We start from the raw sequence: 48,666 nt of genomic DNA on the forward strand, positions 1-48,666 counted from the left end.
CGTGTTCTCGGTGTTTTCGGCGGGGCCGCGCCAGACCGCGCTCGATCGCCTCTCGAAAGACGACGCCAACCCCAATTCCGTGTTCACCCGGACCTTCTCCAGGGAGCTGCTGCAGCCGGGCGAGAACCTCGTGCAGGTCGCGCAGCGCACGCGGCGGCTGGTGAGCGAGATGGCCGAGACCGTGAAGCACAAGCAGATCCCGGTCTATTTCGACCAGATGGTCGACGACGTCTTCCTCAATGGAATGTCGAAGGCACCGGCCGATGCGGCCAAGCCGCAGCAGCAGGAGGTGGCCGCGCTGCCGCCGGTATCGGTGCCGAGGGTGCCGAAGGAGGAGACGGTCAATGCGCCGATCGCGAGCTTCTCGCGGCACAATGGCGGCTGGACCGTGGTGTTCTCGATCGCTGACCCCGCACTCGGTATTTCATGGCGCATCGGTGATAGCGGCGATTTCCGCGAAACCGGCTTCATGGATACGCTCGATCCGCGCACCCGCAAGCGGATGCCAAATCCGTCGATCGAGCTGCCGAGCGACGCGCCGGCCGCGACGATCCAGCTTCGCTACGTCGATGCACAGGGCGAGATGCAGGGGCCGTTCCCGATCAAGTTCGACCCTGAAGCGGCGTTGATCCGGGACCAGCGCAAGATCCTCGACATGACCGCGACGAGCTGGCTGTCGTTTCGCGAGTTCAATGGCCTGCTGGTCTACTACACGCACTTGATGTCGTATCGCTGCGCGATCCGCGAGGTCCGCATCGGCATCGATACAGGGGTTCCGGACAAGGTGCTGAAGATGCCGGCCTGCGATCAGCGCGATCCGGTGGCCATTCCATCCAACGCCCAGACCTATCTGAAGCTCGCGCCGCAGACCAAGTCTGTTTCGGTGGAGCTGACCTATCGCGACGGCAGCGTGTCCGAGATCAAGACGTTCCGACGATAGTTTGCATCCTTCCTAACCGGTCGGCGTTACAATACAGGCAAAGGGGCCGGGGAGTGAGGGATGGCGTCATGGATGCTGGCAATCCGGGGCAGGCGAAGGCGCACACGATGAAAGTCCGCTGCTGCGTGGTCGGTGGCGGGCCGGCGGGCATGATGCTCGGGTATCTGCTCGGGCGTGCCGGGATCGACGTCGTGGTGCTGGAGAAGCACGCCGATTTCTTCCGCGACTTTCGCGGCGACACCGTGCATCCCTCGACCTTGCAGGTGATGGATGAGCTCGGGCTGATCGATGGCTTCCTGAAGCTGCCGCACCAGCAATTGCAAAAGCTCGAGGGCATGTTCGGCGGTACATCGGTGCGCATCGCGGACCTCAGCCGCCTCCACATCAAATACCCCTTCATCGCCCTCATGCCGCAATGGGACTTCCTGAATTTCCTGCGCGACAGCGGCAAGCGCTTTCCGTCGCTGCAGGTGCTGATGAGCACGGAGGCGACCGACCTGATCCGGCGCGGCGACACCATCACAGGCGTCCGCGCCAAGACACCCGATGGGACCATCGACATCGAGGCGGATCTGACGATCGCCTGCGACGGCCGCCATTCCACGGTGCGCGCGTGTGCCGGGTTCGAGGTCGAGGAAATCGGCGCGCCGATGGACGTGCTGTGGTTTCGCGTCGGGCGGCGGCCGGACGAGACCGAGAATCTGTTCGCGCGTGTCGAGCCCGGCAAGATGCTGGTGACGTTCGACCGTGGTGACTATTGGCAGTGCGCCTATGTGATCGCCAAGGGACAGTATGACGCCGTGAAGGCGAGGGGCTTGCCGGCACTGCTCGACGATGTCGTCCGGATCGCGCCGATCCTCAAATCGGGGATCGCCAAGGTGAAGAGCTTTGACGACGTCAAGCTGCTGACGGTGGCGATCAATCGCCTGACCCGCTGGACCCGCCCCGGCCTGCTGTGCATCGGCGATGCCGCGCATGCGATGTCGCCGGTCGGTGGCGTCGGCGTCAACCTCGCGGTACAGGACGCGGTCGCGACCGCCAATATCCTGGCGGCGAAGCTCGTGCAGGGCTGTCCATCGGAGGACGAACTCGATGCGGTCAGGCGGCGGCGCGAACTTCCCGTCCGCGTGACGCAGCGCATGCAGGTGGTCGCGCAGAACAACATCATCACCGTGGCGCTCAAGTCGGGCGATCAGCCGCTGAAAGTGCCGCTGGCGATGCGGCTGGTCACGGCGCTGCCCTGGCTGCAAGGGCTTCTGGCACGGCTCGTCGGTGTGGGCGTGCGGCCCGAGCACGTGCATTCACCGGCAAGGAGCTGAAAAATTCGAAAGCCCCGGCATGGTCCGGGGCTTTCGCTGTCGAACGCTCAGGTCATGATCGAATAGCCGCCGTCGACGGGAATGGCGGTACCGGTGACGAAGTCGGACGCCGGCGAGGCCAGGAACACGGCGATCCCGGCGAAATCGTCGATCGCGCCCCAGCGGGCCGCCGGCGTGCGTGCCAGCACGCGCTCGTGCAGACCGGCGACTTGCTGACGCGCGCCGCGCGTCAGGTCGGTATCGATCCAGCCGGGCAGGATGGCGTTGACCTGGATGTTGTCCGGCGCCCAGGCATTGGCGCAGGCGCGGGTGAACTGCACGATGCCGCCCTTGCTCGCGGCATAGGCCGGCGCGAAGCTCGCGCCGAAGATCGACATCATCGAGCCGATATTGATGACCTTGCCGCGGCCCGATGCCTTCAGCGCCGGGTAAGCGGCCTTCGAGCACACGAACGCACTGGTGAGGTTGGTGTCGATGACCTTGCTCCACTCCTCGAGCTCGAGCTCGTGAGGCGGCTTGCGGATGCTCATCCCGGCATTGTTGACGAGGATGTCGATCCGGCCGAGCTCCTTCACGACGCGCTCGACCATGCTGGCAACGGCGGATTTGTCGGTGACGTCGGTCGCTACCGCGATCGCCTTGGCGCCGCGCCGACTGAGCTCCTCGACAGCCGAACGTGATTTCGCCTCGTTGCGGCCGACGACGGCAATGGCTGCACCAGCGTCCGCGAGACCACGCGCCATGCCGAGGCCAATGCCGCCATTGCCCCCGGTGACGACAGCGACCTTGCCGGAGAGATCGAATAGTTCGTTCTTCATTGTTGTTGTCCGTCTTGCTTGAGAACTGGCGCGCAGAGTGCCCGATCATTGCCGGTTCGACCAGATCGGGCATCGGGCCATCGGTCCTGCGTCTGCGCCATATCCTGCCGGCTTGCTCTGGTTTCGAAACCAGGCGAGCGGATAACCAAGGGCATGCGGGCAACGAAAAAGGCCCCGGCAATGCCGGGGCCTTTGGTCTGCAATTTTGCAGAGATCAGTACTTGGCGACCACCGGGCCGCTCCAGTTGAAGCGGTAGACCAGCGACGTGCTGATGGTCTGCACGAGCGGCTTGAAGGTGATGTCGCGGCCGTTCGACAGGTTGGTACCGTCGGCCAGCTCGGAGATGTTCTTGCTGTCGTAGTAGGCAGCGCGATATTCGGTCTTCATGAACCAGCCCGGCGCGGTGATGCCGAAGATGTTCAGGTTGTTCTCGACGCCGCCGCCGACGAACCAGCCGCTGCGATCAAAGCCATCGGTGTGCAGGCCGGACGGAAGACCGCTGATCGTGCTGAGCAGCGTGGTGCCCTTCCAGTGCGAATTGGAATAGCCGGCGTTCACGTAGGAGAGGACGTTCGGAGCAACCAGGTAGCCGAGGCGGACGCCGGCGGCCCAGTTGTAGTCGTTCTTGATGTTGCCAGCGATGAACGGACCCTGATCCTGGATGGTGCCCTTCAGGCTGCCGAACTGGCCGTCAGCGAACACGCCGAAAACCCAGGACGGGTTGACCTGCCAGTCATAGCCGGCGCCCACCGTGCCGTACCAGCCGTCGCCACCCTGGCGCTGGTTGATGCCGAGGATGCTTGCGCCCGTGCCGGTCTGCGCGATACCGGTATCAGCGTCCCAGAGGCCGCCACCGCCGCCGCCGAAGATGTAGAAGCCGGTCCAGCTCGGCGCGACCGGGAGCGGGGCGGGAGCCTTGGTGTAGGGGCGGGCGGCAAGGTCAGCCGCCGACGCCGATGCCGTCATCGCAGCAACCGCGGTCAGAGCGAGCAGAATTTTCTTCATATCCAAATCCTCGGCTTTGCGTTCGGCAGGGAAGCGCTTTCGCGCCGATTCCCGAAACTCATGGAGGGACTATACGTGGTTGCGACAAAAATGCTGTTGCGGGTGGGACACAACCGGCCGAAAACGGAACGACGAGGCCTGTCCCGGACAGGCGAACGACAACGGCCGCCCCCGATCGGGGGCGGCCGGAAAGAGCCCTGAAATCAATAATTTGGGTTAGACGTCGAGCAAATCGTCGCTGGCGAATTCGGCCTTGTCGGAAATGAAGGCAAAGCGCGCTTCCGCCTTGGTGCCCATCAGCCGCTCGACCGAGTCGGCGGTGCCCTCGCGGTCGTCCGCCAGCAGCACCACCCGCAGCAGCGTCCGCTTGGACGGATCCATGGTGGTTTCCTTGAGCTGGGTCGGGTTCATTTCGCCGAGGCCTTTGAAGCGATTCACCTCGACCTTGGCGTTGGCATTGAACTCGCTCTTCAGGAGCTGGTCCTTGTGAACGTCGTCGCGAGCGTAGACCGACCTGGTGCCGTGCGTGAGCTTATAGAGCGGCGGCACAGCCAGATAGAGATGCCCCTCGTCGATCAGGCGTGGCATCTGCCGGTAGAAGAAGGTGATCAAGAGCGAGGCGATGTGGGCGCCGTCGACGTCGGCGTCGGTCATGATGACGATGCGCTGATAACGCAGGTCCTCTTCGCGGTAATGCGCGAGCGTGCCGCAGCCGATCGCCTGCACGAGATCGGAGAGCTGGGCATTGGCCATCAGCTTGTCCTTGCCGGCGGATGCGACGTTGAGAATCTTGCCGCGCAGCGGCAGCACGGCCTGGGTCTTGCGGTCGCGCGCCTGCTTGGCGCTGCCGCCGGCCGAGTCGCCTTCCACGATGAAGAGCTCCGAGCCTTCAGTGCCGGCGTCGGTGCAGTCGGCGAGCTTGCCGGGGAGGCGAAGCTTCTTGCCGGCGGTCTTGCGCGCGGTCTCCTTCTCCTGACGGCGGCGCAGCCGCTCCTCGGCGCGATCGATCACGAAATCCAGCAGCCTGTTGGCCTGGTTCGGATTGCCCGACAGCCAGTGGTCGAACGGATCCTTCATCGCCTGTTCGACGATGCGTTGGGCTTCGGCGGTTGCGAGGCGATCCTTGGTCTGGCCCTGGAATTCAGGCTCGCGCACGAACACCGAGAGCATCACCGCCGCGCCCACCATCACGTCTTCCGAGGTGACGGACGCCGCGCGCTTGCCCTGGCCGGCGCGCTCGGCGTGATCCTTCAGACCGCGCAGCAGCGCGCTGCGCAGGCCCGATTCATGCGTGCCGCCATCGGGCGTCGGCACCGTGTTGGTGTAGGACGACAGGAAGCCGTCGGCATCCGCGGTCCAGGCCACCGCCCATTCGCAGGCGCCGTGTGCGCCGCTGCGGCCGGACTTGCCGGAGAAGATATCCTGATGCACCAGCGTGTCGGCATGGATCGCCGCGGCCAGATAATCCTTCAAGCCGCCGGGAAAGTGGAACTTGGCTTCGGCCGGGACGTCCTCGACGCCCTTCAGCAACTCCTGGTCGCAGTGCCATCGAATCTCGACGCCGCCGAACAGATAGGCCTTCGAGCGTGTCATCTTGAACAGGCGTTGCGGTTTGAAGGCCGCCTTGGCGCCGAAGATGTCGGTATCAGGCTTGAAACGGATACGCGTGCCGCGGCGGTTGCTGATCTTGCCGAGGTCTTCAAGCTTGCCCTTGGGATGGCCGCGCTCGAAGGTCATGCGATGCAACTGCCCACTGCGCGCGACCTCCACCTCCAGCCGTGAGGAGAGGGCGTTGACCACGGAGACGCCGACGCCGTGCAGGCCGCCCGAGGTCTCGTAGACCTTGGAGTCGAACTTGCCGCCCGAGTGCAGCGTGCACATGATGACTTCGAGCGCCGACTTCTTCGGAAATTTCGGATGCGGATCGATCGGAATGCCGCGGCCGTTGTCGGTCACGGTTAGGAAGCCGTCGGCGGTCAGCTCCACCTCGATGAAGGTGGCGTGGCCGGCGAGCGCTTCGTCCATCGAGTTGTCGATCACCTCGGCGAACAGATGGTGTAGCGCCTTCTCGTCGGTGCCGCCGATATACATGCCGGGCCGCCGGCGGACCGGCTCCAGCCCCTCCAGGACCTCGATATCAGCCGCGGTATAGCCGGCCTCGGCGCCCCCTGCGGACTTGGCGGCGGCCTTCGACGGTGCTCGACCCTTCGGTTCCGGGGCGCCGAACAGGTCGTCGGCAGATTTCGCTTTTGCGTTCGATTTCAATGGCTTGGACATGTTTCTTCAGATAGCGCGCAAGGATCGGCGCGGCGAATCGGTTGTTCTAACTATGCCACGGATGGGCGGCTAAATGGGGACGGCCGCGCCCGGTCGCTCGGGGGCCGTCTCTATGAGAGATGGGAATTCGCGATTACGCCTGCGAGGTGCGGATTACAATGATCGCGAACAGGGCCATGGCCAGCGCGACCAGCAGCGACCCCACAATGGGGGCCGCCAGGAACGCATGTCCTTTCAGGACCACCAGCGCAATGCCGATCGGGAAGACGATAGCCCCGACGATATGCAGCCAGCCCTGGAGCTTTGCCAACAGCGTCGTCCCTGCCGCCGGAAACACCCGATAATAGAGGCCGAACAGGAACAGCAACACGCCGCCGACGAGATTGAGATGCGCATGCGCCGGCGCCAATGTGAAGTCCTGCTGGATGCCCATGGCGATGCCCGCGAGCATTCCGAACAGCAGCACGACCACGCTCACGCACATCATCAACGATCCGATCATCCAGTCAGTCCTTCGCTTCGTGAGAGGATGCGAGCCGGCCCGGTCGGCAGCAGCCAGTGAGAAATCACATTCGATCCGCGCCATTGTGACTTGATGTCACGTAACGGGGTGGCTTACCTCTTCTTAGGCTCGGAGCCGGTAGAAAGGTTCATTGAAGGCCGTCAACGAAGCGGGAAGGCATTCGACGAGATGGAAGATTTTGCGCGCGCCTTGGCCGAGTTCGTGCGCCATCACCAGGCCTGGGCCGCTCCGATCGTCCTGCTGTTGGCGTTCGGTGAATCGCTTGCCTTCATCTCGCTGCTGGTCCCCGCCTGGGGCGCGCTGGTTGCGATCGGCGCGCTGATCGGCGTCAGCGGAATCAGCTTCTGGCCGGTCTGGATCGCCGGCGGCATCGGAGCCGCGCTCGGTGACTGGGTCTCCTATTGGTTCGGCTATCGCTACAAGGAACACGTCGCGCAGATGTGGCCGCTCTCCCGCTATCCGGAGATCCTGCCGCGCGGCGAGGCGTTCGTGAAAACCTGGGGCGTGCCCAGCATCTTCATCGGTCGCTTCTTCGGTCCGCTGCGGGCTTCGGTGCCGCTCGCTGCCGGCATTTTCGAGATGGCGTACTGGCCGTTCCAGATCGCCAATTTCGTGTCCGCGCTGGTCTGGTCCGCGGCGCTGCTGCTGTTCGGCGACGTCATCGCAAAGGCCGTCGAATGGATGTGGCGGGCGGTGTGAGACCTTCGGAATAAGGTCGGTTGCGAGGGGTTAGCGCGGGAGACACGGGCAAGGTTTGTCTCGTCGTGCGGCCGGCCTCCGAGGAACGATTGCCGACCGCGGTCACTATCTCACTGGGAGGGAACATCACATGGAACTGACACGACGTCACGCTCTCGCCGGCGCTGTTGGGATTGCGGCCGCGCCGTTGTTGCCGGCTGTCCCGGCCGGCGCTGCGGCGCCGGTGGCCGACAAGCAGGCGCCGAGCTTCTACCGCTACAAGGTCGGCGACATCCTGGTCACAGTCGTTTCCGACGGCAAGAATGTCTTCAAGCTGGAGGATTCCTTCATCCCCAATGCGAAGCGCGAGGACGTGAGCGCGGCGCTGGAGAAGGCGTACATGCCGCCCGGCATGATGACGATCTACTTCGCGCCGCTGGTGCTCAACACCGGCGGCAAGGTTGTGGTGATCGACACCGGCAACGGCCCGGTGGCGAAGTCCAGCAGCAAGGGAACCAGCGGCCTGTTGGCTGACAACATGGCGGCCGCCGGTTTCGATCCGAAGACTGTCGATACGGTCGTGATCTCGCATTTTCACACCGACCATGTGAACGGCCTTTTGACGGCCGACGGTACCCCGGCGTTTCCAAATGCCGAGGTGCTGGTGCCCGCCACCGAATGGAAGTTCTGGATGGACGACGGCGAGATGAGCCGTGCCCCAGCCGGCCGCATGCAAGGCCTGTTCAAGAACAACCGCAATGTCTTCGAGGCCGGCCTGAAGAAGAAGGTCACGCCGTATGAGTGGGGCAAGGAGATCGTGCCGGGCCTGACGGCGGTGGAGACGATCGGCCACACGCCGGGCCACACCTCCTATGTGCTGGCCTCCGGCTCGGGCAAGGTCTTCATCCAGTCCGACGTCACCAACAACCCGAATCCGTTCGCAACCCATCCCGGCTGGCACGCCTTCTTCGACCAGGACGGCGACGTGGCCGAAAAGACCCGGCGCCGCATCTACGACATGGTGGTTGCGGAACGGCTGCGGGTGCAGGGCTTCCACTATCCGTTCCCGGGACTTGGCCATGTCGAGAAGGACGGCGATGGCTACCGGGTCATCCCGGCGCCGTGGAATCCGGTGATCTAACCTGTCATTCCCCGGTGCGCAATTGCGCATCTGAGGGCGATGCGCCAGCATCGAACCCGGAATCTCGCGCCACAACCTCTGGGTTCGCGCGCAAGACGCGCCCCGGAATGACGAAACCAACCTTGACGCGACATGGGCGCGGCTCTATAGCGACGCCCATGATCAACGCCGCGACCATCATCATCGCTCGCCGCCGCCGTACCTCTGCGGTACAGGCGATCGTTCGCGTTTAGATCATCGCCTCTGCCGCCGGATCTCCTCCCGCGGCGCTCTCCTTACAAAAGACACGCGGTACGATCTGGCGGCTCCTACGTCATGCAGGAGTTACGACCATGTATACGCCACCGGTATTCAAGCCCGACCGCGCCGCAAGCCTCGCCTTTGCGGACGCGCGCGGTTTCGGCATCGCCTGCGCGTGGGACGGCGCAAAGCCGATCGCCTCCGCGCTGCCGTTCTATCTGACCTACGCCGATGACGGCACGCCGCGGGCGATGTTTCATGTCGCCCGTCACAATCCCTTGGTAAGGCTGGCAGGCGGCACGTCCTGGCTGCTGGCCATCACCGGCGCTGACGCCTATGTATCGGCCGGCTGGTACGTGTCACCGGATCAGGTGCCGACCTGGCTCTATCAGGCCGTACATCTGACCGGACCCGTGCGGGTATTGTCGGATCAGGAACTGGCGGTTCAGATCGAAACGCTGAGCGCCAAGTTCGAGGATCGGCTGTTGCCGAAGAAGCCGTGGACGGTCGGCAAGATGACGGCCGCGCGGCTGGATGCGATGAAAAAGGCGATCGTGGGCTTCGAGATGACGGTGGAAGAGGTGGAGGGCAGCTTCAAGCTGAACCAGCACAAATCCGAGACCGATTATGCGGCGGTCGCGGGTGCGCTGTCCGCCCAACCCGAAGCCGGCACGCAGGAAATCGCGCAACTGATGCGGCAGGCTCGGCCTGATGTCTTTGCAAGTGAAACGAACGAACTCGAAGGGAGCGTGCCATGAGCCTCACCGACACCGATAAGCCGACGACCGCTAACGCTGCTGCCAAGCCCACCGTGTTCGTCGATGGTGCGTCGGGCACGACCGGCCTCGGCATCCAGGAGCGGCTCAACGCGCTGGGTGAAGTGGCCGTGAAGCACATCGCCGAGGACAAGCGGAAGGATGCGGGCGTCAAACGCGCGCTGATGGAGGAGGTCGACCTCGTCATCCTGTGCCTGCCTGACGATGCCGCGAAGGAGACCGTTGCGCTGATCGACACGATGGGCAACGCGGCTCCCAAGGTCCTCGATGCGTCGACGGCCTACCGGGTCGCGCCGGACTGGGCCTACGGCTTCCCGGAACTCGCACCCGACCAGGCCGACAAGATCCGGATCGCGCCGAAGGTGTCCAATCCCGGCTGCTATCCGACCGGTGCGATCGCGCTGCTGCGGCCGGTCGTCGATGCCGGCCTGTTGCCGCCGGATTATCCGGTCACGATCAACGCGGTGAGCGGCTATTCGGGCGGTGGCAAGTCGATGATCGCAAGCTTCGACGACGGCACCGCGCCGGCCTTCGAACTCTATGGCCTCGGCTTCGAGCACAAGCACGTGCCGGAGATGCAGCTCTATTCGCACCTGACGCGGCGGCCGATCTTCATCCCGTCGGTCGGCAACTACCGGCAGGGCATGCTGGTCTCGGTGCCGCTGCAACTCGACGCGTTGCCGGGCAAGCCGACCGGGGCGGATCTTCAAGCAGCGTTGGCGAAGCGCTATGCCGGCAGCAGGTATGTCACGGCGATGCCGCTGCAGAACGAAGCCACCAAGGGGGGCCGGCTTGAGCCGGAGGCGCTGAACGAGACCAACCAGCTCGAGCTCTATGTCTTTGCCAGCGACAAGCACCGCCAGGCGGTGATGGTCGCGCGGCTCGATAATCTGGGCAAGGGCGCCTCGGGCGCGGCCGTCCAGAACATGCGGCTGATGCTTGGATTGACCGATCTCTGACGACCGGCTGCATCGTGGACGACGACACGCTGCAATTCTACCGGCGCAATGCCGAAGCCTATGCCGGGTGGGCGAAAGCGCCGTCCACCCGGCTCAAGGGCTTTCTCGCCCTCGTGCCGCCGGGCGGAGCGATCCTCGAACTCGGTTGTGGCGCCGGCAATCATGCGGCCGTCATGCTCGCCGAGGGCTTCTCGTTGCGTGCGACCGACGGCTCGCCCGAGATGGCCGACATCGCGGCGCGCCGTCTCGGCCATCCCGTGGAAGCGATGCTGTTCGAGGAGCTCGACGAACGTGAAACCTATGACGGCGTTTGGGCGAGCGCCTGTCTACTGCATGTTCCGCGCGACGAACTGGCCGGCATTCTCGCCCGGATCCACCGCGCCCTGAAACCCGCAGGGATCTTCTACGCAAGCTACAAGATCGGGCACGACGACGGCCGCGACAGCATCGGTCGCTACTACAATTATCCCTCGCCCGAATGGCTGCAGGCGACCTACGCATCGGCTGGGCCGTGGGCGCAATTCTCGTCCGACACCAGCGAGATCAAGAGCTTCGATGAAGCGCCGGCGACGATGCTGCATGTCGTCGTTCGGAAGGGCGCTACCTAGCTCCCGCGGGCGCGGGTACGCCGCGCCCGGCGGAGAATTTGCTGATCAGACGATCTTGAAGATCGCGAGTGCCAGCACGACCTGGGCCAGGAAACCCACTGTGAATGCCAGCGTGCGGAACACCGGCAGGCCGAGCGTGTACACGATCAGATGCGCAACGCGAGCCCAGAAATAGACGGCGCAGGCGAACACGGTCCATTTGGTCGAATAGTCGGCCGCGTTGAGGATCAGCACCAGCGGCGCGAAGATCACGAGGTTCTCGACCGCGTTGTCGTGGGCGAACATCAGCCGGTTCGCCCATTCGGCATGTGGCTTGTCGCCGCGCGAGGGATTGGCCATGGCGCCGGAGAGACCGCGGACCTGGCAGCGGTTGATGACGTACGGGATCCAGAGCAGTCCGGTCAGGATCACCGTCAGCGCCAGCCAGAACAGTTCACGAGTCATCGTCTCCCCCTCAACTGAGTTCGATTCCCGACCGCCGGGATGATCTGTTTATAGCTGAGAGGGAGGCCCTGCGCTACGCGCGGACGCGGACATAGCTGCCCGGAGCATCCTCGAGCGGCGTCATCTCCGGTGAGCCCACCGTGCGTGCCGCCACTTTCTCGGCGTCGAGGTTCTCCAGCCATTCGCGCCAGTCGGGCCACCACGAGCCCTTGTGCTCCTCGGCGTTCTTCAGCCAGTCGGCGAGCTTGACGTCCTTGATGTTGTCGTTGGTCCAATACTGGTACTTCTTCGCGCCCGGTGGATTGACCACGCCGGCAATATGGCCCGAGCCGGAGAGGACATATTTCACCGGGCCGCCGAAGAACTGCGAGCCGTACAGCACCGATTCCGCCGGCGCGATGTGGTCCTCGCGCGCAGCGAGGTTGTAGACCGGGACCTTCACCTTCGACAGGTCCAGGAGCGTGTTGTCGAGCACCATGGTGCCGGCCGACAAGCGGTTCTCCAGGTAACAGTTGCGCAGGTAATAGGAGTGGTTCGACGCCGGCATCCGGGTCGCGTCGGAATTCCAGTGCAGCAGGTCGAACGAGGAGGGCGGCTGGCCCTTCAGATAGTTGTTCACGACATAAGACCAGATCAAATCGTTCGAGCGCAGCATGTTGAAGGCCATCGCCATCTTGCTGCCCTCGAGCACGCCGGATTCCTGCATGTCGCGTTCCAGCGCCGAAATCTGGTCCTCGTCGACGAACACGAGCAGATCGCCGGCCTGGGTGAAGTCGACCTGCGCCGCAAAAAACGTCGCCGAGGTCACGCGCTGGCGCCGCTTCTCGGCGAGGTAGGCGAGCGTCGAGGCGAGCAGGGTGCCGCCGACGCAATAGCCCGCCGTGTGCACCTTCATCTCGCCGGTGACCTTCTCGATCACGTCCATCGCCGTGAGCGGGCCCTCGGTCATGTAGTCGGCCCAGGTCTTCTTGCCGAGCTCCTTGTCAGGATTGACCCAGGAGATCACGAACACGGTGATGCCCTGGTCGACGCACCATTTGATGTAGGATTTTTCGGGCCGCAGATCGAGGATGTAGAACTTGTTGATCCAGGGCGGCACGATCAGCAGCGGCGTGCGCAGCACGTTCTCCGTTGCCGGCGAATACTGGATCAGCTGCATCAGCTCGTTCTGGTAGATCACCTTGCCCGGCGTCGTCGCCATGTTGACGCCGACCTCGAGGTTGGTCGAGTCGGACTGGCGGATGCGCAGCGTGCCGTGGCCGGCCTCGATATCCTCGGCCAGCATCTTCATGCCGCGCACCAGATTGTCGCCGTTGGACTCGACGGTGGTGCGCAGCACTTCCGGATTGGTCAGGACGAAATTCGACGGCGCGAGCGCGTTGGAAATCTGCTGGACGTAGAACTCGGCCTTCTTGCGGGTGTGCGGATCGATTCCCTCGGCGTCCCGGACCAGCTCCTGCGCCCATTTGGACGTCAGCAGATAGAGCTGAAGAATGAAGTCGAAGAACTGGTTCGACTTCCATTGGGGATCCTGGAAGCGCTTGTCGCGCGGTGCCGGCTCGATCGGCGGCTTGACGTCCGCCTCGCCGGCCATGCGGCGCACCGCCGTGCCCCAGAGATCGAGATAGTCCTTGCCGAGCCTCATCTGCAGGCCCGAAGCCCGCTCCTTGTCGGACAGCCAGTATTCGGCAATTACACTGAAGGTCTTGATGACCTCGCCGAACTCATTCGGGGGCTTGTCACGGACTTCGCCGGTCTGCCGCGGCTTGAGATAGGCGGCAAGCGCCTGACCGCTGCTCTCCATCGCCCGCGCGATGTTCATGGCGAAGGCTTCGGCGTTGAATTTGGGGGCGGCTTGGGTGTCGATACTGACGTTGCTCATCTGACGGACACTATCGCTTCGTTTCATGGGCGTCATCGCGCGGTGCGGCAATGATAATCAGGCAAAATCCAATGTTTCGTGCTGTTGCACTGCGACAAAAAATCTTTGTTCTGACATATTGAAGCCTCACGGGGTCGCTTTGTTGTTCACGCCTTAATCGTTTCGGGCGACAATGGTTTGAACGGCTAAAGCCAAAATTAACGCAGCGGGGATGCTGCAAGGCTCGTACCAGTGCGACCCGTGTCGGCGACGTGCGACCTGCGCGCCAGCTTGTTGGGGACTTTTCGGCGCATGCCGATCGATCGGATGATGAGGGGGCTCGCGGCTGCAGTGCTGCTCGCGTCGACGGCGGTGCTTAGCGGCTGTTCGAGCACCGTTGCGGATATGCCGGGGATCGGAGTGCCGGCCGACGCGCCGGCGCGGCCAAAGGACGCTAACGGCTACCTCCCGGTCCACGACCTTCCGCCCGATCGCAGCGAGGAGACGATGAAGCCGGCGGATCAGGCCAAGCTCGAGGCGGAGTTGATCGCCGCACGCAACCGCCAGGCCTCCGAGGCCGCCCAGAACAACGGGACCACGTCGAGCAATGCAGCCGGGAAGTGAGTGCGCGAAAAGGCCGATCTGCGCTGGCGCTGCCGGGTGTCCGTGCTAAAAGAACTTCAATTCAACCGCATATCCGGTCGCTGACCCCAGATCTGTGCGCCTGAATTCGCTCTAAGTGATTGATTCAGTGCGATTTCTGGACGGAGCCGAATCCGGCTCGGCAATGTGCCAAGGTGGTCGATTCTGGCATGCCGGTTGTCGGAGCAAGGGTCCCATGGAAGATTTTTACCGCATACGCCGTCTGCCGCCTTACGTGTTTGAGAAGGTCAACCAGGCCAAGGCGGCCGCGCGCAACGCCGGGGCCGATATCATCGACATGGGCATGGGGAACCCGGACCTGCCGACCCCGCCGCATGTGATCGAGAAGCTCAAGGAAACCCTCGGCAAGCCGCGGACGGACCGCTATTCGGCCTCGCGCGGTATCAACGGCCTGCGCAAGGCCCAGGCCGCCTATTACGCGCGTCGCTTCGGCGTGAAGCTCAATCCGGACACCCAGGTCGTGGCGACCCTCGGCTCGAAGGAAGGCTTCGCCAACGTGGCCCAGGCGATTACCGCGCCCGGCGACGTCGTGCTGTGCCCCAATCCGAGCTACCCGATCCATGCCTTCGGCTTCCTGATGGCTGGCGGCGTGATCCGCTCCGTGCCGTCGGAGCCGACGCCGCAATTCTTCGAGGCCGTCGAGCGGGCCATTATCCATTCGATCCCGAAGCCGATCGCGCTGATCGTCTGCTATCCGTCGAACCCGACCGCCTATGTCGCAGACCTCGACTTCTACAAGGACCTCGTCGCATTCGCGAAGAAGCACGACATCTACATCCTGTCGGATCTCGCCTACGCCGAGGTCTATTTCGACGAGAGCAATCCGCCGCCGTCGGTGCTGCAGGTGCCCGGCGCGATCGACGTCACCGTCGAATTCACCTCGATGTCGAAGACGTTCTCGATGGCCGGCTGGCGCATGGGCTTTGCGGTCGGCAATGAGCGCATCATCGCTGCGCTGGCGCGGGTGAAGTCTTATCTCGATTACGGCGCCTTCACGCCGATCCAGGTCGCGGCGACCGCAGCCCTCAACGGCCCTGACGATTGCATCCGCGAGATGCGGGACACCTATCGCAAGCGCCGCGATGCACTGGTTGAGTCATTTGGCCGCGCGGGGTGGGACATTCCGCCGCCGCAAGCCTCGATGTTCGCCTGGGCACCGCTGCCGAAGGCGTTCGAGGCGGTCGGCAGCATGCAGTTCGCGACCCTGATGGTGGAGAAGTCCGGCGTCGTGGTGTCGCCCGGCGTCGCCTTCGGCGAGCACGGCGAAGGCTATGTCCGCATCGCGATGGTGGAGAACGAGCAGCGGATCCGGCAGGCCGCGCGCGGCGTGCGCCGCTTCCTTGAAAGCGGCATAGAAACGTTGCACAACGTGGTTCCTCTCGCCAATCGACGCTAATCCTTCCAGGTTCCTTACTCACATGGTCGCACCCCTTAAAGTGGGCATAGCGGGGCTCGGCACCGTCGGTGCCGATGTCGTCCGCCTGATCGAAGCGCAGGGCCGCGTGCTGTCCGAACGCAGCGGCCGCGGTGTGCGCATCGTCGCCGTCACCGCGCGCTCGAAAGCCAAGAAGCGCGGCATTGATCTGCGCGGCATCGAATGGGTGAAGAGCCCGCAGGCGCTGGCCGAGGATCCCAAGATCGACTGCTTCGTCGAGTTGATGGGCGGGGCCGGCGATCCCGCATTCTCCGCGATCGAGACGGCGCTGAATGCGGGCAAGTCCGTCGTCACCGCCAATAAGGCGCTGATTGCCAAGCATGGCTTGCGTCTCGCCGCCGCCGCCGAGAAGCACGGCGGCGCGTTGAATTTCGAGGCGGCGGTCGGCGCCGCGATCCCCGTCATCAAGACGCTGCGCGAGGGGCTTGCCGGCACCGGCGTCAATCGCGTCTACGGCATCCTCAACGGCACCTGCAATTACATCCTGACGCGGATGGAGCAGGAGGGGCTGTCGTTTGCCGAGTGCCTGAAGGACGCGCAGCGGCTCGGCTATGCCGAGGCCGACCCGTCGTTCGACGTCGACGGCCATGACACTGCGCAGAAGCTGGCGATCCTGGCGAGCCTCGCCTTCGGAACCAAGGTCGCGCAGAGCGCGGTCTATGTCGAAGGCATCTCCTCGATCACGCCCGAGGACCTGCGCGCGGCGGAAGAGCTCGGCTATCGCGTCAAACTGCTCGGTGTCGCGGTGCGCACCGCCAAGGGCATCGAGCAGCGCGTGCATCCGACCATGGTGCCGAAATCCTCGTCGATCGCCCAGGTGATGGGCGTCACCAATGCGGTGACGATCGACGGCGAGGGAATTCCGCCGATCACCCTGGTCGGCCCCGGTGCGGGCGGCGCGGCAACGGCGTCCGCCGTGGTCGCCGACATCGCCGACGTCGCACGCGGCATCCGGGCCAAGCCGTTCGGCCGTCCGGTGGAACGGTTGCGTGACACCACCAAGGCGCCAATGGAACGTCATGAAGGCGGCTATTATATCCGCCTGATGGCGCGCGATCTGGCAGGCACTGCCGCAACAATCGCCACCCGGCTCGCGGAACAGAAGATATCACTGGAATCCATCGTGCAGCGGCATCCCGATGGCGTTGATATGAATGGTGCGGCCAAAAAACCTTCACCAGTCCCGGTCATTCTGATTACCTATGCGACCAGTGAAGATGCGGTGCATCGCGCTTTGGCCGCAGTGCAGCGCGATAAGGTCATCAGCGGCCGGCCGCAGGTGATCCGGATCGAGAAAAACTAGCGCGCGACTTGAACGGGTCGGGCGCAAGATGATTGATGCGGGCAGCGTGGCCCGTGAGGCTTTAAGGAGTACGCCGATGTCGACCCATATTTCCGTTCCGCCGCAGATGTTGCTTGAGCGCATCCTGACGCTCGAACTGGTGCGGGTGACGGAGCGTGCGGCAGTCTCGGCCGCGCGGCTGCGCGGCCACGGCCAGGAGAAGGCCGCCGACAAGGCTGCGGTCGACGCCATGCGGCGCGAGCTCAACAAGCTGCCGATCGAAGGCACGGTCGTGATCGGCGAGGGCGAGCGCGACGAGGCGCCGATGCTGTTCATCGGCGAGAAGGTCGGGCTCAATGCCGGCCCCAAGGTCGACATTGCCGTCGACCCGCTCGAGGGCACCACGCTGTGCGCCAAGAACATGCCCGGCTCGATCGCCACCATGGCGATGGCCGACGGCGGCACGCTGCTGCACGCGCCCGACGTGTACATGCAGAAGATCGCGATCGGCCCGGGTTTCGCGAAGAACGTGATCGAGCTCGACGCGCCGCCGGCCGATAACGTCCGCCGCCTCGCCAAGGCCAAGGGTGTCGATCCCTCGGCCATCAACGTGCTGGTGCTCGATCGTCCGCGCCATGCCGACATCATCAACAGCGTCCGTTCAACCGGTGCTGCCGTGCAACTGATCACCGACGGCGACGTCGCCGGCGTCATTCACTGTGCCAAGCCCGATGAGACCGGCGTCGACATGTATATCGGCACCGGCGGCGCGCCCGAGGGCGTGCTGGCGGCGGTGGCGCTGCGCTGCATCGGCGGCCAGATGCAGTGTCGCCTGATCCTCGACAGCGAGGAGAAGCGCGAGCGCGCGCACAAGATGGGCGTCACCGATCCGAAGATGATCTACGGCATCGAGGACATGGCCAAGGGCGACTGCCTGTTCGCCGCAACCGGCGTCACCACCGGTTCGCTCCTGACCGGCGTGAAGTTCAAGAAGGACGTGATCGAGACCGAGACGGTCGTGATGCGCTCTGTTACCGGCACCGTGCGCTACATCAAGGCTGAGCACCGCCAGTTCGACAAGTTCCACCTCGACTGATCCGAACGAAGCCACCACCGTCGTCATTCCTGGGATGGTGCGTTAGCACCAGACCACAGATGCGCAAGGCGCATCGGGGAATCTCGAGGTTCTCAGGCGCGCAAATGCGCGCCAAGGTTCGATGCGTTGCATCGCCCCGGAACGACGGGTGAAAAGAACAACAACAAGGGAGACGAACATGTCTGATATTTCCGCGGTCAAGGCGCTGGTGTTCGACGTGTTCGGAACGGTGGTCGACTGGCGCACCAGCCTGATCAACGATTTCACCAAATGGTCGGAGACGCGGGGCATCAAGGCCGACTGGACCGCGCTGGTCGACGGCTGGCGCGCGGTCTATTCCGCCTCGATGGACGAGGTGCGCAAGAACCCGCAGAATGGCTATGTCATCCTCGACGCGCTGCATCGCCGTTCGCTGGAGAAGCTGGTCGCGCAGCTCGAGATCAAGGGCCTGACCGACGCCGACCTGCACCATCTGACGCTGGGCTGGCATCGCCTGCATCCATGGGCCGACAGCGTCGCCGGGCTGACGCGTCTGAAGGCCAAATACATCATCTCGCCGCTCTCGAACGGCAACGTCGCGCTGCTCACCAACATGGCGAAGTTCGCAGGCCTCCCCTGGGACCTGATCATGTCGGCCGAGCTGTTCGAGCACTACAAGCCCGATCCGGAAACCTATCTCGGCGCGGCGAAGCTGCTTTGCCTGCCGCCGGAGCAGGTGATGATGGTGGCCGCGCACAATTACGATCTCAAGAACGCCCAGAAGCACGGTCTGAAGACGGCGTTCGTGGCCCGACCGACCGAGTACGGCCCGCTGCAGAAATACGATTTCGAGGCCACCGGCGAGTGGGACATCGTAGCCAAGGATTTCGGGGAAATCGCCAGCCGGATGGGCTGCTAGAACTGGTCTGCGATTCATTGAAGGGCTACGATTCCTGCCCGGCGCGTCTGTTCTGATTGCATCAGAGCCGACGCTCGTGGGTTCTTATCTTGACGCGTTTTCTTCACGCGAACCGGTGTCCACTTCGCTCGAAAACGCTCTGGCTGGGAAGGGATCATGACGCTTCACGCATCCGTTCTGCCCGTCGAGACGCCGCCGGCGTTCCTCGGCGTGACGCGATCGCTGACCGGAAAATTCTGGCGCGACCGGCTGGATGCGCGCGGGGCGGCGCGGGCGCTCGCGATCGTCCAGCGTTACAATCTTCCCGAAATGCTGGCGCGCGTCCTGGCGGGACGCGACGTCGAGATCGATGCGGTCCCCGACTTCCTCGATCCGACGATCCGCAAGCTGATGCCCGATCCTCATACCGTGACCGACATGGAGGCGGCCGCCAAACGCATTGCCGATGCTGCGACGCGCGGCGAGAAGGTCGCGATCTTCGGCGACTATGATGTCGACGGCGCGACCTCGGCGGCACTGCTCACCTGGCATTTGCGTCACTGCGGGCTCGATCCCCTGATCCACATTCCTGATCGCATCTTCGAGGGCTATGGGCCGAACGTCGACGCCGTCCGCGCGCTCGCGGCCAAGGGCGCGACGCTGCTCGTCACCGTCGATTGCGGCACCACCAGCATCGAGCCTTTGGCCGAAGCGAAGAAGCTCGGCATGTCGGTCGTCGTGATCGATCACCATCAGACCGGCGACGGGTTGCCTGAGGTCGATGCGCTGGTGAACCCGAACCGGCCCGACGATCTCTCGGGGCTCGGCCATCTCGCCGCCGTTGGTCTTGTACTGGTCACTCTCGTTGCGGTGAATCGTGAGCTGCGCCAGCGCGGCTTCTGGACCCGCGAGATGCCGGAGCCCGATCTGCTCGGCATGCTGCATCACGTCGCCCTCGGCACCGTCGCCGACGTCGCGCCGCTGACCGGGCTCAACCGCGCCTTCGTGGCCAAGGGCCTGATCGCGATGCGTCGTCGCGATCATGTCGGGCACACCGCGCTGATGGATGTGTCGCGGCTGAACGGACCGCCGGAAGCCTGGCATCTCGGCTTCATGCTGGGACCGCGCATCAATGCCGGCGGCCGTATCGGACGTGCCGATCTCGGCGTCCGCTTGTTGCTCGAAGGCGACGTGTCGGAGGCCGCACGCATCGCCGCCGAGCTCGACCGTCTCAACACGGAGCGGCGCGTGATCGAGCAGGCGGCCGAATCGCAAGCCGAAGCCGAGGCGTTGGCCTCGCTCGGTCTCGAGGACAAGGGCGCTGTCATCGTCACCGCGGCGGAAGGCTGGCACCCCGGCGTGGTCGGGCTGGTGGCGGCGCGGTTGAAGGAGAAGTTTGCGCGCCCCGCCTTCGCGATCGCGCTCGAGCCGGGCGGCATCGGCACCGGATCCGGCCGCTCGATCGGCGGCGTCGATCTCGGCAAGGCGGTGCGGCAGGCCGTGCATGACGGCCTCCTGATGAAGGGCGGCGGCCACGCGATGGCCGCGGGCGTGACGCTGCGCAAGGAGAAGCTCGCCGAATTTCGCGCCTATCTGGAGAGCGCGCTTGCCGCCGATGTTGCCAACTCGCGCCATGAGAACGAGATCTTCGTCGACGGCGCGGTGACCGCACGCGCCGTGACGTCTGAGTTTGCCGCGACGCTCAACCGCGCCGGTCCGTTCGGCAGCGCCAATCCGGAGCCCGTGATCGCGCTGCCGTCGCACCAGCTCGTCTACGCCGACGAGGTCGGTCAGGCGCATTTGCGGCTGCGCTTCAAGTCGGGCGATGGCTCGATCGTCAACGGTATCGCATTCCGCGCAGTTGGACAGAAGCTCGGCAGCGCCTTGACGCAAAATCGCGGCCAGCAATTGCACGTGGCGGGCTCTCTTGCGGTCGACCGTTGGCAAGGCACTGAACGTGTGCAATTCCGTGTGCTCGACGTCGCGGTGCCGGATCAGGGCCCGGCGGTGATCAGATAAGAAACGTTGGGAGTGGATATGTCTGGACAGGTTCAAGGCAAGGTCGCGCTGGTGACCGGCGGCGCATCGGGCATCGGCGCGGCGATTGTGGAATTGCTAGCGCAGGAGGGCGCGACCGTCGTCGCGACCGATATTGACGAGCTGAACGGGCCCGAGCTTGCTGCGCGCCACAAGAAGGCCGGCCGCAACGTGACCTTCCTGCAGCAGGACGTCACCAGCGAGGAGCGCTGGATCGAGGTCGTGGAAGAGGTCGGCAAGCGCTACGGCCGGCTCGACGTGATGGTGTCCAATGCGGGGATCGGCATCGGCGTGCCGTCGATCGTCCAGATGACGTTGCAGGACTGGCGCCGGCAGACCGCGATCAATCTCGACGGCGTCTTCCTGTCGGTGAAGCATTCCTTGCCGCTGATGCGCAAGCACGGCGGCGGCTCGATCATCATGATGTCGTCGCTCGCCGGACTGCGCGGTGCGGCGAACCTCGCCGGCTACTGCGCGACCAAGGGAGGCGTGCGGCTGTTCGCCAAGGCGATTGCGATGGAGTGCGCGCAGGTTGGCGACGGCATCCGAGTCAATTCCGTGCATCCCGGCATCATCGACACGCCGATCTGGGGCAAGATCCCGACCGGAGCGAGCGGCGCCGGCCAGAATGCGCCGATCGATCCGGAGGAGCGTGCCAGATTTGCGGCGCCGCTCGGCCGTGCCGGACAGGCGATCGAGATCGCGCAAGGCGTGCTGTATCTGGCCTCGGATGCGTCGCGCTATGTGACCGGGACTGAGCTCGTCATCGACGGCGGCATGTTCGCCGGCGGCGTGGTGCGGCAGCAATAGGTCCCTGTCGTTGCGAGCGGAGTCCTGGCGCATCGGTGTCGGTGCTGATCGAGCGCGGAGCTCTCTCCGATTGTCGTCCCTGCTTTCGCAGGGACGACCTCGGAGTTGGTTTTGCAGTCCGCAGCCAAACAGCGCGGTGTCATCACCCGCGCATGCGCATGCGGGTGATCCAGTATTCCAGAGGCAGCGGTGCTTGAGCCGAGAGGCCGCGGCGTATTGGATCGCCCGGTCCTAGTGCGCAATTGCGCACAAGGCCGGGCGATGACAGAAGTGGGTGGGGACACAGCTTGGCATTCCCGCCCCGTCGTGACCGTTTGTCGCAACGGGCGTCAGCCTTGCCGTAGCCGCGCCAGCACCTTCAGCCCGCCATAGCCGTCGGCGGGCTGCAGACCCATCTTGATCTGATAGTCCTTGATGGCCTTCATGGTGTCGTTGCCGACGCGGCCGTCGGTGCCGCCGGTGTCGAAGCCGGCCTTGGTCAGGCGCGTCTGCATCTCCTGCACTTCGGCCAGCGTCATTACGCGCTCCGAGCCCGGGAACGGCTGGATGAAGGGCGGCCCGCCGAGGCAGCGATCGCCGAGGTGGCAGATCGCCAGCGCATAGTTCATCGACGGGTTGTAGCTCTTCACCGAATTGAAGTTTGGCCCGAGCAGGAAGGCGGGGCCGCCCTGAACCGGGATCCAGAGCTGCGCCGAGGCATTCGGCTGCGGGAACGGATGGCCGTCGGCTCTGACGACGCCGGCGCTCGCCCAGGCCGCATAGCTGCGGCTGCCGCTCGCGCTGCCGCGGGGCGCGCGCACCTCGTAGCCCCAGTGCTCGCCGCGGCGCCACTTGCCGCGATTGACCAGGTATTTCGCGGTCGAGCCCAGCGCATCGTCGGGCCGGCCGAACGGCGAGACCTTGCCGTCGCCATCATAATCGAACCCGACATTGAGCCAGACTTCCGGCATCCACTGAGAATGGCCCATCGCGCCGGCCCAGGAGCCGCGCATTTCCTCCGGCGTGCTCCAGCCGCGTTGCACGATCTTCATCGCGTTGATCAGTTCGGTCTCCCAATAGGCCTTGCGACGCGGCTCGTTCCAGGCAAGTGCGGCGAGCGAGGGAAACACCGGCGTCATGTGGTTCTGCTGCACCAGCGGATCGCCATAGGCCGACTCCACGCCCCACAGCGCGAGCAGCGTGCCACGCTCGACGCCGAAGTCGCGCTCGATCCGGGCGAACAGCGCTTCGTTTTTCCGAAGTGCCTCTCGGCCGTGGATGACGCGCCAGTCGGAGACGCGCCGGTTGATGTACTGCCAGATCTGCTCGTGGAATTCGGGCTGATTGCGCATCTGCCTGAACACGCTCATGTCGGGCTCGACGCGCGCCATGCAGCGGTTCCAGGTCGCGTCCGAGATGCCTTTCGCCAGTGCGCGGCTGCGAAAATTGTCGCGCCACTGGTCGAAGCCGGGAGGGGCAGCCGCCAACGCGCAAAGCGGATTGGCGAGCATCGCGCCCGCCGNCCGCAAGCCCTGCCTTCAGAACGGCACGGCGGGCAGGGGAGTTCGGAGAATCAGGCTGTTTCATCGGGCCAGTCTAGCGGCGGGGCCGGGATGGACCAAAATTCACGAAGCCGCGGGGTTATTCATTTGAGCATGATCTCATCGGAAAACCGGTACCCACTTTTCCGGATCATGCTCTAGCTATCCTGCAAATCTGTGGCGATTTTTGACAGCCAGCGCCGGACCACGCGTTCCGCCTGGGACGAGAGGCCGGCGGACAGCCGCCGCTCCAGCGCCTGGGCGTGGCGGCGGCATTGCGCGAGCAGGCTGGTTCCACGGCGTGTCAGCGTCCACTGCAGCACCCGGCCGTGGACGGGGTGCGGTGACTTGCGGATCGCGCCGTCGCGCTCGAGGTTGCGGACGATGACGTTGACCGTCTGCGGCGTCAGGATCGCAACCCGCGCCAGGTCCGCGCCGGACAGGCCCGGATAGGCCTTCAGCATGGTGAGGACGACGAACTGCGGCGTGGTGACGCCGAGGCGGCCGAGCGCGCGTTCCATCGACAGCCGCGACGCCGCCTGGGCCTGGCGGAGCAGATAGCCGAGATAGCCCTGCTCGCCGCGTTTGCCCTGGCCGGGCGGCGGGGGGACGGCGAGGGCGGGATCGCCTACAGGCGCCTTTCGGCCGGCTTCCGGCTTTTTCTTGACCCGGCCCGCCGCGGGCCGTTTTCCGGAGGCGTTGGATTTTCCGCGTTTTCGCATCGTGGCCATGCCGCCCGATCTTGCCTTCGTCGATCGCCGAGTCTTGCTCATCGTATCAGTGCTCTTATAAGATATCAGTAGTCTGATAACACGAGGCCAAGCCGATGTCACATGCCCGCAAGGAATACACCGATTTTGAGAAGCTCGCGCCCGATGTGTTCGCCGTCGTGCGTTCGCTCGGGCAGTTTGCGGCGAAGGCCGGCCTCGACAAGCAGCTGATCGAGCTCATCAAGATTCGCGCCTCGCAGATCAACGGCTGCGCGTTTTGCGTGCAGTATCACATCCTGCAGAGCGAGAACCTGGGCATTCCCGTCGACAAGCTGAACCTCGTCGCGGTGTGGCGCGAGGCGCCGCAATTCTCGGCGCGCGAGCGCGCGGCGCTGGCCTGGACCGAAGCTTTGACGATGCTGCCGGACGGCGTCAGCGACGAGGTCTATGCACAGGCGACCGCGGAGTTCTCCGAACAGGAGCTGACCTATCTCACCTCGGCGATTGCATCGATCAATGTCTGGAACCGGTTCGGCGCGGCCTATCGCTGGACGCCGCCGGCGCGCAAGCAAACCGCCAACGCGGCCGCCTCGTAAGACCGTTCGCTGAGACACAGATTGCAAGACAACAGAACAGGGAGAAGAACCAATGAGCACCATGGCTGCAACACTGTCTCTTCCATTCGCCCGGCTGCCGCGGCCGGTTTCGCTGGCCGTGGTCGCGGGACTGGCCTGCGCGTTCGCGATCGGCAAGGCGTTGCCGAGCCCGATCGATGCAATTTCCTCTGTTGTCGCGCCGCTGTGCGCGAGCGCGAACGCGGCTTCCCCACTCGACAAGGTCGAGGTCATCAGTTCGCATGCGTTGCCGAACGTGCCTGGCAAGCGCGTCACTGTCGTACGCGTGTTCTACGGTCCCGGTGGATTTACCCCGCCGCATCGCCACGCCGGCTCGGTGACGGCCTACATCACCAAGGGTGAAATCCGCTCCCAACTCGGCGGCGGGCCGGTTGAGACCTTCAAGGTCGGCCAGTCCTTCTTCGAGCCTCCGGGCTCCACCCACGTCGTCTCGGCCAATGCGAGCGCCACGGAGCCGGCGGAATTGATCGCCGTCTTCGTCGCAGACGAGGGCGCACAATTGACGACGATGCTCGAATAGGGAGCGCGGCGAGCAGCATTGCTGGGAACTGGATGGAGCCGCCATGCTTCCTGGCATGGCGGATGCTGTTCACGCGGCACAGGTTTGGCTCCGCACGCGACTGCGCCGCCGTGCGGCCTCACGGCCCACAACGCTGCGACGAGACATGATCTGAGATTCAGATCGCAGCCATCGTGGATAACCATGATTCATTTGCTCAGCGGTATGCTTATATCGCGCCAGTCGAAAAGAGCGTTACGGCTCGCAGCCAGGGGCAGACGCCAATAGCGGCCGAGGGCGCGTGGCTTCTTTCGAACCATCAGAATTGATCGAGACGAGTTCGCTCTACTTTCTTCCACCGCGGTATGAGCAGGGGCAACTGCGCGCCGACAGTTGTGCTGAAGCCGAGTTCTCGGCAGATCGAGCGAGGAGCCACCAACATGCCGTTTCTGCGTTTTGATTTGATCGAGGGACGGAGCGATGCCGAAATCCAACGGCTGTTGGACGTCACTCACGACGTGCTGGTCGAGATACTCCGCGTGCCGCAGCGCGACCGTTATCAGGTCGTGCATGTCCATCCGCGATCTCGCGTCGTCGCGCTCGATACCGGCCTCGGTATCGCCCGGACCGACAATCTGGTGATGCTGCAACTGACGAGCCGTCCGCGCGACAAGGCCTTGAAGCTCGATTTCTATAGGGTTCTTGCCGAAAGATTGTCGTCCGCCTGCGGGATCGGGCCGAGTGACCTCGTCATCAATTTCGTCATCAATGACGATGAGGATTGGTCTTTCGGCATGGGACGCGCCCAGTTCATGACCGGCGAGCTGACCTAGATCCGGCTTCAGCCGCTGTTTGTTGGCGGCAAGCGTGATAGCGGTCGCTGGTCCATCTCGAAGCCAAGATCGATCGCGACTGGATCATCTCTTATCCAGTCAGCCGGTATATGGTCGGGCTTCCTATGTCGGGGTGCCCGATCAAGCGACGGTCAATGAAGAGGAAGCAGCCGATGATCGATCTGAAGGGACTTTCCGCCTTTCCAATCACGCCGTCCGATCGAGATGGACGCGTCGACGTCGGTGCGCTCAGGGCGCTGCTAGACCCCCTGATTGCGGCGAAGGTGGATTCGATCGGGCTGCTCGGCAGCACGGGCTCCTATCCGTATCTTGCTCGCGACGAGCGGCGGCGTGCGGTCCAGACAGCCGTGCGCCTGGCGGAAGGGACGACCCCGATCCTGGTCGGGATCGGCGCGCTGCGGACCGACGAGGCCGTGAGATTGGCCCAGGATGCGCGCGATGCCGGCGCGGCCGCGGGGCTGTTGGCGCCGGTGTCCTATACGCCGCTGACGGACGATGAGGTGTTCGAGCATTTCCAGACGGTGGCGCGCGAGAGCGGGTTGCCGATCTGCATCTACGACAATCCCGGCACGACGCATTTCCGCTTCACGCCGGCCCTGATTGGGCGTTTGAGCCGCGTGGATGGAATCGTAGCGGTGAAGAGTCCGGCGCTGGATGCTTCCGCCCTTGCGGGGCATGTCGCGGAATTGCGCGCTGTTGTGCCGAGCGGCTTCTCCCTGGGTTATAGCGCCGACTGGAATTGCACGGAGGCGCTGCTGGCCGGCGCCGAGATCTGGTACAGCGTCCTCGCGGGAATTTTCCCGAAGGTCTGCCTCGAGATCGTCCGAGCTGCGGCGAGCGGCAACGCCGCGGAGGCGCGACGGCTCAACGCGCGCCTGCAACCGATCTGGGACCTGTTCAAGACGTTCTCGAGCCTGCGCGTGGTCTACGCAATCGCCAATCTGAGGGGCATCTGCGCGGCGGAGCCACCGCGTCCGATCCTGCCGTTGCCCGCGGACGCGCAGAAGAGAGTTGCGGACACACTGGCCGGAATGCAGATCGAGCTTGGTTGAACCGGCCGGGTGCGGCGTTTTCGCGGGTTAGGCGGGCATTGGACTTACGGGTACCGTCTTTAATTGCCGCCGCCCTCCTGGGTGTCGATGTGATGCGCGACGTCGTTGGGATCGGCATGTGCAACGGAGGCCACGGCGGCGGTCTCCGGGCCGATCTCGCGGCCGCGGCCGCGGATCAGGCGCTCATAGGCCGTCACCAGAGTGGTGTAGGGATTGACCCAGATCCAGCCGTCGCGCGTGAACACCTGCACGTCGAAATGCAGATGCCGCGTGGTGCCGTTGGGATGATCGAGATAGTTCGAGACCACGCCGATTGTCTCACCCTCGGCGACACGGCGTCCGTTGAGCAGGCCGTCCGCGTCCATCGCTGACGGGTTCATGTGCATGTAGCGGAAGCGGATATGCTCGGTGCGGGTGTTGACCTGCAGCGTCGCCGCCTGCTGCTGCGGCGAACGGATCACGATGCTGTCGCGCACCGCGACGACGGCCTGCCGTCTCGGATCGCAACCGTCGGCGCTGCCCATTGGACAAGCGCCCGGACGGATATCCTGGCCCTGATGGCCGAAACCGCTGGCGCATTGTCCGACCTCGAAACTGCGCGCCTCGCAGAAATTGTCCTGCCAGGGATATTCATCGACCCGCCCGTGCTTCGGATAGGACTGCGAGTGCGCGAAGGCCGGCGCCTTGTCGAGCGGAAAGCGGATCTGCGAATACACCGTGAAGTCGGGGTGGCCGCCCTGCCTGCGGCCGCCGCTGTTGGCGACGATGTCGCCGCTCGGCCGATAGGTGAAGTTGGGCGACAACTCTGCGGGCCGTTCGGCGAGGTCGGCGGCGATGTCGCTGCGCGGCCGCGACGGCAATCCGCCCGCGACGCGCAGGGCCTTCAGGAAGCGTTCGGCGACGGGATAGGCCTCGCGGCAGGCCAGGCTCTTCGGACGGGCTACGGTGTCGATGCATTGGATCGACACGACGTAAGGAATCCCGAACCGGGTGAAGGCGTATCGGACGTAGCCTTCGCGGATGAAGCGGCGCATGTCCGGGAACTGGGCGGCCAGTGCCTTGACTGGCTCGCCCCTGCCGGCTAGCCGATCGGCGAGGTCGTAGACCAGCAGCGAGCCGGAAATCTGCACCTCGACCGGTTTCACGAAGGTTCGCTGCGGCATGCCGTCGCCGGCGCCTGATACGAGCGAGAACACGGCGTCATAGCCGGATGCGCCGGCATCGAAGAAATCCACCGCGCGAAAGTCGGCCTGATAGCGCGACACGGGCGCGCCATCCGGCGCACCGCCTTGGCGCGCCTCGAGATAGCTCGCGGTGTCGAAAGGCAGCAGCACGGGAATGGGGCTGCGGGTGATGCCGGGGAAGATCGGCGAGGTCACTGCGTTCAGCTGAACCAGTGCCGGCGTCGCGCGCGGATCGTAGGCGGGGACGCGGCGCTGGCTCGCGAAGGAGAAGTTTGGGACGACAGCCGGGTGGGCGTTGACCTCTTGCCGCAGTTGCTCGAGTGCGGAGCGCCATTCGACCCGCATGGCCGAGATGGACGGGGTCCTGAACTCGTCGGCGGATGCGCCGGACAGGGGGAGGAGCAAAGCTGCCAGCCAGCAACCGACGAAGCTGACCATCCCCCTGCTCAATGAAACCCCCAGCTCATTTGCGACTGCCGGAGAGATTAAAGCATTTTCGGTTCCGATTGAATCGGAACCGAAGCTCTAGCCTGTTGTATAGACATGTTTTCTTAACACGAAGTGGCGCCACTCCGCGTTCAAACACGCTTCACGCCTAGTCCTTGGCGCGTTCGACGTAGGAGCCGTCTTCGGTCATCACGACGATGCGGGTGCCGGTCGAGACATGCGGCGGCACGCCGGTGCGCACGCCGTTGGAGAGCATCGCGGGCTTGTAGGACGACGAGGCGGTCTGGCCCTTGGTGACGGGTTCGGTCTCCACGACTTCCAGCGTCACGCGCTGCGGCAGCTGGATCGCGACCGGATTGCCGTCGTGCAGCGAGAGCTTCACGGTCATGTTTTCCTGCAGATAGGGCGCGCCGGAGCCGACGATCTCCTTGGAGACCTGGACCTGGTCGTAGTTTTCCGCGTTCATGAAGTGGAAGCCATCGCCGTCTTCATAGAGGTAGTTGAAGTTGTGGTCTTCGACAGTGGCCTTCTCGACCTGGTCGGTGGTCTTGTAACGTTCCGAGACCTTCACCCCATCGCCGATGCGGCGCATTTCGATCTGGCTGACCGGGGTGCCCTTGCCCGGGTGAATGTTTTCGGCGGACAAGACCACATAGAGCTTGCCGTCCTGCTCGATGACATTGCCCTTGCGGATGGAACTGGCGATGACTTTCAAAGGTGTTTTCCTGAATTTGGGAGCCGGGGGCGCAAACCGGATAGGCAGCCCCTCGGCAGTGGCGGCGATTTCGGGCTGCAACATACTGATTTGTCCCTGAGATGCCAGCTTTTTGCGTTCGGTTTCGCCAGGTTGCGGACCTTCGATCGGAGGCAAATGGACCTGTTTCCCCTCGCGGTCGGGCGTTTGGACTGCTCGGATACGCGGGGTGGCGAGTTCAGCCACATGGACAAGCCCCGTGTCTTTCGACATGAAAGGATGAGCGTCGTTGCGTGCCTCCGAGGCAAACATGGTGTCGATCGTCAATTGGCTCAATATCAATGGCTTATGCGTGCCTCTTAAACAGGCGTGGGGGCTTGTTGACGTCGATTCGCTGATGCCGGCGAGGCGGCCGTGACCGCGCCGGACCAGCCATCACCCTGGTGGAGCAGGGCGCGGTACCCTGATCGCAAGCCGTTCCTGCTGGCGCGGAATGCGATCACCAGGGCGATCAGGGCCTGGTTCGAGGAGCAGGGATTCGTCGAGGTCGAGACCGGGATTCTCCAGATCTCACCCGGCAACGAGACCCATCTCCATGCCCCGCGCACCGACCTGACGCGGGCCGATGGCTCGCGCGCGCCCCGATATTTGCGCACCTCGCCGGAGTTCGCCTGCAAGAAGCTGCTCGCGGCGGGCGAACCGAAGATCTACGAATTCGCGCGGGTGTTCCGTGATCGCGAGCGCGGTGACCTGCATCTGCCCGAATTCACCATGCTGGAATGGTACCGCGCCAATGCAGGCTATGATGCGATCATGGCCGACACGATCGTCGTGATCGCCCACGCTGCGCAGGCGACGGGGATTGGCCGGTTTTCATTTCGCGGCAAGACGGCCGACCCGTTCGCCGAACCGGAATTGCTGTCCGTCGCGGCAGTCTTCGAGCGCTTCGCCGGCATCGATCTGCTGGCGACGATCAGCGGCGGCGAGGGCGATCGTGCCGCGCTGGCGGCGGCCGCGCGGGAGCGGGTGCGGATTGCGGATGACGACACCTGGTCCGATATCTTCAGTAAGGTGCTGGTGGAGCATGTCGAACCCAATCTGGGGCAGGGCCGCCTGACGGTGCTGTTCGAATATCCGTCGCCCGAGGCGGCGCTGGCGCGCACCAAGGCCGGCGATCCGCGCGTCGCCGAGCGCTTCGAGATCTATGCCTGCGGCGTCGAGCTCGCCAACGGCTTCGGCGAGTTGACCGACGCCGCCGAGCAGCGCCATCGTTTCACCGCTGCGATGGACGAGAAGGCGCGGCGTTACGGCGAGCGCTATCCGCTCGACGAGGAGTTCATCGCCGCGGTCGACCAGATGCCGGAGGCGAGCGGCGTTGCGCTCGGCTTCGATCGGCTGGTGATGCTGGCGAGCGGCGCGCCGAGAATTGATCAGGTGGTCTGGACCCCGCCTGCAGGAGAGACATGAACAGGATTGATCCCAAACTTGCGGCAACCCTGCGCCAGCCGCGCGAGCTGGTCGATGCCGGCCTCGCGCCGGCCGAGGCCCTTGCCGAGCTGGAAAAGGTCGGAGCGCGCTACGCTGTCGCGCTGACGCCGGAGCTTGCCGCGTTGATCGACCCGGCCGATGCCAACGATCCGATCGCGCGGCAATTCATTCCGAGCGCCGCAGAGCTCGTCGAGCAACCCGGCGAGAACGCCGATCCGATCGGCGACGATGCGCATTCGCCGGTGCTCGGGATCGTTCACCGCTATCCCGACCGGGTGCTGCTCAAGCTGGTTCACGTCTGCGCGGTCTATTGCCGATTCTGTTTCCGTCGCGAAATGGTCGGGCCGGGCAAGGACAGCGCCCTGTCCGATGACGCCTATCGGGCGGCGCTGGATTACATCCGCACGCATCAGGAGATCTGGGAGGTCATCCTGACCGGCGGCGACCCGCTGATGCTGTCGCCGCGCCGGCTGACGGAGATCATGGCCGATCTCGCAGGGATCGATCATGTGAAGATCATCCGCCTCCATACCCGTGTACCCGTCGCCGATCCCGGACGCGTCACGCCCGAGATGATCGCGGCGCTGCGGCCGGACGGCGCGACGACGTGGATCGCAATCCACGCCAACCACCCCCGCGAACTTGCACCGAACGCCCGCGCGGCCTGTGCCCGTCTCGCTGACGCCGGCATTCCCCTGGTCAGCCAGTCTGTGCTGCTGCGCGGGATCAATGACGATGCTGCGACGCTCGAAGCGCTGATGCGCGCCTTCGTCGAGTGCCGGATCAAGCCGTATTACCTGCATCACGGCGACCTCGCGCCGGGCACGGCGCATCTGCGCACCACGATCGAGGCCGGGCAGGAACTGATGCGTGCCCTGCGCGGACGCGTTTCAGGCCTGTGCCAGCCGGACTATGTGCTCGACATCCCCGGCGGCTACGGCAAGGCGCCGATCGGGCCGGATTATTTGTCGCAGCCGCCTTCCCGGAAACGTGAGGGTTCCGCGGAACGGCAGTATCGCGTCGTCGATTATTGTGGTGACATTCATCTCTACCCGCCGGAATCGTAATTCAGCGATCCGGGGGCAGGGCGGACGGCTGGAGCCGCCCGAAGACGAGCGCAACCGCGGCATCGAAATGCGGTGATGCTCGGCTTCTTTGTGGTGCTGGTCGGCGCGGGAATGTGGCTACTTGGCACCATGGCCGATATACGGAAGGTGCATGATTGCGCCGCGCAGGGGCGACGCAACTGCGCTACCATCGATGTCCCCAAGACGGGCGCGATAAGAAGGGCTGAGAGGCGGAGACGCGAAATGCGGAAAATGGTTTTGTCGATAGCATTCATGGTTGTGGTCGGAGCGCCCCAGGCCTTCGCACAACAGCAGGGCGGGGTCACCACCATGCCGAAGGACCGGCAGCCGATGGAGGCGCCGATCGGGCACCGCCAGCCGCGCGCCAGCGACGTCCCGAGCGAGAAGAGTCTGAACGACCCGAACAGCCAGTCGAACAAGGAAGACGCGGCGCTCGACAAGAAGATCAAGAGCATCTGCCGCGGCTGCTGATCTTTGCGAGAAGCAGGCGGAGCTCGATATCGCGCGCCCCGCCGCTTGCGCTCAATTCTGATGCCGCGTCAGGCCGAGGCCTCCTTCAAGCCTCCGCATTGCGCGGTGCGCCTGGCATCGACGGCGTCGGCCAGCCGGTTGAGCACGTCAGCCGTCGTATCCCAATCGATGCAGCCGTCGGTGATGCTCTGGCCATAGATCAGCGGCGTGCCCGGAACGACGTCCTGTCGCCCGGCAACCAGGTTGCTTTCGATCATCGCACCGACGATGCGCTGCTCGCCGTCCGCGATCTGGCGGGCGATGTCGGCGGCGACCAGGGGCTGGTTCTCCGGCTTCTTGCTGCTGTTGGCGTGGCTGGTGTCGATCATCAGCCGGGTTGTGACGCCGGCGCGGCCGAGTTCGGTCGCAGCCGCATCGACGCACGCCGCATCGTAGTTCGGCGCGCGGCCGCCGCGCAGGATGACGTGGCAGTCCTCATTGCCGCGTGTTGCGGCGATCGCCGAACGGCCGCCCTTGGTGACTGCCATGAAATGGTGCGGGTGCGAGGCCGACTTCACGGCATCCGCCGCGATCCGCACATTGCCGTCCGTGCCGTTCTTGAAACCGACCGGACATGACAGCCCCGACGCCAGCTCGCGATGGATCTGGCTCTCGGTGGTGCGCGCGCCGATCGCGGCCCACGAGACGAGGTCGGCGATGTATTGCGGCGTCGTCATGTCGAGGAATTCGGTGCCGGCCGGCAGGCCGAGATTGTTGACCGCCGACAGCACGCTGCGGGCAAGTCGCAGGCCTCTGTTGATGTCGAAGCTGCCATTGAGGTTGGGATCGTTGATCAGCCCCTTCCAGCCGACGGTCGTTCGCGGCTTCTCGAAATAGACGCGCATCACGATCTCGAGGCGGTCGGCAAGCTTTTCGCGCAGGCCGGCGAGACGCTCGGCGTAATCGACGGCCGCCGCGGGATCGTGGATCGAGCAGGGGCCGACGACGACCAGAAGCCGGTCATCGGTTCCGTGCAGGATGGCGTGGATGGCATTGCGGGCGCTCATAACGACCCGGGTCGCCGTCAGGGTGCGCGGAATCTCCCGCATCACCTCTTCGGGCGTACTCAGCTCTTTCAGTTCCTTGATGCGAAGATCGTCTGTCGTACTCAACACGGCTGGCTCCTTTTGGGATTGGGACCTGCCGGCACACAAAAAAGCCGCCAGGTCTGGCGGCTTGTTTTGGATGTCTGCTGCAATTCTTCAGATTGAGCGCGATCCTCCTGCCGCCAGCAAGCTGTCGTAGCTAAAGTACCAAAAATAGCTGGTGGCGAAGGCGATCATGGGCGGGCTCTATAGCCTATCGATTTTGGCTTGTCACCCCAAAATCCGATCTCGGCGAGCAGGCCGGGTCATGAGGCGTTGCGGGCGGCGAGCGCCATGCCGATCAAGGTGGCCCCGCCGAACATCAGGTTGAGGCCGACTAGGAGGCCAAGCGCCCACTGCGCCGAGCCCGGCAGGCCCGCGATGATGAAGAAGGCGATCACGATGTCCATCAGGCCGGCGACCAGCAGCCACGACCAGCGCCCCGACAATTCGCGGCGATGCTCCAACGCGTACATGATGGTGGCGACGCCCTCGGCGACGAAATAGGCGCCGACGACGATGGTCAGCGTCAGCACGCCCTGAAGCGGCCGCGCCAGCAGCACCATGCCGGCGAGCACGGCAAGGGCGGCCGAGATCAGCGACCACCAGAAGCCCGGCATATTCCGCGCCCAGAATGTCGCGATCAGCCCGCCGACGCCGCTGATCAGAAACATCCAGCCAAGGAAGATGGTGACGGCGAGGCTCGCCAGCGGCGGCACGATGACTGCGGCGATGCCGAGGATCACCAGCAGGATGCCTTCGAACAGGAAAGCCTTCCAGTGTTCCTTGACCGCTGCGCTCACCTCCGATCGCAGCTTGTCGAGATCATTGGAAATGGGCATCGCAAATCTCCCGTTAGGCGTGCGTGGGATGCAATCCTAAGTCGGACCCGGCGCCGACGAAAAGCCCTCCGCCGCTGTCCGCATCCGGTTGCGGCCGAGGAAGTAGATCGCGGCGGTCGCGACCAGGAGCGCAAGGCCGATCAGGATCGACGTGAAGCCGATCGGGACCAGGATGAACGACGCGTTGCGCTCGGGATTGACATACCAGTGATGCAGCGAGGTGAGCAGGAAGGCGACGCCGGCAAAACCCGCGCCGCCGCCCAGCAGCAGCAGCGCCCACATCCGCCGCAGCTGGCTCAGCCGCTCGCGCGCGAGCTCGGTGCGCGGCGCGTGATGCTTGCCGACGCGCCGCACCAACCGAATTGCAAACCCGATCGAGGCAAAGCCGATCAGCACGCTTGCCGAGCCCAGCAACAGCCGCGTTGTCGGCGTGAGATCGGGGATCCGTTGCAGCGACAGCAACGGAAAATCGAATGCGGCATGCAATGCGATCGGTGCGACCAGCACCAGCGCCCAGCTCGTGATGCGCGCCCAGTCGCGATTGCCGCGGTGCGCGCCGAGCGCGCCGCCGGAACGCGCGATCGCCAGATAGGCGCCGGCGATGATGCCGAGCGACCCGTGAAACGGCACTGTGAGGACGCTGCGCAGCGCCGCGAGCGCGCGCCAGATGTCCTTGTGCTGGACCAGATAGGCGAGGTTTTCGTAGGCGGCGAAGCCCAATCCGGCAGCCGCCCCGTAGACCACGGTGTCCATCGGATCGGCAAAGGCGCGGCGCCGCGACGAGATGGCGACGATAACGAGAACCTTGACGATCTCTTCGGGAGCGGCGACGCCGAACAACGAGCGGATCGCCTGAGTGATCCAGGGATCGCCGGGAATTGCGAGCAGTGCATTGAATGGCGCCCGCGCGAGACCGAGCAGCGAGATGCTGGCCGCACCGAGGACGAAAGCGAGCCACACCTGCGCCGGTGGGCCGGGGCGCTCATCGGCGGCGATGACAAGCCACAGCACCAGCAACGCAGGCGCGATGGCGGCGGCGCCAATCACAGTCGGAAGCGACTCGAGCAACAACATGAAGGCAATCAGACCTCGGTTGGATCGAAAATGGCCGCTAATCCAGCGCTTTGCAAGGTGGCTAGCGCGCCGAAAACCTGGGCGTGAACGCTTTCATGCGGGAACCGGGCCGGTTGAGCGCAGTTAGACTTCTCCCGCGGACCAGCGACGGCGGACCATCTTCGCATCAATTGCGACCGGGCAGGAGGCAGACGACACGCCGGGGAATGCGAGCGGTGACGCGCGATGGAGAAGCAGGCTGCCGAACGGCGTGGTAGATGTCGTTTGCCGAACAAGCGTGGAGGGCGTTGCGGGGTGCGTTTACGTGGAGCGGAGAGTCATGCGCGGTCGATCCTCAAGGCCATCAGCTGGCGGACCTTGGGGACACTCGACACCTTTGCCATCAGCTGGTTCATGACCGGCCAGGTCTCACTCGCAGGCTCGATCGCCGGGCTCGAAATCGTCACCAAGATCGCCTGGTACTACCTGCACGAACGGGTCTGGGCGGTCATTCCATTCGGCCGGCGCGTGTAGGAACGGGTTGGCGCGGCCACCTATTGCGTCAGCAGGCGCCGGCAGGTCTCGACGAAGACCTGGGCTCCCGTGACGATGTCGGCATCCTCGGTATTTTCGCTCCAGTGATGGCTGATGCCGCCGATCGACGGCACGAACAGCATGGCCGCCGGCATGATCGTGGCGAGGATCTGCGCGTCGTGTCCGGCGCCGCTTGGCATTCGCACCGATCGGCCGCCGGCAACAGCGGTGCTCACGGCCTCGATTGCGTCCTGGAATGCGCCGTTCATCATCGCCGGCGCGCCGGTTCTGATGCGCTCGACCTCGACGCCGCAGGGGCCTTGCGCGGTGACGTCGGCCGCCAGGCGGCGCAGATGCTCCTCCAGGCGAGCGATCATAGCGGGATCATCGTCGCGGATCTGAAACAGCATTTCCGCGCGCCCCGGAATGATGCTCGGCGCGCCCGGGTCGAGCGTGATGCGGCCGGTGGTCCAGACCGTGCGCGGTCCGCACAGGGCAGGGAAGCTGTCGTCGATCGCGACACAGAATCTTGCGAGTGCAAGACCGGCATCCCTGCGGATCGCCATCCGCGTGGTGCCGGCATGGTTCTGCGCGCCGGTGAATGTGATCCGGTACTGCCAGATCCCGACGATGGAGGTGACGACGCCGATCTTGAGGTCGCCGCTCTCGAGCGTGTCGCCTTGCTCGATATGGGCCTCGAGATAGCCGATATGGCGGCGAGGCTCCGCCTGTAGGCGAGGGCGGTCGGCGAGCCCCGCATCACGCAGCGCCTGACGCATCGTGCGATCGCTGCCGCGGTCGCGCGCGGCGTCGATCTCGGCATCGGTCACCGCACCGACATAGGAACGGCTGCCGAGGAAATGACCGAAATGTCCTTCCTCGTCGCACCAGGCAGCGACCTCGACCGCGCCATTGACGCTTGGGTCGGAGTTGAGCACGCGCGCCGCCTCGAGCGCATAGATGACGCCGAGCGGACCGTCGAGCCAGCCCGCATGGTTCTGGCTCTCGAGATGCGAACCGGCCAGCAGCTTCGATCCCGCCTTCGCGCTCGTGCCGAGAACATTGCCGATCCCGTCGATCGTCGCGGTGAGGCCGGCCTCGGGTAACCGCTGCGCGAGCCAATGGAGCGAGTGGACATGCGGTTCCGAAAACGTCGGCCTGTGCACGCCGGTCTTATACGTGCCGATCGCGCGGAGCGCGTTGAGGTCGGCGAGAACGCGACTGCCATCGAAGGGGTTGTTGATTTCAGGCATGATCGGACTCCCGACTTTTCTCTCGCGCCTCAATACCGTCTTCGTTTGACCTGACGATCGACAAATAGGGCAAACGATTTCTTAGCGGTTCTGCTTTTAGGTCACAGTACGAATAGCGTGAGAGTTCGATCATGTCTTCTATCCGGAATTGGGTCGGCAAGGCCGCCGTGTTGCTCCTGCCGATCGCGCTCGGCGCCTGCGCGCAATATGCGCAATACGGCATGACGACCACGACGCCGTCAGGGCCGGGACCGCTCGCCTGGGACGGCGCTGGACGGGATCCGAACCTCCCGCCGCCGCAACGGCACGCACGGAATGCGTCACCGGCTGTTGCGCAATCGGCCGATGTCCAGCAGGCCGCGTCCGCGGATGATGACGATCAGCTCGCGCGGAAGCTTGTGATCTGCAGCACCTGCATCAAGCAGCCTGCGGCGCAACCGAGCAATCGCCAGGACGTGGCGAGCATCGCCAATCAGAGATAGCTCGCTGCATCGCGCCAAACGATATGCATGCCCCAGCAACATCGTCCGCTGTTCCAGTCATGACCAATAGGCCTTAGTTAGGCCACGATATCGTTCGATGCGCAGGCACATGAAGTTTGGAAGAGCCATAGTCCCCGCAATCGTCGTCGCGCTGGCCGTCGCCATTCTGATTCACGCCGGCACGCGGGCGCATGCGCATGTGCCGCCGCATTGTGGATTCTGGACCTCGATCGAGGCCGGATTGTCCTGCAGGTGACCGGCCTTACGGGCTGACCCAAGGCCCTCAAACCGAGGGCCCCAAGGAGGCGGCAATTGGGCAACGGGCCACGCAAAACCAGGTCCTGCGGATAGATTAATCCGTAGCGGTTTGGTGCACGAAAGGGCGCCGGCGTTTGCGGGGTCTTTTCGTGTCTGGGCTCGCCAACTGGTAACAGGGCGGCAATCCGGGAAAACGCACCTCTGAACGCTTGCCCCACCGGCCAATCGCCACTATACGTTCGCCCGTCGCGGCCGTTGACCGGCTGTGACCGGTCCGGCGCTTCTCACGTACAACGTATTGATTTGCCGGGAGTTTTGCTCCCTTCGTCTATCGGTTAGGACGCCACCCTTTCACGGTGGAGAGAGCGGTTCGATTCCGCTAGGGAGCGCCATGCATCCAAATCCGCAGCATCCGACCTGATTTGAGCCGTTCCGGCAGAGCGTTCCGTGGATCGCTGCAATCCGCCTCGAATTCGCAACCCTTTGTAAAGCCGCGGGCGGTACGGCTGGGCCTTGGGGATGCTGCCATGGTGTTCGGGACCAAGAAGCGCGAAACGCGCAAATCGCTGCGCCAGTCCGGGTGGATCACGCTCGATGGCGGGTTTGCCGTGCGACCTTGCGTGGTCGAGGACATCTCCTCGTCGGGCGCCAAGATCACGGTCCAGGACAACAACACGCTGCCTGCCAAGCTGCGGCTGGCGTTTTCGCGTGACGCCCGCACCGGACGAGCATGCGAAGTGGTCTGGCGCGAGGGCAAGACGTTCGGCGTCAAATTCGTGCGCTAGCCTCACTGCCGAGCTAGCCCATTACGGCCACGCACGATAAAAGGCCGGATGCGGAAAACCTGCTTCGCCATCATCGCCGCCCTGCTTCCGGCTGCCGCGTTCGCGCAACAAGGCACCGGCCGCGGTCTTCAGACGCCGCCCGATGCCTGGAAGACGCTGCCGTCGAAAAAGACGACGCGGAGCAATCCCTGCGCGTCGTTCGGGCCGGGCTTCGTCAAGGTGGAAGGCAGCGATACCTGCGTGAAACTCGGCGGCAGCATCAGCGTCGGCGCAGGAACGTCGACCGGGCGCTGAGCGATCGCATCTGCGCTACGACATCGGCGGCGCGACGTAGCGGATGAATGCCGGCCGCTGCGCGATATCGCCGAACCAGCGTTCCAGATTGGCCAGCTTCGGCTTGACGACGCCTTCGACGCCGAGCCAGCGCCGCGCAAAGGCGCCAATCGCGATATCGGCGAGCGTGAACTGATCGCCCTCGATGAAGCGGCGGTCTGCGACCTGAGCCTCGATCACGCGCCACACCACGCCTTCGGCATCGACATCCTTCTGGATGTGAACCATGTCGCGCTTCTCGGGCGGTGTGCGCACCAGTGCCCAGAACACCGGACGGTCGACCGGTTGCAGCGTCGACAGCGTCCAGTCGAGCCAGCGATCGACGGCGGCACGCGCTTTCGGGGCTTGCGGATAGATCGGTGAGCTATGGCCGTAGGCCATGCAGAGATAGCGCATCACCGAATTGGATTCCCAGAGCACGTAGTCGCCGTCGACCAGCGTCGGTACACGACCATTGGGATTCATCGCGAGATATTCGGGCTGATCGTTCTGGCCGAACTGCATGCCGGCATCGATGCGCCGATAGGGGACGTCGAGCTCAGCTAGGCACCACAGCACCTTCTGCACGTTGACCGAATTGGCCCGGCCCCAGATCGTCAGTTGCTGCTTCTGATCAGTCACGCGTTCTCTCCCGCGGTTGTGATTGGCCGTGTTCCTAGCGGAGTCGCCTGCGAAATGCGCGGGGGGAATTGTACTGGGAGCAATAAAGTACTTGGAGCAACAAATGAGGCCGCGCCGCAGTCCTGAAGCGATGAGTGAGCGGCGCAGCGGGCCAGCATTCAGGATTTCGGAATCTCGGTGAGCGAAAGTCCGATCCTGAATAGCGAGTAGCCGCCGCGATCGACGGCTTCGCGCACTTCGGGATTGACGTCGTCGGCGCCACGCGTGCGCGTCAGTCGCCATTCGCTTTCACTTGCCGCTGACGGAAACGGCGCGTCCGCCTTCACCACCAGGCGGTAGGTGGGATGGCGGACGTGCACGAGGAATTTGTACAAGACTCTACCAGTGGCCGGTGTTGGGCATCGAGGTCCATGGCTCGGCCGGCGGCTTCGGATCGCCCTTCTGCAGCAGCTCGATCGAGTGCAAGTCGGGCGAGCGTACGAACGCCATGTTGCCGTCGCGCGGCGGACGGTTCATGGTGACGCCCATCTTCATCAGCTTCTCGCACGTCGCATAGATGTCGTCGACCTCGTAGGCGAGGTGGCCGAAATAGCGATCCTCGCCGTACTTTTCCTCGTCCCAGTTGTAGGTGAGTTCGACCAGCGGCGCGCCGCGGGTCGCTGGCTGCGACTTGAGCAGGTCGAGATCTTCGGGGGCGCAGAGAAACACCAGCGTGAAGCGGCCCTTGTCATTGTCGATGCGGCGCACTTCCTTCAGCCCTAGCGCGTCCTGATAGAATTTGATCGCCGCGTCGAGATTGCGGACGCGCAACATGGTGTGGAGATAGCGCATGGTGGAGGCTCCCTGGAGTTTCTGGGGACGGTTCTGGTTGGGTGGTTCGCGCTCTCATTAGCAGCAAAACGCCGGCAGTGGCAGCGTGCCATCGTGCCTGAGCGAGGAGCGGGCAGTCACGATTTGGAAAGGCCTCGGCGCTCTGCCGTCGTGTGGTGCCTGCTGCGTTCGTGCACGTCAGGCCTTGATATCGAGAACCGTCTCGACGGCGTCGCGGTCGGCCTGGTTCTTGGCGGCAAACACGTCGAGCACGTCCTCTGAGAGAATGTGGGGCTGGGCCTTCGCCGTCTGGTCGACGACGAGTTGCACTCTGGCCCGCGTCACTTCGACAGGTACCGGGTAGACGAGCATGGATCTCCCTCCTGATGCGAACTGTGTCAGCGCTTTGTTGACGAGGCGTTACCGCAGGGATCGGGTCCGAAGCGGCCGGATATCCTGATTTGCCGGCGACCGCTGCATCGCCCGGCTCGCGCGCTGCCCTGGTTGGGGCCATAGTGGGCACCGGGGCCGAACGGCGCGATCGATGAAGAACGGACTCTATTCGATCCACATCCACATGACTGACGGCGTAAGGGGCCGCGACAGCGGCGTCCTCATCCTGCGCGACGGGCTCCTGATCGGCGGCGGGCCTTATTTCTGGTCCATCGGCGCCTATACGGCCGGCGAAGGGACCTGGAAGGGCCATTTGAGCACCAACCAGCACACGCCGTTCCCGGATCCATTGGTCCGCCCGCTGTTCGCCGGGCGCGAGGTGACAAGCGGTTTCTCGGGCACGTTCCGCGACGATACGGCGGAGGTATTCGGCACCGTCCTGGTGGGAACGCGCAGCCTGAGCTTTCGTGCGACCCTGAAGCGGCTGGCGGATGCGTGAGGTTGCGTCACCGGGTGTGGATAAGTGTGCAGCAAGATTACGGCATTGTTGGAGAAATGGGCCTGGCGTCCCTGTGGATTTGCTGCGGACAAACGCTGGATATGCTGTGGAGGAGGCTGCACCGGTGCTGGTTGCCCGTTACCGAACCGTTTCAAGGGCACGATAACCCTACCCGGTTAGGTTAAGAGCAACATCGCGTTGCCACGACCTGTGATTGCGTTAGGTATGGCTGCGGGTGACAACCATGATGCCTTCGTTTCACAGCGCGGACCGACCGACCCACCGACGTGTGATGGGTGTCGGCCTGACGTTTTGCGCGGTGTTTGTGGCGATCAGCTTCTGGCTTCGGCCACAGCCGGAAAACACGCATGTGTTGGTGAAGGCGGACCGGCTGGTTCGGACCGCGGGCGAACCCCACAAGGCCAACTAGCGGCGCCGCTGCCGAGCGCTCAATCGGGCTGCTTCCCGTTTGGATGCTTGTGATACATCGCAATGCCGATGAAGCCGGCAAAGGCCATCACGTTGAGCAGAAGTTCCATCCATGCCGGCATGACGCCAACCTCAGTTTGCGTCATTTTAAACCCCAAGGTTGTCTCTTTGTTCCGGCGCCGACCGATGGTAGCTCTGCGCAATCGCATGGCTGCGGAACCGGGTTGATCGCCACAGATGCCGCTGTTCTGCAACCAAGCCTGTGCGCCCGCGTTACATCATCAGTCTATTGAGGAGGTTGCGCATGAAAAAGGCATTGGCAGTTTTGGCGACTGTCGCGACGGTTGGCGCGACGACGCTGAGCGCGCCGGCGCAAGCGCGCGGTATCGGTCCGGGCTTGGCCTTCGGTCTGGCGGCCGGAGCGATCGCCGCGGGTGTGGCGGGCGCCTACGGTCCTTACTACTACGGGTACGGACCGGGCTATTACCCCGGCTACTACGGCCCGCGCTATTACGGCTACGGTTATGGCTATGGTCCGCGCTACAGTTACGCGTACGCGCCGGGACCGTACGTCTATTACCGCCACCCGTACTATCGGCACCATTACTGGCATCACTGGTAGCCGCCAGGCAGGCCTGACGTCGGCGTCAGCGTGATCCAAATACGCGCGCTGTGCCCTCATCGACTGAGGGCGCAGCGCATTTCGTGAATCCCGGATCGTGCCGGAGGCCCCGAGGTCTCACGCCGTCTTTCGTTGAAATCCGTCCCAGGCGTTGCCGAGGGTGCTGGCGTAGTAATCCTGACGATCGCGCTCGAACTTCTGTTGCGTCGCCCGGAAGCTGGCAACGCGCGCGGCGATCTCCTCGCGCTCGCGCGCAACGGGGTCTTCCTTGTCAGTCATTCCCATCCTCTTCGTGGTGTTGTCCCGCGCGCATTGACGTCGGCGATCTTGGCGTGAGTGCGGACCAGGCGTTGCAGGATTGTGATCAAGTGAAGGCGGTGGATAAGGCGCCGGCCTGCTTGTCGCTTGTCGGGCTTCCCGTTAGCCAAAAGGAAAACGGGAGGCTGTGATGGCAAAGATCGATCTGGACGCATTGAGCATCGAAGAACTCGCAAACCTGCGCGATCAGGCCACTGAAAAGCTCTACGAGAAGGTCGCCGCGCGGCAGGCCGAACTGGAAGCCGAGCTTCAGTGGCTCGCGCAATACGCGAGACCCGTGAAGAAAGGACCGGGGGCGCTGATTGCCAAGGTCAAGAAGAGCGACGAGGACAGCGCGCCGAAAGAGCAGGTCGCGAAGGCTGCCTGATCGCGCCGATCTCGCAATCGATCTGACCATGCTATAGTTGGAGCCACCAACCGGATCATTCCGCGTGATTGCAAAAGACCTGCGCAGCGGCGTCGAACAACTCGGCAACATGATTGCCGAGGCGTCGACCATCGTTCCGTTCACCGGTGCCGGCATCTCCACCGAGTGCGGCATTCCCGATTTCCGCTCGCCGGGCGGGATCTGGACCCGCAACCGGCCGATTCCGTTCGACGAGTTCGTCGCCAGTCAGGATGCGCGCGACGAGTCGTGGCGCCGTCGCTTCGCGATGGAACCGACCTTTGCGGCAGCAAAGCCCGGTAGAGGGCATCGGGCTCTTGCGTCGTTGTACCGGGCCGGCAAGGTTCCGGGCATCATCACGCAGAACATCGACAATTTGCATCAGTCATCGGGGTTCAAGGCCGACGCTGTGATCGAGTTGCACGGCAATACGACCTACGCCCGCTGCATCGGCTGCAGCAAGACCTACGATCTGTCGTGGGTGAAGCCGCACTTCGACAAGACCGGTCGTGCGCCTGACTGCGCGGACTGCGGCGATCCCGTCAAGACCGCGACGATCTCGTTCGGACAGGCGATGCCGGAGGATGCGATGCTCCGCGCGACGGAACTCACCCAGCATTGCGACCTGTTTCTCGCGATCGGATCGTCGCTCGTGGTGTGGCCGGCTGCAGGCTTTCCGATGATGGCGAAGAACTGCGGCGCACGGCTCGTGATTATCAACAACGAGCCGACCGATCAGGACGACATCGCCGATCTCGTGATCCGCCACGACATCGGCGAGACGCTCGGTCCATTTGTAGGCAATTGATGCCTGCTTGATTCGCGACTGTGCAAGCCTGTTCATAGTTCCCGGCAGATTCGTTTTTTTGGCTATGCGCGGCAAGCGGGAGTGTTATCTTTTGATTAAGAGATTCGCGCAGCGTTCTCGTGAGTTGGTCATGAATGGCAGCGTGTTCAGGCTTCGCCGCGATGACGGCGAGCTGCAATTGATGTGTGGGGTCCGGGGTCATGGGGTCGGACGGATTTGAGTCCAAGAAGCTCGGCGGACTGCCGGCGAGCGGGGTTGGACAGAACAGACTTGGACCAGGCGAATACGCCAGCGGCACGCCGCGTGATCCGGCGCTCGATGCATTCTCCGGTCTCGGCGACACCGCGGCCAACCTCGTTGAAATCTCCGGCGTCATCAAATGGTTCGACGCCTCGAAGGGCTACGGCTTCATCGTTCCCGACAATGGTTGGCCCGACGTCTTGCTGCACGTGACTGTGTTGCGCCGCGACGGCTATCAGACGGCCTATGAAGGTGCGCGCCTGGTTGTCGAATGCGTCCAGCGCGCCAAGGGCTATCAGGCCTTCCGTATCGTCTCGATGGACGAGTCGACCGCAATCCATCCCGCGCAGATGCTGCCGCCGCGCACGCATGTGACGGTCACGCCGACCAGCGGGCTTGAGCGTGCGCAGGTCAAGTGGTTCAACCGGCTGCGCGGTTTCGGCTTCCTGACCTGCGGGGAAGGGACGCCTGACATCTTCGTGCACATGGAAACGCTGCGCCGCTTCGGCATGACCGAGCTGCGTCCCGGCCAGTATGTGCTGGTGCGGTTCGGGCCCGGCTCTAAGGGCATGATGGCCGCCGAGATCCACCCTGAGAGCGGCCCGTCGGCTCTGTCGTCGCATTAGCCTTTCGGCGCGATGCCGCGGCCCTGACGGAAACGTGAGCCGCTTGGCGCTCCCCAAGACTCTGGCATTTGCCGCAATCGTCGGGTTAGGGTCCGCCCGGACAACTTCTCCGGCGTGAGTATTTATAGATGAATTTGGCTTCGTTTGTTGGCCCGCTTCGCCCTTGGCTGGTGGCCTCGCTTGTTATCCTGTTCGGCGCGCTGGCCGGCCCGAGGGCCGAGGCCGCAACCTTCGAGCCGCTCGAGATCGTCACCAAGTCAGGCGTTCACGTCTTCTCGGTCGAACTGGCGACCACGGAGCAGGAGAAGGAAACCGGCCTGATGTACCGCAAGGAGCTTGCGGACGGCAAAGGCATGCTGTTCGACTTCTCGCCGGAGCAGGAGGTGTCGATGTGGATGAAGAACACCTATATCCCGCTCGACATGATCTTCATTCGCGCCGACGGGCGCATTCTGCGGATCGCCGAGAATACCGAGCCGTTGTCGACCAAGATCATTCCATCGCGGGGGCTCGCCAAGGGCGTCCTGGAGGTGATCGCGGGGACCGCCCAGAAGTACGGTATCCAGCCCGGCGACCGGGTCGGGCATCCGCTCTTCAACGGGCACTAAAGATCCCGACCGGTGCCTTGCTGGCGCCGGTTTATGCGTGTATCGACAATGCCTCTCGGAAATATCGGGGTATAGCGCAGCCTGGTAGCGCGGCAGTTTTGGGTACTGCAGGTCGTTGGTTCGAATCCAGCTGCCCCGACCATCCCAGTTCAACGTAGTGGCTGTGGCGCATCATAAATGCGTTCGGAGCTTTCAGCCGACGACAATCAGGTCTCGAGGGCAGTGCTGTCGGCACGCCTCCAAGCTGGAGGTTGCTCGGACGTTTTCTGCCGAGCGGCATTCCGAATTGTTTGCCTTTCGGCATCGAGCGGATGTGGCTTGCCGATCGAGCGGCCCGGCTGGCAGGGTAGATGGGCCCGGCAAGAACAATCAGCGAGGNCCCGCCATGACGCGCCGACTGATCGATATCTCCGTTCCCCTGCAGAACGACGTCCCGGCCGATCCGCCCGGCAATCACCCGACCATTCAGTACATCGACCATCAGCAGGGCTTGCCGCGCATGCTGCAATTCTTCGATGGATTGAAAGCCGAGGATCTGCCTGACGGGCAGGGCTGGGCCGTCGAGCAGGTCTCGCTCTCCACCCACAACGGCACGCATCTCGATGCGCCCTGGCATTTCCATCCGACCATGAACCGCGGCGAGCGCTCATGGACCATCGATGAGGTGCCGCTGGACTGGTGCTTTCAGCCGGGCGTGAAGCTCGACTTCCGGCATCTGCCGGATGGTTACGTGGCCACCGCTGATGACGTCGAGGCCGAGCTGAAGCGCATCGGCCACAGCTTGTCGCCGCTCGAGATCGTCGTCGTCAACACCAGCGCCGGCGCGAAGTATGGCCGCCAGGACTACGTCACCTCGGGCTGCGGCATGGGCTACGAAGCGACGATGTACCTGCTCGAGCGCGGTGTGCGGCTGACCGGCATCGACGGCTGGAGCTGGGATGCGCCTTTCGTTTACACCGCGAAGAAATATGCCGAGACCAAGGACGCCAGCCTGATCTGGGAAGGTCACAAGGCCGGGCGGCACATCGGCTATTGCCATATCGAGAAGCTGCACAATCTCGAGCAGCTTCCGTCCACCGGCTTCATGGTGTCGTGCTTTCCGGTGAAGATCGAACGGGCGTCGGCGGGATGGACGCGGGCGGTTGCTATCCTCGATAGCTAGGCTCGCGGTTCCGGTTGCATATTTTGGAACTCGGGGTACGCCGATCATTCCGGTGGATTGTTGCCGCAGGGCTACAGCCTGAGGCACTAAAATGAGCTTAAATACACGCAGTAGTCGTAAGCGTATTCGATGACTGAGGACGTTGGCTCGTCATCGATTTCATGGCTTCCGCAGTTCTCTCCCGTGGTGGACTACAGCCCCGGCGTTGTCCGGGGCTCTTTCTTGCCCGGCGTCGGCCGGGGGCGCAGCAGCGCAGAGCAGGGCTATCCGGACACGAGCGGCTCCGCGCCGCGCCCGAGTGCAAACTGGCCGACCGGCCCCTCGACGTGAAATTCGAGCCCGGTCATCTTCGCGAACAGATCGATATTGGTGGTGCCGATCGCGCAGCCGCCGAGACCGAGACCTGCCGCCATCATGTACAGTGTCTGGGTCAGGACGCCGACATCCTTCAAGATGAGCGCATAGGCGATGGCGCTGTACTTCCAGGAGATCCGGCCGAAGCGCGCAGCGATCGTGATCAGGATCGGCGGCGGTGAGGGCACGTCCATGGCGAATTCCGCGCTTTGCAGCATGGCCGCCAATTGCTGTTGCTGGACGTCGATGGCGGTCAAAGCGTGCGCGGCGGCGTCATAGTGATAGAACCCCGGCGCCAGGCCATCGCAATTGGTGATGGCCAGATAGAGCTCGAGCTCGTAGGCACTGCCGGCCCCGGGATACGGCCTGCTGGTGTATTCGATGTCGGGACCGTCGTCGAATTCGAGCGGGCTGCTCCATCTCGCCCGGACGCGTGCGACGCCATTGAGGAACGTCGAGAGTTCACGCAACGTGATCGGTCGCTCGCCGTCGAAATCGCGCACGGAGTGCCGTTCGTGCAGCAGTTTTTCGAGCGGCGAAGCGGTCCCGCTGGGCTCCTGCAGCTTGACGGTCTTGCCGGCCCAGGCGGGCCGGATCGCGGGGAGCGGCGCGATCTGTCCGGTGTGCGGGTAAAGGCCGCCCAGTGGATTGGCCTGCCGGCCTTCCGTGCTGCGGGTATGGAACAGCAGATCGTGAAAATCCCAGAGCACGAGTCCGTCGTCGCCCTCGGCCTGCCGGAGTGCATCGCGTTTTGCCGGGGCGACGGCGAAGAGCATCTGGCAATCCAGCAGCAGCGCGAGCAGTGCGGGTCCAGGATAGTCGTCGCGGCGCCGGATGCTGCCGATCGTCTGCGGGGCGGCGAGGGCCATGAGCAGGCTCGCGATCTCAGGATCGCAAATCCTGAACAGCGCGCCGGCTCGCGGCGATTCCAGGACCATCTCGCTGCCACGCCGTCGCAGATAAGCGAAGCGTGACAGCGCGACCGTTGTCGTATCGGTCAGCTTGGGCGCCTGCGGCCAATAATCAGCGGTTTGCGGTTCGATCACCACCAGGTCGTTGGCGTCCTCCCCGCGGCGCAGGCAGTATTCCAACAGACCGCGGCGCGCCAATTGCCGGATCAAGCGCGCGACGTCTCGCTCGGCCTCACCGTCTTCAGCTGACGGGGAGGAAGGGAGTGGCAAGCCCGCCCGCAACTCCTGTGCGCGCGCTGCTGCTGCGGCGCCAAACTTTCCAAGCGGATCCGAATAGCCGTCGATGTCTGCGACGATGCTCCGGTCGGCCTGCGCCTTCAGCATAACGCGTGCATTGAGCCGGGCGAGGAGGGCCAGCGGCGCGGTGCCGTGCGATTTCTTTTTCGTAGGCGCGCGCACGCCGGCATCACCTCAGGTATGCGGAAGGAATTGCGTCAGTTCGTTTTCCGGCGACGGTTGATCGCGCAATCCGAGCTGGACGGGCACATCATAGAGCCGTCCGGGCCCGAAGCGGCGATAGAAGTGACGCATGCCGGGAACGATGACCCGAACCACGGGAACTTCGACGTCAGGCCGGGTTTGATCGAGCACCAGGAAATCCATGCCGGCACGCGCGGCGATCTCGATGCACGCGTCCACTTGGGCGCGCGTGTTGTCGAGCGGCGCCTTCGCTGCCGGCGCCGGCGGGATGGTCGGGGTCGCGCTTGGAATCAGGAACGGATGG

53 protein-coding genes, 2 tRNA genes and 2 pseudogenes are annotated in these 48,666 nt (G+C 64.1%); 35 read left to right on the plus strand and 22 right to left on the minus strand.

The window, feature by feature from the left end; genetic code table 11:
• Together AS156_RS44675 and AS156_RS20545 are read left to right on the plus strand one after the other, a co-directional pair.
• Positions 1 to 940 (plus strand): annotated as a pseudogene (locus tag AS156_RS44675) (caspase family protein); the annotation flags it as partial.
• Between the two features lie 68 nt (positions 941 to 1,008).
• A complete protein-coding gene (locus AS156_RS20545) occupies positions 1,009 to 2,259 on the plus strand; it encodes an FAD-dependent oxidoreductase (protein WP_082747656.1) in 1,251 nt (416 codons plus the stop codon).
• A gap of 47 nt (positions 2,260 to 2,306) precedes the next feature.
• Here the strand turns inward: AS156_RS20545 and AS156_RS20550 are convergent, their stop codons facing one another.
• The 4 genes from AS156_RS20550 to AS156_RS20565 all read right to left on the minus strand — a co-directional run bounded on the left by AS156_RS20550 (position 2,307) and on the right by AS156_RS20565 (position 6,862).
• The gene (locus AS156_RS20550; protein ID WP_066508045.1) at positions 2,307 to 3,077 is read right to left on the minus strand and encodes an SDR family NAD(P)-dependent oxidoreductase; all 771 of its coding nucleotides are present in this window, start codon (positions 3,075 to 3,077) and stop codon (positions 2,307 to 2,309) included.
• Positions 3,078 to 3,291: 214 nt separating this feature from the next.
• The gene (locus tag AS156_RS20555) at positions 3,292 to 4,083 is read right to left on the minus strand and encodes an outer membrane protein (protein ID WP_066508048.1); all 792 of its coding nucleotides are present in this window, start codon (positions 4,081 to 4,083) and stop codon (positions 3,292 to 3,294) included.
• Between the two features lie 216 nt (positions 4,084 to 4,299).
• On the minus strand, positions 4,300 to 6,360 hold the full coding sequence (gene parE / locus AS156_RS20560; protein ID WP_066508050.1) for a DNA topoisomerase IV subunit B: 2,061 nt from the start codon (positions 6,358 to 6,360) through the stop codon (positions 4,300 to 4,302).
• Positions 6,361 to 6,493: 133 nt separating this feature from the next.
• On the minus strand, positions 6,494 to 6,862 hold the full coding sequence (locus AS156_RS20565; protein WP_066508338.1) for a hypothetical protein: 369 nt from the start codon (positions 6,860 to 6,862) through the stop codon (positions 6,494 to 6,496).
• A gap of 189 nt (positions 6,863 to 7,051) precedes the next feature.
• Here AS156_RS20565 and AS156_RS20570 point away from each other — a divergent pair, with 189 nt between their 5' ends.
• The 5 genes from AS156_RS20570 to AS156_RS20595 all read left to right on the plus strand — a co-directional run bounded on the left by AS156_RS20570 (position 7,052) and on the right by AS156_RS20595 (position 11,285).
• Positions 7,052 to 7,582, plus strand: a complete 531-nt coding sequence (locus AS156_RS20570) for a DedA family protein (RefSeq protein WP_066508053.1) — start codon at positions 7,052 to 7,054, stop codon at positions 7,580 to 7,582.
• Between the two features lie 130 nt (positions 7,583 to 7,712).
• Positions 7,713 to 8,702 carry an MBL fold metallo-hydrolase gene (locus AS156_RS20575; protein WP_066508055.1) on the plus strand — a complete coding sequence of 330 codons (990 nt, stop codon included), beginning with the start codon at positions 7,713 to 7,715 and terminating at the stop codon, positions 8,700 to 8,702.
• 332 nt (positions 8,703 to 9,034) lie between these two features.
• Positions 9,035 to 9,700, plus strand: a complete 666-nt coding sequence (locus tag AS156_RS20585; protein ID WP_066508061.1) for an FMN-binding negative transcriptional regulator — start codon at positions 9,035 to 9,037, stop codon at positions 9,698 to 9,700.
• Positions 9,697 to 10,677: an N-acetyl-gamma-glutamyl-phosphate reductase gene (gene argC, locus AS156_RS20590; protein WP_066508062.1), complete on the plus strand. Its 981-nt coding sequence runs from the start codon at positions 9,697 to 9,699 to the stop codon at positions 10,675 to 10,677. Before AS156_RS20585 ends, argC begins: the two co-directional genes overlap by 4 nt.
• 14 nt (positions 10,678 to 10,691) lie before the next feature.
• Complete coding sequence (locus tag AS156_RS20595) at positions 10,692 to 11,285, plus strand: class I SAM-dependent methyltransferase (protein WP_066508067.1); 594 nt, start codon at positions 10,692 to 10,694, stop codon at positions 11,283 to 11,285.
• A 45-nt stretch (positions 11,286 to 11,330) separates the two neighbouring features.
• On the opposite strand, the gene AS156_RS20600 is transcribed toward AS156_RS20595, so the two are convergent.
• Complete coding sequence (locus tag AS156_RS20600) at positions 11,331 to 11,729, minus strand: MAPEG family protein (RefSeq protein ID WP_066508069.1); 399 nt, start codon at positions 11,727 to 11,729, stop codon at positions 11,331 to 11,333.
• 73 nt (positions 11,730 to 11,802) lie between these two features.
• The gene (locus AS156_RS20605) at positions 11,803 to 13,611 is read right to left on the minus strand and encodes a PHA/PHB synthase family protein (protein ID WP_066508070.1); all 1,809 of its coding nucleotides are present in this window, start codon (positions 13,609 to 13,611) and stop codon (positions 11,803 to 11,805) included.
• 291 nt (positions 13,612 to 13,902) lie between these two features.
• Here AS156_RS20605 and AS156_RS20610 point away from each other — a divergent pair, with 291 nt between their 5' ends.
• The 7 genes from AS156_RS20610 to AS156_RS20640 all read left to right on the plus strand — a co-directional run bounded on the left by AS156_RS20610 (position 13,903) and on the right by AS156_RS20640 (position 21,790).
• Positions 13,903 to 14,214, plus strand: coding sequence for a hypothetical protein (locus tag AS156_RS20610; protein WP_066508072.1), 312 nt, complete (start codon positions 13,903 to 13,905; stop codon positions 14,212 to 14,214).
• A 214-nt stretch (positions 14,215 to 14,428) separates the two neighbouring features.
• Positions 14,429 to 15,649, plus strand: coding sequence for an LL-diaminopimelate aminotransferase (locus AS156_RS20615; RefSeq protein WP_066508073.1), 1,221 nt, complete (start codon positions 14,429 to 14,431; stop codon positions 15,647 to 15,649).
• A 22-nt stretch (positions 15,650 to 15,671) separates the two neighbouring features.
• Positions 15,672 to 16,991 carry a homoserine dehydrogenase gene (locus AS156_RS20620; RefSeq protein WP_066508075.1) on the plus strand — a complete coding sequence of 440 codons (1,320 nt, stop codon included), beginning with the start codon at positions 15,672 to 15,674 and terminating at the stop codon, positions 16,989 to 16,991.
• A gap of 76 nt (positions 16,992 to 17,067) precedes the next feature.
• On the plus strand, positions 17,068 to 18,066 hold the full coding sequence (gene glpX / locus AS156_RS20625; RefSeq protein ID WP_066508076.1) for a class II fructose-bisphosphatase: 999 nt from the start codon (positions 17,068 to 17,070) through the stop codon (positions 18,064 to 18,066).
• Between the two features lie 178 nt (positions 18,067 to 18,244).
• Positions 18,245 to 18,964, plus strand: coding sequence for a haloacid dehalogenase type II (locus AS156_RS20630; RefSeq protein WP_066508077.1), 720 nt, complete (start codon positions 18,245 to 18,247; stop codon positions 18,962 to 18,964).
• Positions 18,965 to 19,120: 156 nt separating this feature from the next.
• On the plus strand, positions 19,121 to 20,962 hold the full coding sequence (gene recJ, locus AS156_RS20635; RefSeq protein ID WP_066508079.1) for a single-stranded-DNA-specific exonuclease RecJ: 1,842 nt from the start codon (positions 19,121 to 19,123) through the stop codon (positions 20,960 to 20,962).
• Between the two features lie 18 nt (positions 20,963 to 20,980).
• Positions 20,981 to 21,790: a glucose 1-dehydrogenase gene (locus AS156_RS20640; protein ID WP_066508081.1), complete on the plus strand. Its 810-nt coding sequence runs from the start codon at positions 20,981 to 20,983 to the stop codon at positions 21,788 to 21,790.
• A 329-nt stretch (positions 21,791 to 22,119) separates the two neighbouring features.
• Here the strand turns inward: AS156_RS20640 and AS156_RS20645 are convergent.
• Positions 22,120 to 23,291: pseudogene (locus AS156_RS20645) on the minus strand (lytic murein transglycosylase); the annotation flags it as partial.
• Between the two features lie 177 nt (positions 23,292 to 23,468).
• Positions 23,469 to 24,041 (minus strand): MarR family winged helix-turn-helix transcriptional regulator, encoded by a 573-nt coding sequence (locus AS156_RS20650; RefSeq protein WP_066508082.1) that lies wholly within the window; start codon positions 24,039 to 24,041, stop codon positions 23,469 to 23,471.
• 95 nt (positions 24,042 to 24,136) lie between these two features.
• Here AS156_RS20650 and AS156_RS20655 point away from each other — a divergent pair, with 95 nt between their 5' ends.
• From AS156_RS20655 to AS156_RS20670, 4 genes are all read left to right on the plus strand, one after another.
• Complete coding sequence (locus AS156_RS20655; protein WP_066508083.1) at positions 24,137 to 24,616, plus strand: carboxymuconolactone decarboxylase family protein; 480 nt, start codon at positions 24,137 to 24,139, stop codon at positions 24,614 to 24,616.
• Positions 24,617 to 24,668: 52 nt separating this feature from the next.
• Entirely contained in the window at positions 24,669 to 25,175 is a 507-nt protein-coding gene (locus AS156_RS20660; protein ID WP_066508084.1) for a cupin domain-containing protein, read from the plus strand.
• Between the two features lie 419 nt (positions 25,176 to 25,594).
• Positions 25,595 to 25,987 (plus strand): tautomerase family protein, encoded by a 393-nt coding sequence (locus tag AS156_RS20665; protein WP_066508088.1) that lies wholly within the window; start codon positions 25,595 to 25,597, stop codon positions 25,985 to 25,987.
• Between the two features lie 173 nt (positions 25,988 to 26,160).
• Complete coding sequence (locus AS156_RS20670) at positions 26,161 to 27,060, plus strand: dihydrodipicolinate synthase family protein (RefSeq protein ID WP_066508345.1); 900 nt, start codon at positions 26,161 to 26,163, stop codon at positions 27,058 to 27,060.
• A gap of 59 nt (positions 27,061 to 27,119) precedes the next feature.
• On the opposite strand, the gene AS156_RS20675 is transcribed toward AS156_RS20670, so the two are convergent.
• Both AS156_RS20675 and efp read right to left on the minus strand, forming a co-directional pair.
• Positions 27,120 to 28,682: a M23 family metallopeptidase gene (locus tag AS156_RS20675; RefSeq protein ID WP_066508089.1), complete on the minus strand. Its 1,563-nt coding sequence runs from the start codon at positions 28,680 to 28,682 to the stop codon at positions 27,120 to 27,122.
• Positions 28,683 to 28,839: 157 nt separating this feature from the next.
• Positions 28,840 to 29,406, minus strand: a complete 567-nt coding sequence (efp, locus tag AS156_RS20680) for an elongation factor P (protein WP_066508091.1) — start codon at positions 29,404 to 29,406, stop codon at positions 28,840 to 28,842.
• A gap of 393 nt (positions 29,407 to 29,799) precedes the next feature.
• On the opposite strand from efp, the gene epmA reads away from it, so the two are divergent.
• The 3 genes from epmA (at position 29,800) to AS156_RS46085 (ending at position 32,432) form a co-directional block, all read left to right on the plus strand.
• Positions 29,800 to 30,852 (plus strand): EF-P lysine aminoacylase EpmA, encoded by a 1,053-nt coding sequence (epmA, locus tag AS156_RS20690; RefSeq protein ID WP_066508095.1) that lies wholly within the window; start codon positions 29,800 to 29,802, stop codon positions 30,850 to 30,852.
• On the plus strand, positions 30,849 to 31,940 hold the full coding sequence (locus AS156_RS20695) for a lysine-2,3-aminomutase-like protein (RefSeq protein WP_066508098.1): 1,092 nt from the start codon (positions 30,849 to 30,851) through the stop codon (positions 31,938 to 31,940). The genes epmA and AS156_RS20695 overlap by 4 nt, the downstream gene beginning before the upstream one ends.
• A 243-nt stretch (positions 31,941 to 32,183) precedes the next feature.
• Positions 32,184 to 32,432, plus strand: coding sequence for a hypothetical protein (locus tag AS156_RS46085; RefSeq protein WP_066508347.1), 249 nt, complete (start codon positions 32,184 to 32,186; stop codon positions 32,430 to 32,432).
• A gap of 68 nt (positions 32,433 to 32,500) precedes the next feature.
• On the opposite strand, the gene AS156_RS20710 is transcribed toward AS156_RS46085, so the two are convergent.
• The 3 genes from AS156_RS20710 to AS156_RS20720 all read right to left on the minus strand — a co-directional run bounded on the left by AS156_RS20710 (position 32,501) and on the right by AS156_RS20720 (position 35,472).
• Positions 32,501 to 33,586 (minus strand): 3-deoxy-7-phosphoheptulonate synthase, encoded by a 1,086-nt coding sequence (locus AS156_RS20710; RefSeq protein ID WP_066508099.1) that lies wholly within the window; start codon positions 33,584 to 33,586, stop codon positions 32,501 to 32,503.
• 236 nt (positions 33,587 to 33,822) lie between these two features.
• On the minus strand, positions 33,823 to 34,398 hold the full coding sequence (locus AS156_RS20715; RefSeq protein WP_066508100.1) for an HdeD family acid-resistance protein: 576 nt from the start codon (positions 34,396 to 34,398) through the stop codon (positions 33,823 to 33,825).
• Positions 34,399 to 34,434: 36 nt separating this feature from the next.
• Positions 34,435 to 35,472, minus strand: coding sequence for a PrsW family glutamic-type intramembrane protease (locus AS156_RS20720; RefSeq protein WP_066508101.1), 1,038 nt, complete (start codon positions 35,470 to 35,472; stop codon positions 34,435 to 34,437).
• A 294-nt stretch (positions 35,473 to 35,766) separates the two neighbouring features.
• On the opposite strand from AS156_RS20720, the gene AS156_RS20725 reads away from it, so the two are divergent.
• Positions 35,767 to 35,985: a DUF2061 domain-containing protein gene (locus AS156_RS20725; RefSeq protein WP_245312989.1), complete on the plus strand. Its 219-nt coding sequence runs from the start codon at positions 35,767 to 35,769 to the stop codon at positions 35,983 to 35,985.
• A gap of 20 nt (positions 35,986 to 36,005) precedes the next feature.
• On the opposite strand, the gene AS156_RS20730 is transcribed toward AS156_RS20725, so the two are convergent.
• Positions 36,006 to 37,238 (minus strand): Zn-dependent hydrolase, encoded by a 1,233-nt coding sequence (locus tag AS156_RS20730; protein WP_066508107.1) that lies wholly within the window; start codon positions 37,236 to 37,238, stop codon positions 36,006 to 36,008.
• 131 nt (positions 37,239 to 37,369) lie between these two features.
• Here AS156_RS20730 and AS156_RS20735 point away from each other — a divergent pair, with 131 nt between their 5' ends.
• The 5 genes from AS156_RS20735 (at position 37,370) to AS156_RS20750 (ending at position 39,057) form a co-directional block, all read left to right on the plus strand.
• A complete protein-coding gene (locus tag AS156_RS20735) occupies positions 37,370 to 37,720 on the plus strand; it encodes a hypothetical protein (protein ID WP_066508108.1) in 351 nt (116 codons plus the stop codon).
• Between the two features lie 109 nt (positions 37,721 to 37,829).
• Entirely contained in the window at positions 37,830 to 37,976 is a 147-nt protein-coding gene (locus AS156_RS43400; protein ID WP_201456079.1) for a hypothetical protein, read from the plus strand.
• A gap of 319 nt (positions 37,977 to 38,295) precedes the next feature.
• A tRNA-Glu gene (locus AS156_RS20740) sits at positions 38,296 to 38,370 on the plus strand.
• Positions 38,371 to 38,505: 135 nt separating this feature from the next.
• Positions 38,506 to 38,763, plus strand: a complete 258-nt coding sequence (locus AS156_RS20745; RefSeq protein ID WP_066508110.1) for a PilZ domain-containing protein — start codon at positions 38,506 to 38,508, stop codon at positions 38,761 to 38,763.
• Positions 38,764 to 38,811: 48 nt separating this feature from the next.
• A complete protein-coding gene (locus tag AS156_RS20750) occupies positions 38,812 to 39,057 on the plus strand; it encodes a hypothetical protein (RefSeq protein ID WP_066508112.1) in 246 nt (81 codons plus the stop codon).
• Positions 39,058 to 39,072: 15 nt separating this feature from the next.
• Here AS156_RS20750 and AS156_RS20755 read toward each other — a convergent pair whose 3' ends face one another.
• The 4 genes from AS156_RS20755 to AS156_RS42980 all read right to left on the minus strand — a co-directional run bounded on the left by AS156_RS20755 (position 39,073) and on the right by AS156_RS42980 (position 40,899).
• Positions 39,073 to 39,717, minus strand: a complete 645-nt coding sequence (locus AS156_RS20755; protein WP_066508115.1) for a glutathione S-transferase family protein — start codon at positions 39,715 to 39,717, stop codon at positions 39,073 to 39,075.
• Positions 39,718 to 39,875: 158 nt separating this feature from the next.
• The gene (locus tag AS156_RS20760) at positions 39,876 to 40,091 is read right to left on the minus strand and encodes a hypothetical protein (protein WP_082747658.1); all 216 of its coding nucleotides are present in this window, start codon (positions 40,089 to 40,091) and stop codon (positions 39,876 to 39,878) included.
• 4 nt (positions 40,092 to 40,095) lie between these two features.
• On the minus strand, positions 40,096 to 40,548 hold the full coding sequence (locus tag AS156_RS20765) for a VOC family protein (protein ID WP_066508119.1): 453 nt from the start codon (positions 40,546 to 40,548) through the stop codon (positions 40,096 to 40,098).
• Positions 40,549 to 40,725: 177 nt separating this feature from the next.
• Positions 40,726 to 40,899, minus strand: a complete 174-nt coding sequence (locus AS156_RS42980) for a hypothetical protein (protein ID WP_160331127.1) — start codon at positions 40,897 to 40,899, stop codon at positions 40,726 to 40,728.
• A gap of 172 nt (positions 40,900 to 41,071) precedes the next feature.
• Between AS156_RS42980 and AS156_RS20770 the strand changes: the two genes are divergently transcribed.
• On the plus strand, positions 41,072 to 41,419 hold the full coding sequence (locus tag AS156_RS20770) for a GrlR family regulatory protein (protein ID WP_066508122.1): 348 nt from the start codon (positions 41,072 to 41,074) through the stop codon (positions 41,417 to 41,419).
• 449 nt (positions 41,420 to 41,868) lie between these two features.
• Here the strand turns inward: AS156_RS20770 and AS156_RS45655 are convergent, their stop codons facing one another.
• A complete protein-coding gene (locus AS156_RS45655) occupies positions 41,869 to 41,994 on the minus strand; it encodes a hypothetical protein (RefSeq protein WP_283807936.1) in 126 nt (41 codons plus the stop codon).
• Positions 41,995 to 42,152: 158 nt separating this feature from the next.
• On the opposite strand from AS156_RS45655, the gene AS156_RS20780 reads away from it, so the two are divergent.
• Entirely contained in the window at positions 42,153 to 42,470 is a 318-nt protein-coding gene (locus tag AS156_RS20780; protein ID WP_066508126.1) for a hypothetical protein, read from the plus strand.
• 117 nt (positions 42,471 to 42,587) lie between these two features.
• Here the strand turns inward: AS156_RS20780 and AS156_RS43405 are convergent, their stop codons facing one another.
• On the minus strand, positions 42,588 to 42,749 hold the full coding sequence (locus tag AS156_RS43405) for a hypothetical protein (RefSeq protein ID WP_201456080.1): 162 nt from the start codon (positions 42,747 to 42,749) through the stop codon (positions 42,588 to 42,590).
• Positions 42,750 to 42,918: 169 nt separating this feature from the next.
• Between AS156_RS43405 and AS156_RS20785 the strand changes: the two genes are divergently transcribed.
• The 6 genes from AS156_RS20785 (at position 42,919) to AS156_RS20810 (ending at position 46,617) form a co-directional block, all read left to right on the plus strand.
• A complete protein-coding gene (locus AS156_RS20785; protein ID WP_066508127.1) occupies positions 42,919 to 43,155 on the plus strand; it encodes a hypothetical protein in 237 nt (78 codons plus the stop codon).
• A 64-nt stretch (positions 43,156 to 43,219) separates the two neighbouring features.
• Positions 43,220 to 43,981, plus strand: coding sequence for an SIR2 family NAD-dependent protein deacylase (locus AS156_RS20790; RefSeq protein WP_066508128.1), 762 nt, complete (start codon positions 43,220 to 43,222; stop codon positions 43,979 to 43,981).
• A gap of 200 nt (positions 43,982 to 44,181) precedes the next feature.
• Positions 44,182 to 44,847 (plus strand): cold-shock protein, encoded by a 666-nt coding sequence (locus AS156_RS20795; RefSeq protein ID WP_066508129.1) that lies wholly within the window; start codon positions 44,182 to 44,184, stop codon positions 44,845 to 44,847.
• 128 nt (positions 44,848 to 44,975) lie between these two features.
• Positions 44,976 to 45,455: a DUF192 domain-containing protein gene (locus AS156_RS20800; RefSeq protein WP_066508133.1), complete on the plus strand. Its 480-nt coding sequence runs from the start codon at positions 44,976 to 44,978 to the stop codon at positions 45,453 to 45,455.
• 65 nt (positions 45,456 to 45,520) lie between these two features.
• Positions 45,521 to 45,597 (plus strand) — tRNA-Pro (locus AS156_RS20805).
• A gap of 243 nt (positions 45,598 to 45,840) precedes the next feature.
• The gene (locus AS156_RS20810; protein ID WP_066508134.1) at positions 45,841 to 46,617 is read left to right on the plus strand and encodes a cyclase family protein; all 777 of its coding nucleotides are present in this window, start codon (positions 45,841 to 45,843) and stop codon (positions 46,615 to 46,617) included.
• Positions 46,618 to 46,880: 263 nt separating this feature from the next.
• Here the strand turns inward: AS156_RS20810 and AS156_RS20815 are convergent, their stop codons facing one another.
• Complete coding sequence (locus AS156_RS20815; protein WP_245312990.1) at positions 46,881 to 48,341, minus strand: SagB/ThcOx family dehydrogenase; 1,461 nt, start codon at positions 48,339 to 48,341, stop codon at positions 46,881 to 46,883.
• Positions 48,342 to 48,353: 12 nt separating this feature from the next.
• Positions 48,354 to 48,666: YcaO-like family protein (locus AS156_RS44680; protein ID WP_245312991.1), on the minus strand; the 313-nt coding region annotated here is incomplete at its 5' end.

The organism is Bradyrhizobium macuxiense (assembly GCF_001542415.1).
GTDB lineage: Bacteria > Pseudomonadota > Alphaproteobacteria > Rhizobiales > Xanthobacteraceae > Bradyrhizobium > Bradyrhizobium macuxiense.

Coding starts and splice junctions, on each gene's coding strand:
- AS156_RS20550 (WP_066508045.1), bottom strand. CDS start 3,077: ATGAAGAACGAACTATTCGATCTCTCCGGCAAGGTCGCTGTCGTCACC.
- AS156_RS20655 (WP_066508083.1), top strand. CDS start 24,137: ATGTCACATGCCCGCAAGGAATACACCGATTTTGAGAAGCTCGCGCCC.
- AS156_RS20610 (WP_066508072.1), top strand. CDS start 13,903: ATGCCGATCGATCGGATGATGAGGGGGCTCGCGGCTGCAGTGCTGCTC.
- AS156_RS20630 (WP_066508077.1), top strand. CDS start 18,245: ATGTCTGATATTTCCGCGGTCAAGGCGCTGGTGTTCGACGTGTTCGGA.
- AS156_RS20715 (WP_066508100.1), bottom strand. CDS start 34,398: ATGCCCATTTCCAATGATCTCGACAAGCTGCGATCGGAGGTGAGCGCA.
- AS156_RS20670 (WP_066508345.1), top strand. CDS start 26,161: ATGATCGATCTGAAGGGACTTTCCGCCTTTCCAATCACGCCGTCCGAT.
- AS156_RS20785 (WP_066508127.1), top strand. CDS start 42,919: ATGGCAAAGATCGATCTGGACGCATTGAGCATCGAAGAACTCGCAAAC.
- AS156_RS20565 (WP_066508338.1), bottom strand. CDS start 6,862: ATGATCGGATCGTTGATGATGTGCGTGAGCGTGGTCGTGCTGCTGTTC.
- parE (WP_066508050.1), bottom strand. CDS start 6,360: ATGTCCAAGCCATTGAAATCGAACGCAAAAGCGAAATCTGCCGACGAC.
- AS156_RS20810 (WP_066508134.1), top strand. CDS start 45,841: ATGACGCGCCGACTGATCGATATCTCCGTTCCCCTGCAGAACGACGTC.
- AS156_RS20800 (WP_066508133.1), top strand. CDS start 44,976: ATGAATTTGGCTTCGTTTGTTGGCCCGCTTCGCCCTTGGCTGGTGGCC.
- AS156_RS43405 (WP_201456080.1), bottom strand. CDS start 42,749: ATGACTGACAAGGAAGACCCCGTTGCGCGCGAGCGCGAGGAGATCGCC.
- AS156_RS20695 (WP_066508098.1), top strand. CDS start 30,849: ATGAACAGGATTGATCCCAAACTTGCGGCAACCCTGCGCCAGCCGCGC.
- AS156_RS20730 (WP_066508107.1), bottom strand. CDS start 37,238: ATGCCTGAAATCAACAACCCCTTCGATGGCAGTCGCGTTCTCGCCGAC.
- AS156_RS20640 (WP_066508081.1), top strand. CDS start 20,981: ATGTCTGGACAGGTTCAAGGCAAGGTCGCGCTGGTGACCGGCGGCGCA.
- argC (WP_066508062.1), top strand. CDS start 9,697: ATGAGCCTCACCGACACCGATAAGCCGACGACCGCTAACGCTGCTGCC.
- AS156_RS20745 (WP_066508110.1), top strand. CDS start 38,506: ATGGTGTTCGGGACCAAGAAGCGCGAAACGCGCAAATCGCTGCGCCAG.
- AS156_RS20780 (WP_066508126.1), top strand. CDS start 42,153: ATGAAAAAGGCATTGGCAGTTTTGGCGACTGTCGCGACGGTTGGCGCG.
- AS156_RS20795 (WP_066508129.1), top strand. CDS start 44,182: ATGGGGTCGGACGGATTTGAGTCCAAGAAGCTCGGCGGACTGCCGGCG.
- AS156_RS42980 (WP_160331127.1), bottom strand. CDS start 40,899: ATGCTCGTCTACCCGGTACCTGTCGAAGTGACGCGGGCCAGAGTGCAA.
- AS156_RS20720 (WP_066508101.1), bottom strand. CDS start 35,472: ATGTTGTTGCTCGAGTCGCTTCCGACTGTGATTGGCGCCGCCGCCATC.
- AS156_RS20735 (WP_066508108.1), top strand. CDS start 37,370: ATGTCTTCTATCCGGAATTGGGTCGGCAAGGCCGCCGTGTTGCTCCTG.
- AS156_RS20665 (WP_066508088.1), top strand. CDS start 25,595: ATGCCGTTTCTGCGTTTTGATTTGATCGAGGGACGGAGCGATGCCGAA.
- AS156_RS46085 (WP_066508347.1), top strand. CDS start 32,184: ATGCGGAAAATGGTTTTGTCGATAGCATTCATGGTTGTGGTCGGAGCG.
- AS156_RS20770 (WP_066508122.1), top strand. CDS start 41,072: ATGAAGAACGGACTCTATTCGATCCACATCCACATGACTGACGGCGTA.
- AS156_RS20605 (WP_066508070.1), bottom strand. CDS start 13,611: ATGAGCAACGTCAGTATCGACACCCAAGCCGCCCCCAAATTCAACGCC.
- AS156_RS20675 (WP_066508089.1), bottom strand. CDS start 28,682: ATGGTCAGCTTCGTCGGTTGCTGGCTGGCAGCTTTGCTCCTCCCCCTG.
- AS156_RS20765 (WP_066508119.1), bottom strand. CDS start 40,548: ATGCGCTATCTCCACACCATGTTGCGCGTCCGCAATCTCGACGCGGCG.
- recJ (WP_066508079.1), top strand. CDS start 19,121: ATGACGCTTCACGCATCCGTTCTGCCCGTCGAGACGCCGCCGGCGTTC.
- AS156_RS20545 (WP_082747656.1), top strand. CDS start 1,009: ATGGATGCTGGCAATCCGGGGCAGGCGAAGGCGCACACGATGAAAGTC.
- AS156_RS20750 (WP_066508112.1), top strand. CDS start 38,812: ATGCGGAAAACCTGCTTCGCCATCATCGCCGCCCTGCTTCCGGCTGCC.
- AS156_RS20570 (WP_066508053.1), top strand. CDS start 7,052: ATGGAAGATTTTGCGCGCGCCTTGGCCGAGTTCGTGCGCCATCACCAG.
- AS156_RS20575 (WP_066508055.1), top strand. CDS start 7,713: ATGGAACTGACACGACGTCACGCTCTCGCCGGCGCTGTTGGGATTGCG.
- AS156_RS20600 (WP_066508069.1), bottom strand. CDS start 11,729: ATGACTCGTGAACTGTTCTGGCTGGCGCTGACGGTGATCCTGACCGGA.
- AS156_RS20615 (WP_066508073.1), top strand. CDS start 14,429: ATGGAAGATTTTTACCGCATACGCCGTCTGCCGCCTTACGTGTTTGAG.
- AS156_RS43400 (WP_201456079.1), top strand. CDS start 37,830: ATGAAGTTTGGAAGAGCCATAGTCCCCGCAATCGTCGTCGCGCTGGCC.
- AS156_RS20650 (WP_066508082.1), bottom strand. CDS start 24,041: ATGGCCACGATGCGAAAACGCGGAAAATCCAACGCCTCCGGAAAACGG.
- AS156_RS20620 (WP_066508075.1), top strand. CDS start 15,672: ATGGTCGCACCCCTTAAAGTGGGCATAGCGGGGCTCGGCACCGTCGGT.
- AS156_RS45655 (WP_283807936.1), bottom strand. CDS start 41,994: ATGACGCAAACTGAGGTTGGCGTCATGCCGGCATGGATGGAACTTCTG.
- AS156_RS20585 (WP_066508061.1), top strand. CDS start 9,035: ATGTATACGCCACCGGTATTCAAGCCCGACCGCGCCGCAAGCCTCGCC.
- AS156_RS20660 (WP_066508084.1), top strand. CDS start 24,669: ATGAGCACCATGGCTGCAACACTGTCTCTTCCATTCGCCCGGCTGCCG.
- glpX (WP_066508076.1), top strand. CDS start 17,068: ATGTCGACCCATATTTCCGTTCCGCCGCAGATGTTGCTTGAGCGCATC.
- AS156_RS20555 (WP_066508048.1), bottom strand. CDS start 4,083: ATGAAGAAAATTCTGCTCGCTCTGACCGCGGTTGCTGCGATGACGGCA.